This is a genomic window from Pseudomonas sp. PLB05, from assembly GCF_021106615.1.
Lineage (GTDB): Bacteria > Pseudomonadota > Gammaproteobacteria > Pseudomonadales > Pseudomonadaceae > Chryseomonas > Chryseomonas benzopyrenica.
In genome coordinates this window covers 55,402-110,455 of record NZ_JAJOHO010000002.1, presented here as the reverse complement: position 1 = coordinate 110,455, position 55,054 = coordinate 55,402, and the positions used below count along the sequence as shown (strand labels likewise).

Annotated in this window: 53 protein-coding genes and 1 pseudogene (2 of these 54 running past the window's edge); 20 read left to right on the top strand and 34 right to left on the bottom strand. The window is 66.4% G+C overall.

Annotation, left to right across the window (positions count from 1 at the left end):
* Positions 1-237: the end of a tryptophan synthase subunit beta gene (gene trpB / locus LRS53_RS07195; RefSeq protein ID WP_231355482.1), read on the top strand. 972 nt of this gene lie to the left of the window's left edge; 237 of the gene's 1,209 nt are visible here — the last part of the coding sequence; its start codon lies off the left edge, out of view; the stop codon is at positions 235-237.
* Positions 234-1,040 carry a tryptophan synthase subunit alpha gene (trpA, locus tag LRS53_RS07190; protein WP_017641517.1) on the top strand — a complete coding sequence of 269 codons (807 nt, stop codon included), beginning with the start codon at positions 234-236 and terminating at the stop codon, positions 1,038-1,040. Before trpB ends, trpA begins: the two co-directional genes overlap by 4 nt.
* A 731-nt stretch (positions 1,041-1,771) precedes the next feature.
* On the opposite strand, the gene LRS53_RS07185 is transcribed toward trpA, so the two are convergent.
* From LRS53_RS07185 to LRS53_RS07170, 4 genes are all read right to left on the bottom strand, one after another.
* Positions 1,772-2,182, bottom strand: a complete 411-nt coding sequence (locus tag LRS53_RS07185) for a DUF2141 domain-containing protein (RefSeq protein WP_231355481.1) — start codon at positions 2,180-2,182, stop codon at positions 1,772-1,774.
* Between the two features lie 10 nt (positions 2,183-2,192).
* Positions 2,193-2,825 (bottom strand): HAD hydrolase-like protein, encoded by a 633-nt coding sequence (locus LRS53_RS07180; RefSeq protein ID WP_231355480.1) that lies wholly within the window; start codon positions 2,823-2,825, stop codon positions 2,193-2,195.
* 97 nt (positions 2,826-2,922) lie between these two features.
* Positions 2,923-4,548 (bottom strand): methyl-accepting chemotaxis protein, encoded by a 1,626-nt coding sequence (locus LRS53_RS07175; RefSeq protein WP_231355479.1) that lies wholly within the window; start codon positions 4,546-4,548, stop codon positions 2,923-2,925.
* 125 nt (positions 4,549-4,673) lie between these two features.
* Positions 4,674-6,248, bottom strand: a complete 1,575-nt coding sequence (locus tag LRS53_RS07170) for a methyl-accepting chemotaxis protein (protein ID WP_231356102.1) — start codon at positions 6,246-6,248, stop codon at positions 4,674-4,676.
* On the opposite strand from LRS53_RS07170, the gene LRS53_RS23710 reads away from it, so the two are divergent.
* Entirely contained in the window at positions 6,156-6,353 is a 198-nt protein-coding gene (locus tag LRS53_RS23710; RefSeq protein WP_231356126.1) for a hypothetical protein, read from the top strand. The two genes, LRS53_RS07170 and LRS53_RS23710, sit on opposite strands and share 93 nt — an antisense overlap.
* 119 nt (positions 6,354-6,472) lie before the next feature.
* On the opposite strand, the gene gbcA is transcribed toward LRS53_RS23710, so the two are convergent.
* Complete coding sequence (gene gbcA, locus LRS53_RS07160) at positions 6,473-7,765, bottom strand: glycine-betaine demethylase subunit GbcA (protein WP_017641523.1); 1,293 nt, start codon at positions 7,763-7,765, stop codon at positions 6,473-6,475.
* Positions 7,766-8,092: 327 nt separating this feature from the next.
* Here gbcA and LRS53_RS07155 point away from each other — a divergent pair, with 327 nt between their 5' ends.
* Positions 8,093-9,190, top strand: a complete 1,098-nt coding sequence (locus tag LRS53_RS07155; RefSeq protein WP_017641524.1) for a hybrid-cluster NAD(P)-dependent oxidoreductase — start codon at positions 8,093-8,095, stop codon at positions 9,188-9,190.
* A gap of 122 nt (positions 9,191-9,312) precedes the next feature.
* Here the strand turns inward: LRS53_RS07155 and LRS53_RS07150 are convergent, their stop codons facing one another.
* The 8 genes from LRS53_RS07150 to LRS53_RS07115 all read right to left on the bottom strand — a co-directional run bounded on the left by LRS53_RS07150 (position 9,313) and on the right by LRS53_RS07115 (position 16,204).
* The gene (locus LRS53_RS07150) at positions 9,313-10,425 is read right to left on the bottom strand and encodes a hybrid sensor histidine kinase/response regulator (RefSeq protein WP_231355478.1); all 1,113 of its coding nucleotides are present in this window, start codon (positions 10,423-10,425) and stop codon (positions 9,313-9,315) included.
* Complete coding sequence (locus LRS53_RS07145) at positions 10,418-12,181, bottom strand: ATP-binding protein (protein WP_231355477.1); 1,764 nt, start codon at positions 12,179-12,181, stop codon at positions 10,418-10,420. Before LRS53_RS07145 ends, LRS53_RS07150 begins: the two co-directional genes overlap by 8 nt.
* The gene (locus tag LRS53_RS07140) at positions 12,174-13,154 is read right to left on the bottom strand and encodes a SpoIIE family protein phosphatase (RefSeq protein ID WP_231355476.1); all 981 of its coding nucleotides are present in this window, start codon (positions 13,152-13,154) and stop codon (positions 12,174-12,176) included. The genes LRS53_RS07145 and LRS53_RS07140 overlap by 8 nt, the downstream gene beginning before the upstream one ends.
* Positions 13,151-13,504 (bottom strand): ATP-binding protein, encoded by a 354-nt coding sequence (locus LRS53_RS07135; RefSeq protein ID WP_017641528.1) that lies wholly within the window; start codon positions 13,502-13,504, stop codon positions 13,151-13,153. The genes LRS53_RS07140 and LRS53_RS07135 overlap by 4 nt, the downstream gene beginning before the upstream one ends.
* A 4-nt stretch (positions 13,505-13,508) precedes the next feature.
* A complete protein-coding gene (locus LRS53_RS07130) occupies positions 13,509-13,934 on the bottom strand; it encodes an STAS domain-containing protein (RefSeq protein ID WP_064307122.1) in 426 nt (141 codons plus the stop codon).
* Positions 13,935-13,943: 9 nt separating this feature from the next.
* On the bottom strand, positions 13,944-14,783 hold the full coding sequence (locus LRS53_RS07125) for an STAS domain-containing protein (protein ID WP_231355475.1): 840 nt from the start codon (positions 14,781-14,783) through the stop codon (positions 13,944-13,946).
* 116 nt (positions 14,784-14,899) lie between these two features.
* Positions 14,900-15,163, bottom strand: coding sequence for a PepSY domain-containing protein (locus tag LRS53_RS07120; protein ID WP_231355474.1), 264 nt, complete (start codon positions 15,161-15,163; stop codon positions 14,900-14,902).
* Positions 15,164-15,238: 75 nt separating this feature from the next.
* Entirely contained in the window at positions 15,239-16,204 is a 966-nt protein-coding gene (locus LRS53_RS07115) for a CHAD domain-containing protein (RefSeq protein ID WP_231355473.1), read from the bottom strand.
* Between the two features lie 199 nt (positions 16,205-16,403).
* On the opposite strand from LRS53_RS07115, the gene pap reads away from it, so the two are divergent.
* On the top strand, positions 16,404-17,888 hold the full coding sequence (pap, locus tag LRS53_RS07110) for a polyphosphate:AMP phosphotransferase (RefSeq protein WP_231355472.1): 1,485 nt from the start codon (positions 16,404-16,406) through the stop codon (positions 17,886-17,888).
* A 417-nt stretch (positions 17,889-18,305) separates the two neighbouring features.
* Here pap and LRS53_RS07105 read toward each other — a convergent pair whose 3' ends face one another.
* The gene (locus LRS53_RS07105) at positions 18,306-18,515 is read right to left on the bottom strand and encodes a cold-shock protein (RefSeq protein WP_007160189.1); all 210 of its coding nucleotides are present in this window, start codon (positions 18,513-18,515) and stop codon (positions 18,306-18,308) included.
* Positions 18,516-18,782: 267 nt separating this feature from the next.
* Between LRS53_RS07105 and LRS53_RS07100 the strand changes: the two genes are divergently transcribed.
* The 3 genes and pseudogenes from LRS53_RS07100 (at position 18,783) to LRS53_RS23800 (ending at position 23,979) form a co-directional block, all read left to right on the top strand.
* Positions 18,783-22,253, top strand: coding sequence for an acyl-[ACP]--phospholipid O-acyltransferase (locus LRS53_RS07100; protein ID WP_231355471.1), 3,471 nt, complete (start codon positions 18,783-18,785; stop codon positions 22,251-22,253).
* A gap of 25 nt (positions 22,254-22,278) precedes the next feature.
* Positions 22,279-23,121 (top strand): annotated as a pseudogene (locus LRS53_RS23805) (MCP four helix bundle domain-containing protein); the annotation flags it as partial.
* Complete coding sequence (locus LRS53_RS23800; RefSeq protein WP_437181197.1) at positions 23,107-23,979, top strand: methyl-accepting chemotaxis protein; 873 nt, start codon at positions 23,107-23,109, stop codon at positions 23,977-23,979. The pseudogene LRS53_RS23805 and the gene LRS53_RS23800, both read left to right, overlap by 15 nt.
* Before the next feature lie 48 nt (positions 23,980-24,027).
* On the opposite strand, the gene LRS53_RS07090 is transcribed toward LRS53_RS23800, so the two are convergent.
* The 6 genes from LRS53_RS07090 to LRS53_RS07065 all read right to left on the bottom strand — a co-directional run bounded on the left by LRS53_RS07090 (position 24,028) and on the right by LRS53_RS07065 (position 30,358).
* Complete coding sequence (locus LRS53_RS07090; RefSeq protein ID WP_231355470.1) at positions 24,028-24,978, bottom strand: sugar-binding transcriptional regulator; 951 nt, start codon at positions 24,976-24,978, stop codon at positions 24,028-24,030.
* Positions 24,979-25,154: 176 nt separating this feature from the next.
* A complete protein-coding gene (locus tag LRS53_RS07085) occupies positions 25,155-25,955 on the bottom strand; it encodes an SDR family oxidoreductase (protein ID WP_231355469.1) in 801 nt (266 codons plus the stop codon).
* 54 nt (positions 25,956-26,009) lie between these two features.
* Positions 26,010-26,774 (bottom strand): SDR family oxidoreductase, encoded by a 765-nt coding sequence (locus LRS53_RS07080; protein WP_231355468.1) that lies wholly within the window; start codon positions 26,772-26,774, stop codon positions 26,010-26,012.
* A 14-nt stretch (positions 26,775-26,788) separates the two neighbouring features.
* The gene (locus LRS53_RS07075; protein WP_231355467.1) at positions 26,789-28,294 is read right to left on the bottom strand and encodes a sugar ABC transporter ATP-binding protein; all 1,506 of its coding nucleotides are present in this window, start codon (positions 28,292-28,294) and stop codon (positions 26,789-26,791) included.
* 79 nt (positions 28,295-28,373) lie between these two features.
* Positions 28,374-29,306 (bottom strand): sugar ABC transporter substrate-binding protein, encoded by a 933-nt coding sequence (locus LRS53_RS07070; protein WP_064307130.1) that lies wholly within the window; start codon positions 29,304-29,306, stop codon positions 28,374-28,376.
* 56 nt (positions 29,307-29,362) lie between these two features.
* Complete coding sequence (locus LRS53_RS07065; RefSeq protein WP_184289224.1) at positions 29,363-30,358, bottom strand: ABC transporter permease; 996 nt, start codon at positions 30,356-30,358, stop codon at positions 29,363-29,365.
* 336 nt (positions 30,359-30,694) lie between these two features.
* On the opposite strand from LRS53_RS07065, the gene LRS53_RS07060 reads away from it, so the two are divergent.
* Genes LRS53_RS07060 through LRS53_RS07050 form a run of 3 tightly spaced genes read left to right on the top strand, consistent with a single transcriptional unit; the run spans position 30,695 to position 33,990 of the window.
* The gene (locus LRS53_RS07060; protein ID WP_017641541.1) at positions 30,695-31,531 is read left to right on the top strand and encodes a transketolase; all 837 of its coding nucleotides are present in this window, start codon (positions 30,695-30,697) and stop codon (positions 31,529-31,531) included.
* Positions 31,521-32,477, top strand: a complete 957-nt coding sequence (locus tag LRS53_RS07055) for a transketolase family protein (protein WP_231355466.1) — start codon at positions 31,521-31,523, stop codon at positions 32,475-32,477. Before LRS53_RS07060 ends, LRS53_RS07055 begins: the two co-directional genes overlap by 11 nt.
* 40 nt (positions 32,478-32,517) lie before the next feature.
* Positions 32,518-33,990, top strand: coding sequence for an FGGY family carbohydrate kinase (locus tag LRS53_RS07050; RefSeq protein ID WP_231355465.1), 1,473 nt, complete (start codon positions 32,518-32,520; stop codon positions 33,988-33,990).
* Between the two features lie 422 nt (positions 33,991-34,412).
* Here the strand turns inward: LRS53_RS07050 and LRS53_RS07045 are convergent, their stop codons facing one another.
* Both LRS53_RS07045 and algB read right to left on the bottom strand, forming a co-directional pair.
* Positions 34,413-36,203 (bottom strand): ATP-binding protein, encoded by a 1,791-nt coding sequence (locus LRS53_RS07045; RefSeq protein WP_231355464.1) that lies wholly within the window; start codon positions 36,201-36,203, stop codon positions 34,413-34,415.
* Positions 36,200-37,549 carry a sigma-54-dependent response regulator transcription factor AlgB gene (gene algB, locus LRS53_RS07040; protein WP_093253688.1) on the bottom strand — a complete coding sequence of 450 codons (1,350 nt, stop codon included), beginning with the start codon at positions 37,547-37,549 and terminating at the stop codon, positions 36,200-36,202. The genes LRS53_RS07045 and algB overlap by 4 nt, the downstream gene beginning before the upstream one ends.
* A gap of 443 nt (positions 37,550-37,992) precedes the next feature.
* Here algB and LRS53_RS07035 point away from each other — a divergent pair, with 443 nt between their 5' ends.
* The 3 genes from LRS53_RS07035 to LRS53_RS07025 are packed head-to-tail and all read left to right on the top strand — an operon-like array spanning position 37,993 to position 38,673.
* The gene (locus LRS53_RS07035; RefSeq protein WP_007160204.1) at positions 37,993-38,247 is read left to right on the top strand and encodes a hypothetical protein; all 255 of its coding nucleotides are present in this window, start codon (positions 37,993-37,995) and stop codon (positions 38,245-38,247) included.
* A 10-nt stretch (positions 38,248-38,257) separates the two neighbouring features.
* Positions 38,258-38,482: a hypothetical protein gene (locus tag LRS53_RS07030; RefSeq protein WP_231355463.1), complete on the top strand. Its 225-nt coding sequence runs from the start codon at positions 38,258-38,260 to the stop codon at positions 38,480-38,482.
* Between the two features lie 29 nt (positions 38,483-38,511).
* Positions 38,512-38,673 carry a DUF1328 domain-containing protein gene (locus tag LRS53_RS07025; RefSeq protein ID WP_007160206.1) on the top strand — a complete coding sequence of 54 codons (162 nt, stop codon included), beginning with the start codon at positions 38,512-38,514 and terminating at the stop codon, positions 38,671-38,673.
* 317 nt (positions 38,674-38,990) lie between these two features.
* On the opposite strand, the gene LRS53_RS07020 is transcribed toward LRS53_RS07025, so the two are convergent.
* The 4 genes from LRS53_RS07020 to LRS53_RS07005 form a co-directional block, all read right to left on the bottom strand.
* Positions 38,991-39,890, bottom strand: coding sequence for an efflux RND transporter periplasmic adaptor subunit (locus LRS53_RS07020; RefSeq protein WP_231355462.1), 900 nt, complete (start codon positions 39,888-39,890; stop codon positions 38,991-38,993).
* Between the two features lie 173 nt (positions 39,891-40,063).
* The gene (locus LRS53_RS07015; protein ID WP_007160208.1) at positions 40,064-40,264 is read right to left on the bottom strand and encodes a DUF1656 domain-containing protein; all 201 of its coding nucleotides are present in this window, start codon (positions 40,262-40,264) and stop codon (positions 40,064-40,066) included.
* The gene (locus LRS53_RS07010) at positions 40,254-42,410 is read right to left on the bottom strand and encodes an FUSC family protein (RefSeq protein ID WP_231355461.1); all 2,157 of its coding nucleotides are present in this window, start codon (positions 42,408-42,410) and stop codon (positions 40,254-40,256) included. Before LRS53_RS07010 ends, LRS53_RS07015 begins: the two co-directional genes overlap by 11 nt.
* Positions 42,407-43,909, bottom strand: a complete 1,503-nt coding sequence (locus LRS53_RS07005) for an efflux transporter outer membrane subunit (protein ID WP_231355460.1) — start codon at positions 43,907-43,909, stop codon at positions 42,407-42,409. Before LRS53_RS07005 ends, LRS53_RS07010 begins: the two co-directional genes overlap by 4 nt.
* Before the next feature lie 243 nt (positions 43,910-44,152).
* Between LRS53_RS07005 and LRS53_RS07000 the strand changes: the two genes are divergently transcribed.
* Positions 44,153-45,106 carry a LysR family transcriptional regulator gene (locus LRS53_RS07000; protein ID WP_017641550.1) on the top strand — a complete coding sequence of 318 codons (954 nt, stop codon included), beginning with the start codon at positions 44,153-44,155 and terminating at the stop codon, positions 45,104-45,106.
* A gap of 387 nt (positions 45,107-45,493) precedes the next feature.
* Positions 45,494-46,483 carry a DMT family transporter gene (locus LRS53_RS06995; RefSeq protein WP_231355459.1) on the top strand — a complete coding sequence of 330 codons (990 nt, stop codon included), beginning with the start codon at positions 45,494-45,496 and terminating at the stop codon, positions 46,481-46,483.
* Here LRS53_RS06995 and ubiA read toward each other — a convergent pair.
* The 3 genes from ubiA to LRS53_RS06980 form a co-directional block, all read right to left on the bottom strand.
* Entirely contained in the window at positions 46,468-47,415 is a 948-nt protein-coding gene (ubiA, locus tag LRS53_RS06990; RefSeq protein ID WP_178121618.1) for a 4-hydroxybenzoate octaprenyltransferase, read from the bottom strand. The two genes, LRS53_RS06995 and ubiA, sit on opposite strands and share 16 nt — an antisense overlap.
* Positions 47,416-47,490: 75 nt before the next feature.
* A complete protein-coding gene (locus tag LRS53_RS06985) occupies positions 47,491-48,048 on the bottom strand; it encodes a chorismate--pyruvate lyase family protein (protein ID WP_231355458.1) in 558 nt (185 codons plus the stop codon).
* Positions 48,032-48,601, bottom strand: a complete 570-nt coding sequence (locus LRS53_RS06980; protein ID WP_017641554.1) for a DUF2780 domain-containing protein — start codon at positions 48,599-48,601, stop codon at positions 48,032-48,034. Before LRS53_RS06980 ends, LRS53_RS06985 begins: the two co-directional genes overlap by 17 nt.
* Positions 48,602-48,728: 127 nt before the next feature.
* On the opposite strand from LRS53_RS06980, the gene LRS53_RS06975 reads away from it, so the two are divergent.
* On the top strand, positions 48,729-49,958 hold the full coding sequence (locus LRS53_RS06975) for a nucleoside recognition domain-containing protein (RefSeq protein ID WP_017641555.1): 1,230 nt from the start codon (positions 48,729-48,731) through the stop codon (positions 49,956-49,958).
* On the opposite strand, the gene LRS53_RS06970 is transcribed toward LRS53_RS06975, so the two are convergent.
* Positions 49,940-50,608 carry a hypothetical protein gene (locus tag LRS53_RS06970; protein WP_017641556.1) on the bottom strand — a complete coding sequence of 223 codons (669 nt, stop codon included), beginning with the start codon at positions 50,606-50,608 and terminating at the stop codon, positions 49,940-49,942. The genes LRS53_RS06975 and LRS53_RS06970 overlap by 19 nt on opposite strands.
* A gap of 147 nt (positions 50,609-50,755) precedes the next feature.
* On the opposite strand from LRS53_RS06970, the gene LRS53_RS06965 reads away from it, so the two are divergent.
* Positions 50,756-50,986, top strand: coding sequence for a DUF1161 domain-containing protein (locus LRS53_RS06965; protein ID WP_231355457.1), 231 nt, complete (start codon positions 50,756-50,758; stop codon positions 50,984-50,986).
* Positions 50,987-51,089: 103 nt separating this feature from the next.
* Entirely contained in the window at positions 51,090-51,266 is a 177-nt protein-coding gene (locus LRS53_RS06960) for a hypothetical protein (RefSeq protein WP_017641558.1), read from the top strand.
* Positions 51,267-51,308: 42 nt separating this feature from the next.
* Here the strand turns inward: LRS53_RS06960 and LRS53_RS06955 are convergent, their stop codons facing one another.
* Together LRS53_RS06955 and LRS53_RS06950 are read right to left on the bottom strand one after the other, a co-directional pair.
* A complete protein-coding gene (locus LRS53_RS06955) occupies positions 51,309-51,740 on the bottom strand; it encodes a PA0061/PA0062 family lipoprotein (RefSeq protein ID WP_231355456.1) in 432 nt (143 codons plus the stop codon).
* Between the two features lie 34 nt (positions 51,741-51,774).
* Positions 51,775-52,197, bottom strand: coding sequence for a PA0061/PA0062 family lipoprotein (locus LRS53_RS06950; protein WP_064309091.1), 423 nt, complete (start codon positions 52,195-52,197; stop codon positions 51,775-51,777).
* Here LRS53_RS06950 and LRS53_RS06945 point away from each other — a divergent pair.
* The gene (locus LRS53_RS06945; protein WP_231355455.1) at positions 52,196-53,317 is read left to right on the top strand and encodes an aminopeptidase; all 1,122 of its coding nucleotides are present in this window, start codon (positions 52,196-52,198) and stop codon (positions 53,315-53,317) included. The two genes, LRS53_RS06950 and LRS53_RS06945, sit on opposite strands and share 2 nt — an antisense overlap.
* Here the strand turns inward: LRS53_RS06945 and LRS53_RS06940 are convergent.
* Together LRS53_RS06940 and LRS53_RS06935 are read right to left on the bottom strand one after the other, a co-directional pair.
* Positions 53,314-54,660: an MFS transporter gene (locus tag LRS53_RS06940; protein ID WP_231355454.1), complete on the bottom strand. Its 1,347-nt coding sequence runs from the start codon at positions 54,658-54,660 to the stop codon at positions 53,314-53,316. The two genes, LRS53_RS06945 and LRS53_RS06940, sit on opposite strands and share 4 nt — an antisense overlap.
* On the bottom strand, positions 54,657-55,054 hold the 3' end of the coding sequence (locus LRS53_RS06935) for a siderophore-interacting protein (protein WP_231355453.1). The gene runs 415 nt beyond the window's last position; 398 of the gene's 813 nt are visible here — the last part of the coding sequence; its start codon lies beyond the right edge, outside the window; it ends in the stop codon at positions 54,657-54,659. Before LRS53_RS06935 ends, LRS53_RS06940 begins: the two co-directional genes overlap by 4 nt.

Sequence of the window (55,054 nt, the reverse complement as noted above, 5' to 3'; positions counted from 1 at the left end):
CACGATGTGCAGCGGGTGGAATACGTACCGATCAACGACGACGAGGCGCTCACCGCCTTCCATCAGACCTGCCGTCTGGAAGGCATCATCCCGGCCCTGGAATCCGCCCACGCCCTGGCCGAGGCCTACAAGCGCGCGCCGCACCTGCCCAAGGACCACCTCATGGTGATCTGCCTCTCGGGCCGCGGCGACAAGGACATGCAGACCGTGATGAGCCACCTGGGAGACAAGCTATGAGCCGTCTGGAAACCCGCTTCGCCGCGCTGAAGGCCGAGGGCCGCGCGGCCCTGGTTACCTACACCACCGCGGGCGATCCGGACTATGCCACCGCCCTGGCCATCCTCAAGGGCCTGCCTGCGGCCGGCGCCGACGTCATCGAACTGGGCATGCCCTTCACCGATCCCATGGCCGACGGTCCAGCCATCCAGGCCGCTGCCCTGCGTGCCCTGCAGGGTGGCCAGAATCTGGCCAAGACCCTGGAGATGGTGCGTGACTTCCGTCGCGGGGAAGGGGAGACGCCACTGGTGCTGATGGGCTACTACAACCCCATCCACCGCTATGGCGTGGAGCGCTTCCTGGCGGAAGCCGCCGAAGCGGGCGTGGATGGCCTGATCGTGGTCGACCTGCCGCCCGAGCACGACGCCGAGCTGGCGCTGCCGGCCCAGGCGGCCGGTATCGACTTCATCCGTCTGACCACCCCGACCACCGATGACGCCCGCCTGCCGCGCGTACTCAACACCAGCTCCGGCTTCGTCTATTACGTATCCGTCGCGGGCGTGACCGGTGCCGGCTCCGCCACCACCGAGCACGTCGAGGCCGCCGTGGCGCGCCTGCGTCGTTTCACCGACCTGCCGCTAGCCGTCGGCTTCGGCATCCGTACCCCGGAGCAGGCCCGCGTGATCGCCCGGATCGCCGATGGCGTGGTGGTGGGTTCGGCATTCGTCGACCAGATCGCCAAGGCCGAATCCTCAGGCGCTGCTATCGATGGCGTGCTCGGCCTCTGCAAGCAGCTGTCGGACAGCGTACGCACCGCGCGCTGAGTACTTGCCAGTGCTTGAAAAGACCGCCTAAAGCGGTCTTTTTTATGCCTGAATGCTTTGCAAACTGTGCATAAGTTTGTGGGTAGTCTGTTCGCTACCGGCGCAAAGCCGCGTGCCAGAAGGGCTGCGGGGATACTGACCTTGTTGATCGAATTGGCGACGGTCAGGTTCAACCGGTCAGGCTGCGGACGATTGCCTGTCGTGCCGTCATTGCTTGACAGGTAAAGGCTGTGGATAAGCCCTGGGCAAGTTGTCAGCAACCGCTGGGGCAACTGTCCAAGGAAAATTGCTCAATAAATAACCAATTCCGCTCAGGCTATGCATGACGCCAGAAGACGTTTCTTCTGGCTGGTTTGCCCACATCTGCTGTGTGCGTGCCTGTGGAAAAGATGTGGGACCTGATCTGTACGCCAGGGCTGGCAAGGCTTGTAGAGGATCGTACAAAAAATGATCAATACTGTTTCAGGCGTTTTCCACAACCCACAATAGCGTTGCATAGGGCTGTGGATAGGTTGTTCGTCCAGTGTCAGAGACCAGAGCTGGCGCGGCCTCCAGAGGATCGATCAAATAATGACCAGTTTTTCGGGATATGCCCGAGTCAAGGGATTTCTTTTGCCAGCCCAAGGAGTTATCCACGCCTGTTCAGCTCGGAGTTCAGCGATCGACGCTAAGAGTCATGTGGATAACTCTGTTGATTTTCTGTTTGGAAGCCTGTGCATTAAGCCTGCGTCCTAGCGCAGCGTCACCTGTTGGCGCAGACCGGCGGCCGGTAGGGTGAAGGCACATTCCTCGAAGGTGGCCATGCGCATGCGCAACGGCGGATTGTTGCTGTAGCCGTATTGTTCGGTGGGCATGCCGATGAAATTGGTATCCAGCTGGCTGTTGCTGTTGCTGTCGTGGATGACCGACACGGCGTAGCGTCCGGGCGGCAGGTCGAAGCGCTGTTCCTGGGCACCTGCCTGTGCAGCGAGATGTGCCTGGGCCACCGGCGTCCTGTGCGCCTTCCAGGCCTCTTCGCTATCGAATACCGCCAGCAGCAACTGGCCCCCCGAGGCATCGACCGTCTCCACCCGCACCTGCAGCTCGGCGGCGTGCAGCACACCACTCAGACAAAGACCAGCGACCAGCAACAGAGACTTCATGGACATTCCTTCAGCAGGGGGAGGGCCGCAGCCGCAACAGCTCGACCGGGTGTTCGAAGAAGAGATCGGGCTGCTGCGCACGCAGCGTCGCCGGGCAGCCATAGCCCCAGGCCACGGCCGCGCAATCCAGCCCGGCGCGGTGCGCAGCCTGGAGATCGCGCAGCTCGTCACCGACATAGAGCGCCTCGGCCGGTGCGATGCCCTGGCGGCGGAGCAACCGTGTCAGGGGCCGGGCCTTGCCCAGCAGGGGGATATCGAATTCGCCATCAGGGAACAACCGTCCGGCCTGGGGCAGTACCTGATGGACCGCGGCGGCGGAATTGGAGGTCGCCAGACCCAGCGCCAGGCCGTTGGCCTGGAGCCGGTCGAGGGTGGCGGGAATCTCGGCGAAGGGCGCCACCTGGTCGCCGCGCTGGACCAGCAGGCGGCGATAGTGGCGGGCGATGCGCGGTACCTGCCACAGCGGGATGCCCAGGCTGTCGAGCAGGCCGGTCAGGGAGGCGGCGCGCAGCCGGGGCCACTCGTCGGCAGCTGGCTGACGAAAGCCATGGGTTCGCGCCAGCTCGCCCAGGCAGCTCAACAGAAAGGGCAGGCTGTCCGCCAGGGTGCCGTCGAAGTCGAAGATGACGTAGCGATAGCTCATGCGAGAGAGGCGCGGTGGGCGAAGGCGCCAGCGTAGCGGTCGCCTCCCGGTTTTGCCACCGCGACGGGATCCGGCAGGGGTGTCCCTGCCGGACAGGTCACACGCGGAAGCGGCGGATCTGGCCGTTGAGCTCCACCGCCAGTTCGGAGAGCTGCTGGCTGGCGGCGCGGGTCTGTTCGGCACCGGCGGCGGTCTGCACCGACAGATCGCGGATGCGCACCAGGTTGCGATCCACCTCGCGGGCCACCTGGGCCTGCTCTTCGGCGGCGCTGGCGATCACCAGGTTGCGCTCGTCGATGCCCGATACCGACTGGGCGATGGCGGCCAGGGCGGCGTTGGCCGACTGCGCCTGCTCGCGGGTCTGGCGCGCCTGGTCGGCGCTGGTCAGCAGCGCATCGACGGTTTGGCCGGTGCCCTGCTGGATGCTGCCGATCATGCCTTCGATCTCGCGGGTGGATTCACCGGTGCGATGGGCCAGGGCGCGCACCTCGTCCGCGACCACGGCGAAGCCGCGACCGGCATCACCGGCACGCGCGGCTTCGATGGCGGCGTTGAGCGCCAGCAGGTTGGTCTGTTCGGCGACCGAGCGAATCACGTCCAGCACCTGGCTGATGTTGCGGGTCTGTTCGGCCAGCTGGCGAGCCTGTTCGCTGGCACCCAGCACGTTTTCGGTAAGCACCTCGATGGCGCCCAGGGTATCGCCCAGCTGCCGCTGGCCCTGGCGCGCGGTATCGGCGGCCTGGCGCGATTCGGACGAGGTGGAGGTGGCATTGCCGGCCACTTCGTCCACCGCCTGGCTCATCTCGGTGACCGCGGTGGCCGCCATCTCGATCTCGCTGTTCTGCTGCTGCAGGCCGTGGGCGCTCTCCTGCATGACCGCGGTCATCTCCTCGGCGGCGGAGGCCAGCTGGGTAGCGGAATGGCCCAGGTGCCCCAGAGTGTCGCGCAGATTGGTCTGCATCTGCTGCATGGCCTGCAGCAGCTGGGCGGCTTCGTCGTGACCGCGGGTATCCAGGGTCTGGGTCAGATCGCCGCTGGCGATGGTCCGGGCGGCGGCCACGGCCTCGGCGATGGGCCGGGTCATGCTCAGGGTCAGGCGCCAGGCCAGCAGCACGGTCAGACCCAGGGCCAGGGCGATGACCATCCAGGTGATGGAGGTGGCCTGGGCATAGGTGTCGCCGGAGTGCTGAGAGGCAGCCTTGATGTCTTCCTGGTTGATCTTGCGCAGGGCTTCGGTGCGCTCGTTCATCTGCACGCCGAGCTGGGCCATGCTGGTCTGGATCAGGCTGCGGGCCTCGTCGACCTTGCCGGCCCCGATGAGGTCGGCGAGTTGCGCGGTGTAGCGGACATAGTCGCCATGGATCTGGCGCAGGGCATCGAAGGCCTGGCGCTCGCGATCGCCGCTGACGAGTTTTTCATAGCGACCGAAACCGGCGCCGATGTCGGCGTTGATGCTGTCGATCTTCTTGCGCGTGTTGGCGACGGTGGCGGCGTCCGGAATGGCCAGCAGGCGCAGCACCTCGACCCGGGTGCGGGCCAGTTGCAGGGCAAGGTTGTCGGCTTCGACGATGCTGGGCACGTTGTTGGTCTCGATTACCTGGCCCTGGGCCCGGATCTGCGACAGTTGCAGCAGGCCGAACAGGCCCAGACTGGCGACGAGGATGGCCAGCAGGCCGAAACACAACACACTGCGAATGGCGAGGGAGAAGGAACGAAAGGTCACGGCGGCAGCCCCGGTGAAGAGTGAGGTCTCCTTTAACGGCTAGAGGCGCCGCGACTTTATGGTCATTCGTCTTAAAGCTGACTGTCGACGACCCGACGGCTTCTAGCCTAGGGGCTGATACTCGCTCAGAACTGGAAGCGACGTACCTGACCACTCAAGGTCGCTGCCAGATCCGCCAGTTGCTGGCTGGCGCCCCGGGTCTGCTCGGCACCGGCGGCGGTCTGCACCGATAGATCGCGGATGCGTACCAGATTGCGATCCACCTCGCGGGCCACCTGGGCCTGCTGCTCGGCGGCGCTGGCGATCAGCAGGTTGCGTTCGTCGATGCCGGATACCGCATCCGCGATGGCAGCGAGGCCGGCATTGGCCGCCTGGGCCTGTTCCCGGGTCAGGCGTGCCTGATCGGCACTGCTCAGCAGCGCATCGACGGTCTGGCCAGTGCCCTGCTGGATATTGCCGATCATCTTCTCGATCTCGCTGGTCGAGTCCCCGGTACGCTTGGCCAGGGCCCGTACCTCGTCGGCCACCACGGCAAAGCCGCGGCCCGCCTCACCGGCCCGGGCGGCCTCGATGGCGGCGTTGAGCGCCAGCAGATTGGTCTGCTCGGCCACCGCGCGGATCACGTCCAGCACCTGGCTGATGTCGCGGGTCTGGCTTTCCAGCTCACGGGCCTGGGCGCTGGCGCCGAGGACCTGCTCGGTGAGGGCTTCGATGGCGCCGAGGGTCTCGCCCAGCTGGCGCTGGCCCTGGGCCGCGGTCTGGGCGGCCTGGCGCGACGCGGTAGAGGTCGAGCCGGCATTGCCGGCGACCTCTTCGACCGCCTGGCTCATCTCGGTGACGGCCGTGGCGGCCATTTCGATCTCGTTGTTCTGCTGGCGCAGGCCGTGGGCGCTTTCCTGAGTCACCGCGGTCATCTCCTCGGCGGCCGAAGCCAACTGGGTGGCCGAATCGCCGATGTGCGCGAGGGTCTCGCGCAACTGGCCCTGCATCTGCTGCATGGCCTGCAGCAGCTGGGCCGCCTCGTCGCGCCCGCGAGCGTCCAGCGGCTGGGTCAGGTCGCCGGTGGCGATGGTACGCGCCGCCGCAACGGCCTGGGCGATGGGCCCCGCGATGCTGCGGGTCAGCCGCCAGGCGAGCAGGGCGGTGAGGGCCAGCGCCAGCAGGATCATCAGCCAGGTCACGGTGGTGGAGCGCGCATAGGCGGTATCGGCCTCGTTACTGGCCGTATGGATATCCTGCTGGACCACGTTGCGTAGCGTCTCGATGCTGGCGTTCATCCGGAGACCCAGTTGCGCCATGTTCTGCTGGACCACCTGGCGCGCCTCGGCCATCTGGCCGGCGCCGGCCAGGTCGGCCAGCTGCCGTACGCCCTGCATGTATTCCCGGTGCACCTGGCGCAGATCGTCCAGTGCCTGTCGGCTCTGTGGCGACAGCGCGCCTTGCTGATAGCGTCCGAAGGCGGCCTGGACCTCGGTACTCAGGTCGTCCAGCTTCTTGCGGGTGTTGGTCAGGGTTTCGGCATCGGGCATGGCCAGCAGACGCAGGGTTTCGATGCGGGTTCGGGCCAGCAGCATCCCCAAGTCATTGGCGGCGACGAGCGTGGGGATATGGCGCTGTTCTACCTGATGACCCAACTGGCGGATTTGCGCCAACTGAAACCAACCGAACAAGCCGAGGGCAGCGACGAGTGTCGCGAGAATGCCAAAACACAGCAGATTGCGAGTAGCGATGGACAGCGAGCGAAGAGTCATGATGAGCCTGTGAAAGACGAGTCAAAACGTGAACAGGCTCACAACTTTATGTGATGTTTTAAATTAAAGACGCTAAAAGGGGTGCGTCAAAAAACCGCATTAACATAAAGACAGTTTATTGGCATGCCCATGGAGCCCTTGCGGCTCCATGGGTGGTTTGGAATTCGCGTTCCTCAGTCACCGCCGACCTGGCGTAGATGCGCGGCTGGCGCCTCTTCGCCGAGGTTGTTGAGCAGTCGCTCGCTGTACCAGTCGATGAAATTGATCACGCCGAATTCGTAAGTCTTTGAGTAGGGACCCGGCTGGTAGGCCTTGGAGTTGATACCACGCTGGTTTTCCTCGGCCAGGCGGCGATCCTGGTCGTTGGTGGCATCCCAGACCTTGCGCAGGTTGACCGGATCGTAGTCGACGCCTTCCACGGCGTCCTTGTGCACCAGCCACTTGGTGGTCACCACGGTCTCGGTCGGACCCAGCGGCCAGACGGTGAAGACGATCATGTGATCGCCCATGCAGTGGTTCCAGGAGTGCGGCAGGTGCAGGATGCGCATGGAGCCCAGGTCCGGGTCCTTGATGCGACCCATGAGTTTCTGGCAGCCGGGCTTGCCGTCCAGGGTCATGGACACGGTGCCGGCGAGCAGTGGCATGCGCACGATGCGGTTGCGCAAGCCGAAGCTGGCATGGGCGTAGGGGATGTTGTCGGCGTCCCAGCGCGTGGTGCAGGCGGCGACCTGATCCTTGAATGCCTGGGAGGCACGCGGATCGGTGACGTCGTCCCATTCCAGCAGGGTGTTCAGCAACTCGGGGTGGGAGCCGCTGCAGTGATAGCACTCGCGGTTGTTTTCCAGCACCAGCTTCCAGTTGGCCTGCTCGACCAGGTCGGTGCGTACCGCGACCTTGGCGTTCTCCATGTCGTACGGCTCCATGTAGTGCTCGAGCGTACGCAGGAAGTCGTCGATGGCCGGCGGTTCGTCGGCCAGGGAGATGAAGATGTAGCCGCCGGCGGTCTTGACGTGGATCGGCTTGAGGTTGAAGTCGGCCATGTTGAAATCGGCGCCCATCTCGGTGCCGGCGAACAGCAGGCGGCCGTCCAGCTCGTAGGTCCACTGGTGGTAGGGGCAGACCAGCTTGGCGACCTTGCCCTTGTCGCTCACGCAGAGGCGCGAACCGCGGTGACGGCAGACGTTGTGGAAGGCGTGGACCTTGCCCTCGGCACCGCGGACCACCAGGATGGGGTTGTCACCCAGCTGCAGGGTGATGAAGTTGCCCTTGGTGGGGATCTCGCAGGTCATGCCGGCGATCAGCCATTCCTTGCCGAAGATCTCCTGCATGTCGATCTGGAACAGGCGCTCGTCGTTGTAGAACGGCTGGGGCAGGGAATAGGTGCGCTCGCGGGTGCGCAGCATCTCGGCCGTGGCCTTGCGGGCCGGATCGAGAGGGTCGCCCAAACTCAAGGTGCTGACGTCCATCGTACATCCTCGTGGCCACCGCGGCGGGTGGCGAAAGTGGTTGGTCACGGTATTGCAAGGCTATTGGCCGACAGGACAGGGCCGCCGAATGACCCCGTGCTTCGCCCGTCGCGCGCTGTTCAGGTTCGGCTTGGGCGGAGTGTGGGGCCGGAGCCGGGAGGGGGCCTTGCTCATGGGCGACATGGCCGACGCTGTTCACGACGCCCCAGCCCTTGCCACTGCTGGGCCGGTCGCCATCGGCATGTGGATGTCGCGATTGGGAAAGTGGCGGTCGTGGGGCCCTCCCAGAATCGCCGCCAATAGCCCCAGTGGCAGTCGAGGTGCGTCATGAATACCTTCCTCAACCCCGTAACCACCCAGACCTGGACCAATGGCCGCCACCCCGTGCGCTGTGTCAAGGTCATCCAGGAAACCTGGGACGTGCGCACCTTCTGCTTCACGGCCGAAATCCCGCTGATGTATTTCTTCAAGCCGGGCCAGTTCGTGACCCTGGAGCTGGAAATCGATGGCCGGCAGGTGATGCGCTCCTACACCATCTCCAGCTCGCCTTCGGTGCCCTACAGCTTCTCCATCACCGTCAAGCGCGTGCCGGGCGGCCTGGTATCCAACTGGCTGCACGACAACCTCAAGGTCGGTGAAAACCTGGCCGTGCATGGCCCGGTCGGCCTGTTCAACGCCATCGATTACCCGGCCGACAAGGTGCTCTACCTCTCCGGCGGCGTGGGCATCACCCCGGTGATGTCCATGGCGCGCTGGTTCTACGACACCAACGCCAGCGTCGACATGGTCTTCGTGCACAGCGCCCGCACCCCGCGCGACATCATCTACCAGGGTGAGCTGGAGCACATGGCCGCGCGGATCGACAACTTCGCCCTGAACCTGGTGTGCGAGCGCACCGAGCACGGTGAGTCCTGGGCTGGTTTCCGCGGCTACTTCGATCGCCGCATGCTGGAGCTGATGGCGCCGGACTTCCGTGAACGCGAGATCTTCTGCTGCGGCCCCACGCCCTACATGAACGCCGTCAAGGCCATGCTCCGCGAGCTGGACTTCGACATGACCCGCTACCACGAGGAATCCTTTGGCGCGACGCCGCCGGAAGCCAAGGTCGAGGCCGCCGAACAGGCCGAAGCCGCCGCCGACCTGCCGCCGATTCCCCTGGAAGCCCAGTGCCTGATCTCTTTCACCGAGAGCGACAAGAGCGTCAGCATCGGCCCTGGCGAGACCATCCACGGCGCCGCGGCCAAGCTCGGCCTGCACATTCCCAAGGCCTGCGGCATGGGCATCTGCGGGACCTGCAAGGTGCTCAAGAAAAGCGGCGAGGTGGTCATGGACCACAACGGCGGCATCACCGAGGAAGACGAGGCCGAAGGCTACATTCTGTCCTGCTGCAGTATTCCGCAGGGGGATGTGCAGATCGAGTTCTGAGGAGGAGGGCGGTTGGGTTGAACCTGAGCGAAGCCCAACGCTGCCCAGATCGAGCCCGCCCGGTTGGGCTGCGACGCTGGAGCTGTCTCAGCCCCACCTACATCCGGTCCGTAGGCGCTGCGCTAAGCCAGGCGCAGCGGCAGGTGCAGGGTGATGATCACCTCGCCCGCGCCATTGGCGAAGCGCGCCTCGCCACCAAAGCTTTCGCTGAGCGCCTTGACGATGGGCAGGCCCAGGCCCCAGCCGCGCTTGTCGCTGCGGGTGGAGATGAAATAGGGCGTGGCCAGGTTGGCCAGGACCTCGTCGGGAAACTGCCCCAGGTTGCGCAGCTCCAGCATGACCTGATCGCCAGCCAGCCATTGCCGCACCTGGATCGGCGTTCCCGTGTCGCCATGCTTGGCGGCGTTGAGCACCAGGTTGTCGAAGATGCGCAGGAAGGCGTATCTGTCCCACAGCACCTCCAGCTCCGGGGTCTCCAGCTGCAGCTCGAGGTGATTGCCGAATTGCAGCTGCAGATTGGCGGCGGCGTCGTTCAGCAGCCGACCCAGCACCAGCGGATCGCCGCTGAGACGGACGCCGCCGCCCAGGCTCATGTGGCTGATGTCCAGCACGTCGGTGATCATCTGGTTCATGCGCTGCAGGTTGTCGTGCAAGGTCTGCAGCAGATCGTCGGTGCGTCGCGCCGGGCTGCGCTGCATCAGGTTGACCACCATGGTGGCGGCTGTCAGCGGCGAGCGCAGGTCGTGGTTGAGCGATCTCATGAAGCGTTCCAGCATGACCTTTTCCGCCTGCAGGTTCTCGCTGCGGGCGATGGCTGAATTGCGCTGCTGCTCCATGTGCCCGACCCGGGAGCTGGCCTTGAGCAGGGCGCCGACGGTGGCCAGCACCTCTTCCGGATTGATCGGGTGGGTCAGGTAGGCCTGGGCCCCGGTGTTGAAGCCCTGGGCCTTGTCCTTGCCGGAAACGAAGGTGGCCGAGATGTTGATGATGGCCGGCAGCCGACCCCAACCGCACCTGTGCTCGATAGCCTGGATCAGCTCGAAGCCGGTGGTGTCCGGTAGATTGACGTCGATGATCACCAGTTCGACGGATTCGTCGATCAGCGCCAGGCCAGCGGCTCCGCTGGCCGCTTCCAGCACTTCGTAGTGGGTCTGGCTGCCGAGGATCTTGCGCAGCACATAGCGATTGGCCTCGGTGTCATCGATGATGACGATACGGCGCTGGGCACTAGTCATCGGACAGGCTCCGCGCCAGCGCACAGACCTCGGCCAGCAGCCGCTCGGCGTGATCGGGGGCGTGCTTGAACAGGATGGCGTGGCAGTAGTCCTGCAGGCGCTGGCGACCCGCTTCGTCCAGGGGCTGGGCGGTGTTGATCAGCACCCGTCGGTGCATGCTCCAGTCCATGCTGGCGAGCAGATCCTCACCGTTGATGTCGGGCAGGTCGAGGTCGAGGATGATGATGTCCGGGCGTACCGCATTGAGCCGATCCAGGCTGCTGCGGGCGCTGTCGGCCTCCAGCAGCACGGGATTGAGCCGTTCGAGGGTACGACGGACCAGATAGCGATCCCCTTCGTTGTCTTCGATCACCAGCACGGTGAGGCCGCTGAGATCGGGTTCCGGTTCGGCAGCGCGGTGACTGGCGTAGTGGCGCGGCAGGCGCAGGGTGAAGCGACTGCCGCGGCCGACCTCGCTGTCCAGGGACAGCTCGCCGCGCAGCAGCACGGCCAGGCGCTGCGCCAGGGGCAGACCCAGGCCGGTGCCTTCGATATGGGTCAGGTGCGGCGAGCGGATCCGCTCGAATTCCTCGAAGATCTTCTGCTGATCCGCGGCGGCGATGCCGATGCCGCTGTCTTCCACCAGGAATTCCAGGCTGGCGTCGTCCGGCTGGAACACCTGGATGCGCACCTGGCCCCGGGGGGTGTACTTGAAGGCGTTGGAGATCAGATTGCGCAGCACCTGGAACAGCCGGCTCTCGTCGGTATCCAGCAGCACCTCGGCGGGCGGCGGGGCGACGCTGAAACTGACCTGGGGATAGCGCGGCGCCAGGGCGGCGGCGAACTGTTCCAGGCGGTCGACGAAGGGCCCCAGCGGGAAGGGCTGGGGCACGATGGTCAGGCGACCGGACTGCACCTCGGCCAGGGCCAGCAGCTCGCTGACCAGATTGGCCAGTTCCAGCGCCGCATCGCTGATGAAGCGCACCTGGCGCTGCTGTTCGGCATTGAGCGCCCCGTCCACGCCGCTGGCGAGCAGCTTGGCGACATTCTCGATGATGTTGATCGGGGTGCGGAATTCATGGGTCATGTTGGAGAAGAAACGCGTCTTCGCCTCGCTGGCCTCCTTGAGTTCCTGGGTAGCCTTTTCCAGTTCCGAATAGAGCGCCACCACGCCCTGATTGGTGTTTTCCAACTCCTTGTTGGTGACCTCCAGCTCCGACTGGCGCAATTGCAGCTCGGTGTTGGTCAGCAGCAGCTCTTCGCTCTGCAGGCGGATCTGCTGATAGGGATCCGGTGGCGGACTGCCTTGCAGGTCGGCCGTCAGCGCCTGGAGCAGGTCAGCGTCGGGAAAGGGCCGTGGCGCCTGGTACTTGCGGGCGGTGATGCAGGTGCCGGCGGGTGACGTCTGGATGTCGAAGTCGTCGAACAGCCGCTGGGCGCCGCGCAGGCCGATACCCATGCCGGTGTTGGAGCGATAGCTGCCCGCGCGGATGGCGTCCATCTCGGCGATGCCCGGGCCCTGGTCGACCGCCCGCACCTCCAGGCCGCGCAGGCGCAGGCGCTGGCCGTCGTCTCGCAGCAGGGCGAAGTCGAAATGCCCGCTGCCGGCGTACTGATGGATGTTGCGCGCCAGTTCGGAGACCGCGGTGGCCAGACGGATCTGATCCAGCACCGGCCATTCCAGAGCCGCGGCCAGGCGCTTGGCGGCCTGGCGGCAATGCACGATGTCCTGCTCGCTGCGCAGGGCGAGGGTCAGCAGGGGCAAGACGTCAGACATGCTTGAGTACCAAGACGGTGGCATCGTCGGCGGAACGCCGGAAGTCGCGATGCAGAAGGGCGGCGATCAGCGCCGGATGGCGCGCCCCGAGCCCGGAGTGCTCGCCCAGGCCGACCTTGGAGGTCAGTCCGTCGGAGTTCAACACCAGCAGGGTGCCTGGCGTCCAAGGGTAGGTGAAGGTCTGGATCCGACCGATCCGGTAGCCCAGGGTGCCATTGTTGGACACCAGACTGCGCGAGGTGTTGCCGAGCAGGCGCCCGGCGATATTGCCGATGCCACAGAAGCTCACCTGACCCTGATCGGGGTCCAGCTCGGCCAGGGCCAGGGCGGCGCCACGGGTGTCCATCAGCGCCTGGTGCAGATTCTCCATCAGTCGCTGCAGCGGCAGGTGCGCGCCATGGCGCAGGAACAGCTCCCGCGCCCGGCGACTGGCCGTGGCGGCCTGCCGGCCATGTCCCAGGCCGTCGCAGACCAGCAGGCGGCGGCCGCTGACCGCCCAGGTGTCGCCGCAGACCTCTTCCTCGGGGTGCGGCGTGCACAGAGCGCCATGCTGCAGCCGGCTGCTGGGCGTGCCCGCCAGATGAAAGCGGGCCAGCACCACGGTGCCCTGACCGGGTCGCGAATGGATGTCGAACACATCGGCCTGCCGGCGGATCGCCCCCAGGCCGGCACCCAGCGTCGCGGCCGTGCTGTAGTGATCGCTCAGGCAGCGGGCGACGTCGTGCATGCCCGGGCCGCGATCCACCGCCAGGACATCGAGCACGCCTTCGCCGCTCAGGGTAGCCAGGAGTTCGCCATGTCCGGCATGCCGAACCAGGTTGTAGCCCAGCTCCTGGGCGACGATGGTCAGGCGCCCGAGCAGGGTTTCATCGGTGGTGACGGTGCCGGCCAGGCGGACCAGGGCGCGCCGGGCGGCATCGACATGGACCGTGGTGGTCACCGGCAGCACCAGGCTGCACGGCTGGTCGTTCATCGCCACTTCCAGAGCTCGACGGTGGTGCCCTGGCCAGGCTGGCTCTCGATGTGGAAGTCGTCCACCAGCCGCCGCGAACCGGACAGCCCCAGACCCAGGCCCTTGCCCGAGGTGTAGCCGTCGACCATGGCGCGATCGAGGTCGGCGATACCCGGACCCTGGTCACGGATCACCAGGCGGATCGCCGGCTTGCCGGCGCGTAGCGTCTCCTCGATCAGGCACTCGCCGCCCAGTCCGTAGACCAGGCCGTTGCGCGCGATCTCGCTGGCCGCGGTGACGATCTTGGTCTGGGAGATCAGGCCCAGGCGGATGGCTTCGGCGACCTTGCGCACCTGCTGACGGATCAGCACGATGTCAGTCTCCTGGCGGAGTGGAAGCGTCTGTGTCTTCGCCACCCTCTGACTCCTCCAGCGATTCGTCCGCGGCGACCATGGCTTCCAGCCGGCGCATGCCCTTTTCCATGTTCAGCGCCGTGGCAATGCCCTCCAGCGACAGCCCCAGTTCCACCAGGGTGATGGCCACCGCCGGCTGCATGCCGACCACGATCACCTTGGCATCGAGGATGCGCGAGACCTGGGCGATGTGGGACAGCATCCGGCCAATGAAGGAGTCGACGATTTCCAGGGCCGAGATGTCGATGAGCACGCCCTTGGCCTTGTGGCGGACGATCTGCTCGGTGAGGTCTTCCTGCAGGTCCAGCGCCAGCTGGTCGTGCATGTCCACCTGGATGCTCAGCAGCAGGAAGGGGCCGAGCTTGAGAATCGGAATCCGGTCGATCATGGCGCGCTCCTAGCCCTTGGCGGGGGCGGCCAGGCGCACGCCCTGCTGGCGCAAGGCCAGGCGGAAAGCATCGGCCAGCGACGCCTTGGTGATCACATCGCCCAGGTCCACGCCCAGATGGACGATGGTGGCGGCGATCTGTGGGCGGATGCCGCTGATGATGCACTGGGCGCCCATCAGCCGGGCGGCGGTCACCGTCTTGAGCAGGTGCTGGGCGACCATGGTGTCCACCGTGGGCACGCCGGTGATGTCGATGATGGCGAGGTCCGATTCGGTCTGGACGATCTTTTCCAGCAGCGACTCCATCACCACCTGGGTGCGGTTGCTGTCCAGCGCGCCGATCAACGGAATGGCCAGGATGCCGTCCCATAACTCCACCACGGGGGTGGACAGCTCCAGCATGCTTTCCTGCTGCTCGCGGATCACCATCTCGCGACCCGTCATGTAGCTTTCCATGCTGTACAGGCCCAGGGCGTCGATCAGCCGGGTGGCAGCCCAGATTTCGGCGAGGGGATCGTCACACTCGTTCTGGATCAGGGTGAACAGGGGTTCCTTGAGCGAGAAGACGAAGGTCGCCGTCTGCGAAGGCGTCAGGCCCGCCCGGCTCTGCTCGAAGGAGAACCGCTCCAGCAGCGCCCGCACGGGCTGCCAGTGCGACTCGCGCAGATCCCCCAGACCCTGGGCGGCAGCCACCGTGATCTGCCGCAGGAGCTCGGCGGAATTGGCCAGGATGGTGGTTTCGTCGAGCAGGTCGACGCGCATGCCGGCGGCGCGCTGGGCACCGATCCAGGCGTCGAGCAGCGCCCGCTCGTGGGTGCGCAGCAGCTCGACCAAAGCGGTACTGTACATGGAGGTTCCTAGGTGAAAAAAGGCGGCTCAGGAAGCGCCGACCGGACGAAGAGGGTGTGGGAAAGAGACGGCAGGCGCGAAGGGGGACCCGGCGCTACGGCCAGGTCCCCGAGAGATCACATGTCCATCTTTTCCGTGATGATCTTGCCGGTCTTCGCGTCGGCATGGAAGTCGTACTTCATACCATCTTTCTTCATGCCTTCGCCTTCCCACTGACCGTCATCGGCTTCGATCTTGGTGATCGAGGTGTAGCCCTGCTCCATGAGCTTGGACTTGACGTCGTTCATGGGCATCCAGTCGGCGCCGGGCTGGTCGGCCAGGGCCGCAGTGCTGGCCAGGACGGAACAGGCAAACAGGGAAGCGAGCAGCTTGGATTTCATCGCGAGACCTCGTCGTGGTGGTATGTCCTGACCTTGGACCACCACCACGTGCGACAGATTCGTCTGGCCCAGGCGTTAGACTGACGATTCTCCGACCAGGTGTGGCAACAGCCCGGCAGGGGCCTTGGCGCTCTTGGGCTTGGCTTTGCGCGACTCATAGGGGCGGCTGGCCAATCGCCAGAGGTCCCGCCAGCGTTCGGCGAGGGCGGTGGGCTTGTCCAGATAGAGACGCAGGCCCAGGGAAAAGGCCTTCAGCTGCAAGCGCTCGCGCTGCTGGGCCAGGCTCTCGCCAATCGCCAGGCGGGTATTGCTGGCGCCGAACAGCGTCGGCTCGCTTTCCAGCAACAGCTGCATCACCGCCAGGTCGTGATCGTCGCCCAGGTATTCCGAAAGACGCTTAAGGCTCTTCTGGCGCGTCTTGAATTCCGCCGGCCAGGCCGCGGCGAGCAGCTGGGTGTGATACCAGTGATCCTTCACCCGCTTGCGCCAGTCGTGCAGGGTATCGTCGGTGGGCTTGTCGCGGGCGGTCTTGAGCGCCTGACGCCCGGCCTTGTAGTTGTCTTCCAGGCCACGGGCGAACAGCCCGAAGCCCTTGCCGGAGAGCTTCCAGCCGGCCACTTCCTCGCGCAGGGTGGTCAGTTCCTCGAGCAACTCGGGATGGCCGCTGGCCGCGGCGATCTGCTGGTCGGCGCGCTCCTGCAGGCGCTGGCGCACCCGCTTCATGGCCGGCGAAGCGAACCTCTTGCGGTCGGACTCACCCAGCTTGTCCCAGCTTTCCACCAGGGCGGCGCTGTCGCGTAGCGACGATAGCTGGCGGCCCAGATCGCGCAGGCGCCGATTGCGACTGGCGAAGGCACGCTTGCCCAGGGCGCCGTGCAACAGCCGCAAGAGGGCGCGTAATTCCTTGAGGCGCTTGCGCGTCTCGTGGACGCCTTTGGGGGTACCGCTCGCCAGGGACGTCTCAGCCTGTACCAGACGATCCGTCACCACGCGGCGGACTTCCTCGTCAGCTGCTTGCCGCGCATCGAAACGAAAGGCCATCGAACTCTCCTCAATAGGTGGACTGCAGACCCGCGCTGCGCGGGAGCGTAACGGTAAGAAAGACCTCCACGACAGCAGGAGATGCCAAATTTCATCTAAACGTCATGTTTCCTTCATGAGATCTAGCAGCGGGCACCGCCTGCCGCCAGGCCGGTCAGAAGGGCTATAGTTGCCCGACCACCAGAGCGAGGAGATCCGGATGTTCGAAGCCGCCGAAAACGAACACCTGCTCGACGAGGCCACCTACGACGCCAAGCTGCCCAAGCTGCGCGAAGCGTTGCTGGCCGCCCAATACGAACTCAAGGCGCAGGGCCGTTTCCCGGTGATCGTACTGATCAATGGCATCGAGGGTGCGGGCAAGGGCGAGACGGTCAAGCTGCTCAACGAGTGGATGGATCCGCGCCTGATCCGCGTCGAGACCTTTCTGCAGCCCACCGTCGAGGAGCGCCAGCACCCGCCGGCCTGGCGCTACTGGCAGCGCCTGCCGGGCAAGGGTCGGACCGGTGTCTTCTTCGGCAACTGGTACAGCCAGATGCTGCATGGGCGGGTCAACAAGGTGCTCAGTCGCGTCGAACTGGATGCCGCCATCGGCCAGGCGGAGCGTTTCGAGCGGATGCTCGCCGACGAGGGCGCGCTGATCCTCAAGTTCTGGTTCCACCTTTCCAAACCTCAACTCAAGCAGCGCCTGAAGCACCTCAAGAACGATCCTCGCCTGGGCTGGAAGCTCAGTCCGCTGGACTGGCGCCAGGCCAAGGTCTACGACCGCTTCGTCAAGGAGGGCGAGCGGGTGGTGCGGCGGACCCATCACGACTACGCCCCCTGGCACGTGGTGCCCGGTTTCGACGAGCGCTTTCGCAGCCTGACCGTCGGCACCGTGCTGCTCAAGGCGCTGCAGCGCGCTCTGGCCAACAAGCCGCGCAAGCAGCGCCGGGCCGCCGCCGTGCTGCCGCCGCCGGTGGATGGCCGCGGCGTGCTGGAGGCCATGGACCTGAGTCAGCGCCTGGACAAGGCCGATTACGAAGACCAGCTGCTCGCCGAGCAGGCCCGCCTGGCGCGGCGCCTGCGCGACAAGAAGTATCGCCGTCATGCCCTGGTGGCGGCCTTCGAGGGCAACGATGCCGCAGGCAAGGGCAGCGCCATCCGCCGCGTCACCGGCGCCCTGGATCCGCGCCAGTACCGCATCGTCCCGGTGGCCGCGCCCAGCGACGAGGAACTCGCCCAGCCCTATCTCTGGCGCTTCTGGCGGCACATTCCGCGGCTGGGCAATTTCACCATCTTCGATCGTTCCTGGTACGGCCGGGTGCTGGTGGAGCGGGTCGAGGAGCTGACACCGGTCGCTGACTGGCAGCGGGCCTATGGCGAGATCAACGACTTCGAGGAGCAGCTCCACGACGCCGGCATCGTGCTGGCCAAGTTCTGGCTGGCCATCGACCAGGACACCCAGCTGGAGCGCTTTCGTGCCCGCGAGGAAACGCCCTTCAAGCGATTCAAGATCACCGAGGACGACTGGCGCAATCGCGACAAGTGGGACCTCTACAGCCAGGCCGTCAACGACATGGTGATGCAGACCAGCACCGCCATCGCGCCCTGGACGCTGGTGGAGGCCAACGACAAGCGTTTCGCGCGGGTTAAGGTGCTGAGGACACTCAACGAGGCGCTAGAAAGGGCGTATGACAAGGGCTGAGCCAATGCCTGGGCTGATTGGCTGATTATCGAGGTTTGCGGCCACCCCTTGTTTCGCCCCCTCGGGCGAGTCACTTTTGCCAGTCGCGGCTGCGCGCCCCGGACAAAAGTAACCAAAAACGCTTGCCCCGCCATCCGGCCCCGGCTGCGCCGGGGTCCGCTCTCTCCATCGTCGCTCCAGGGGCCCGCCGCGAAGGGCCTTCCCTGGCCCTCGCGATTCTCGCGGCATCCATGCCGCTCGACCCCTTACGCAACGATTGCGCTCGCCCTACTGGGAGGGGCATTGGGCACGCCTGAGGCTTTGGGTGGTTTGGGCAGCCAGCGTCTTTGTGACGGAGATGGACGATTCCGCAAAACCCAAATCCCAGAAACGAAAAAGCCCCGCCGAAGCGGGGCCTTTCTGCAACCGGATCAGTCGTTAGACGACTTGAACCTGGTCAGCTTGCATACCCTTCTGGCCTTTGACAGCCACGAAAGTGACCTTCTGGCCTTCGCTCAGGCTCTTGAAGCCGGCGCTTTCGATGGAGCGGTAGTGCACGAACAGGTCGGCGCCGCTTTCCGGGGTGATGAAGCCGTAGCCTTTCTCATCGTTGAACCACTTGACGGTGCCATTTTCACGATTGGACATGAGTATCTCCAGGTGTAGGGGGAACAACCACGTTAGCGAGACATTCGTTAACGGGACTGTAATGCGAGAGTGAGACGAGCCAGGAGATGAAAATGAAGCAACATCAAGCAGGTATCGAGTAACTATTGCAGTAGCAGTGCCCACACCATACTCGCTTTCGCGAGCTTGTATAGCCCTGATTCGCATATTTGTTGACCAGTGGCGCTGCTTGCGCTGCCAGGGCGTCTCACTCAGGCTACGGATTCCCCTGCTCGAAAGAGACTCCGCATGGACAAGCTGCACCGGATCAAGGGGGCCTGGCCCTACCTGATCGCCGTCTTTCTCAACGCCTTCGTCGATCTTGGTCACAAGATCGTCATCCAGAACACCGTGTTCAAGGTCTATGACGGTTCCACCCAGGTGGTGCTGACCGCCCTGGTCAACGGCATGATGTTGCTGCCCTTCATCCTGCTGTTCAGTCCCTCCGGCCATGTGGCCGATCGCTTCGCCAAAGTGCGGGTGCTGCGGCTCGGCGGCTGGGCGGCGGTGGCCATCACCCTGGGTATCACCCTGGCCTACTATGCCGGGCTGTTCGAACTGGCTTTCGCCATGACGCTGTTGCTGGCCATCCAGGCGACTTTCTATTCGCCGGCCAAGTACGGCTACATCAAGGCGCTGTTCGGCAAGCAGCGGCTGGCCGAGGGCAACGGCCTGGTGCAGGCCAACTCTATCATCGCCATCCTGGCCGGCACCGTGGTCTTCACCGCCTTCTTCCAGCTGCACCTGGGCGAGGGCCATGCCACGCCCCATGCGATCCTGCAGGACATCGCGCCGCTGGGCTGGCTGCTGGTGCTCTGCAGCCTGGCCGAGGTGGCGCTGCTCTATCGCCTGCCGCTGCTGGAAGAGCCCAAGCCGCGCGAGCCGTTCGACTGGCACGCCTATGTGCGGCTGCGCAGTGCCCGACGCAACCTGGCGGTGATCGGCGAGAATCCGGTGATCCGCCTGTCGATCATCGGCCTGGCGGTGTTCTGGTCGGTGGGCCAGGTGCTGCTGGCGAGCTTTCCGGCCTATGCCAAGGATCACCTGGGCATCGACAACGTGCTGCTGTTGCAGGGCATCCTGGCCTGCGCCGGGATCGGCATCGCCATCGGCTCGTCTCTGGCCAGCCGGGCCTCGCGCGGGCGCATCGAGACCGGGCTGATTCCGGTAGGCGCCCTGGGCATCGCCCTTGGCCTGTGGTGGCTGCCGGCGCCCAGTTCGGCCCTGGTGCATGCGCTCAATTTCATCTTCATCGGCCTGATGGGCGGCCTGTTCATCGTTCCGCTCAATGCCCTGATCCAGTTCCATGCCCGCGAAGACCAGCTCGGTACCGTGCTGGCGGCCAACAACTGGGTGCAGAACGTGGCCATGCTGAGCTTTCTGGTACTCACCGCGGTGATTGCCCTGCTCGGCCTGGACAGTCGCTGGCTGCTCCTGCTGATCGCGGCCGTGGCCATGATCGGCGGGGCCTACACGGTGTGGAAGCTGCCCCAGAGTCTGGTGCGCTTCCTGCTCGGCCTGATGGTCACCCGTCACTACCGCATCCAGGTACAGGGGCTGCAGAACCTGCCGGCGCAGGGCGGGGTGCTGCTGTTGGGCAACCACATCAGCTGGGTCGACTGGGCCATGGTGCAGATCGCCAGCCCGCGCCCGGTACGCTTCGTGATGCTCAGATCGATCTATGAGCGCTGGTACCTGAAGCCCTTCCTCAAGGCGATGGGGTGCCTGCCCATCGCCCAGGGCAGCGGCGCCGGCGCGGCGCTGGAGCAGGTGGCTGGCCTGCTGAGTGCGGGGGAGGTGGTCTGCCTGTTCCCCGAAGGCGCCATCAGCCGTACCGGCCAGCTCGGCGAATTCCGCCGCGGCTATGAAAAGGCCTGCGAGTGGGTCGGCCCGGAGGTGCAGATCGTACCCTTCTATCTGCGCGGCCTCTGGGGCAGCCAGTTCTCGCGTTCTTCGAGCAAGCTCAAGGAGCTGCGCGACAGTCCGCTGCATCGCGAGGTGGTGGTGGCCTTTGGCAAGGCGCTGCCCAAGGACACCCCGGCCGATGTGCTCAAGCGGCGGATCTTCGAGTTGTCGATTCGCTCCTGGGAGCGCTATATGCAGGGCCTGCCGTCGCTGGCCGACGCCTGGGTCGCCAGCGTCAAGCGCCGGCCCAATGGCCTGGCCCTGATCGACGACCTGGGCGCGCCGCTCAAGGCCGCCCAGGCGCTTACCGGCGCCGCCTGCCTGGCGCGGCGGATGCGCAAGCAGCCCGAGGCCAATCTCGGCCTGCTGCTGCCCACCAGCAGTGGCGGCATGCTGGCCAACATGGCGGTGCTGCTGGCCGGCAAGACCCTGGTCAATCTCAACTACACGGCCACCCCCGAGGCCCTGGCGTCCGGCCTGGACCAGGCCGGCATCCGTACCGTCTATACCTCCCGGCGCTTTCTCGAACGCCTGCGCAAGCGCGGTCTGCCGGTGGAGGAGTTGCTCGCCGGACGCGAGGTGGTGGACCTGGAAGAGCTGCGCGCCGGCATCGGCAAGGCCGAACTACTGGCCAACTGGCTGGCGGTCCGGCTGTTGCCTACCGCCATGCTGCAGGTGCTGGTGAGCCGCGCCCACGATCTCGCGGCCACCGCCGCCATCCTCTTCTCCAGTGGCAGCGAGGGTACGCCCAAGGGGGTGATGCTCAGCCACAGCAACCTCATGGCCAATCTCAAGCAGACCTCGGACGTGCTCAACACCCAGGACGACGACGTCTTCATGGCCTCGCTGCCGCTGTTCCACGCCTTCGGCCTCACCGTGACCCAGTTCCTGCCGCTGATCGAGGGGGTGCCGGTGGTCTGCCAGGCCGATCCCACCGACGTGGCCGGCATCGCCAAGGCGGTGGCCACCCATCGCGCCACGGTGCTCTGCGGCACCTCGACCTTCCTGCGGCTGTTCGTGCGCAACACCAAGGTGCATCCGCTGATGCTGGAGAGTCTGCGCATCGTGGTGGCCGGTGCCGAGCGCCTGGATCCGGCGGTGCGCGAGGCCTTCAAGCTCAAGTTCAACCAGGACATCTACGAAGGCTACGGCGCCACCGAGACCGCGCCGGTGGCGTCGGTCAACCTGCCCGACGCCCTGGACGTCAGCTACCTGCAGGTGCAGCGTGGCGGCAAGCTCGGCACCGTGGGCATGCCGCTGCCGGGGACCGGCTTCAAGATCGTCGACCCCCAGACCTTTGCCGAATTGCCCACCGGCGAGGCCGGCATGGTGCTGATCGGCGGACCGCAGCTGATGCAGGGTTATCTGAACGATCCCGAGCGCACCGCCAAGGCGATCCGCGAGATCGACGGCGAGCGCTGGTACGTGACCGGCGACCAGGGTCGGCTGGACGAGGACGGCTTTCTCACCATCGTCGACCGCTATTCGCGCTTCGCCAAGATCGGCGGCGAGATGGTCAGCCTGGGCGCCGTGGAGCAGGCCCTGGCCAAGGCGGTGGCCGATCCGGAGATCGAGCTGCAGGCGGTCAATCTGCCGGATGCCAGGAAGGGCGAGCGCATCGTGGTGCTGCATACCGGCACCCTGGACGGCGCGGCGGTGGAAAAGACGCTGCTGGCCCAGGGGGTGAGCGGACTGCTGCTGCCCTCGGCCTGGCTGGCGGTGGACAGCCTACCGAAACTGGGGACCGGTAAGGCCGACGTGGCCGGCGCGAAACGTCTGGCGCAGACGCGGTTGAGCGAGGCGGGGGAGGCCTAGGCGATAAATCGTCCATCCGGCGCCGGTGAACCCTAAAGCCTGGCGCCGTTTGGCCGATCATGAGGAGGCTAATCTTTTTTTCGAGGTCTTCCCGGTGAAGCTACGCTCCCTCAACATCGCCCCGCGGGCCCTGGTTGCCTTTGGTTTCTTCGCCCTGCTGGTGATCGGCCTCGGGCTGTTTTCCCTGGGCCAGAATCGCGTCATCAAGGAGGGCGAGGAGCAGATCGTCGGCAACGTGATTCCCAGCGTCCAGGTCATCGGCGAGATCCGCGCCGACCTGCTGAGTCTGCGCATGCACAACCAGGGCCTGATGCTGGCGACCTCCAACGCCGAGACCCAGGCCGTGCACAAGGCCATAGACGCGGCCAAGGCCACCCTGGAGCAGCACGTGCGCCAGTTCGACGCCCTGCTGCTGAGCGACAACGGGCGTGAGGTCTACACCCGCTTGACCGGCCAGCTGACCACCTACCTGGACAACCAGAACCGCTATCTCAAGGCGCTGGACGACCAGAACGACGCCGAGTTGCTCAAGCTCGCCGGTCAGGACGGCGAGATGGCCCGTAGCGGCAATGCCCTGAGCGCCACCGTCAACGAACTCGCCGGGCTGGTCGATGGCAAGGTCACGCGTCTGGCCGCTGCTTCCATGGCCAGCTACCACAACGCCATCGCCATCACCGTGACGGTGATGGTGGCGGCCCTGGCCGGTACCCTGCTGCTGGCCTGGCGCTTCACCCGCAGTCTCACCGGGCCGCTGGAAAAGGCCCTGGCGGTGGCCGAACGCATCGCCGCCAATGACCTCAGTCGGTCGGTCGAGCAGGACGGGCGTGACGAACCCGGCCGGCTGCTGGCGGCCATGGCGCGGATGCAGGACAACCTGCGCGGCACCCTGGAGCGGCTGACCCTGTCGTCCACCACCCTGGCGTCTACCTCCGAGGAGATGTCGACGGTCACCGAGACCGGCCTGCGCGGCATTCAACGGCAGAACGACGAACTGGCCCAGGCCGCCACCGCCGTCAACCAGATGACCGCTGCGGTGGAGGAGGTGGCGCGCAATGCCGCTGCCGCCAGCGCCGCCGCCCAGGATTCGCGCACCTCGGCCGATCTTGGCCAGCGCCGGGTCGAGGAGACCCTCACCACCATTCACGCGCTGCACACGGCGGTGACCTCCAGCAGCGGCGAGATCGATGGCCTGGCCGCCCAGGTGCAGCGCATCAGCGGGGTGCTCGACGTCATCCGCGGCATCGCCGAACAGACCAATCTGCTGGCGCTCAACGCCGCCATCGAAGCCGCGCGGGCCGGCGAGGCGGGCCGCGGTTTCGCCGTGGTGGCCGACGAGGTACGCGCCCTGGCGGCCCGCACCCAGCAATCCACCGGTGAGATCGAAGACATGATCGGCGCCATCCAGGGTGGCGCGGGCAAGGCGGTGGACGCCATGGCCACCAGCAATCAGCAGGCCGGTGCCTGCCTGACGGTGGCCGCGGCCGCCGGCGAGGCCCTGGCCGAGATCGGTCGCCACATCGTGCAGATCACCGAGCGCAACCTGAGCATCTCCGCTGCCACCGAAGAGCAGGCCCAGGTGGCCCGCGAGGTGGATCGCAACCTCACCAGCATCCGCGACCTGTCGACCCAGAACGCCGCCGGGGCCGAGCAGACCGCCGCCGCCAGCACCGACCTGGCGCGCCTGGCCGGTGACCTGAATGGTGCGGTGCGGCAGTTCCGCTTGTAGGCAGCACAAGACAGCGCAGGCGTGCCCCGCCTCAGCGGCGCGGTGCGCTCAAGGCACCAGCGCCAGGGCCGTGCGCAGATCCACCACCAGGACATCCAGATAGCCACCCTGCAGCGCACCACGAATGGCGTTGACCTTGCGCAGGCCGCCGGCCAGACCCACCACGCGGTCGATCTCCAGCAATTGCGGCAGGCCCACCGACACTACGGTCTCTTCACTGTCGTCCAGCACCGGCCGGCCCTGAGCATCAAAGTACCTGAGGCAGATGTCGCCCACCGCGCCGCGGGCGGCGAGCACCTCCAGCATGGCCTCGCCGTGGTAGTTGCCGCTGTTGCGTAGGAGCTGCGAAGGCTCCAACTCGCCGATGCCGACCAGGGCCACGGTGAGCCGGGCGAAGCGCTCGGTCACCTCGCGTACCTCGCCCAGTTGCAGGATGCGCTGGCGACTCTCGGGTGACTGCTCGATGCTCTGGGACGGCAACAGATAGGCCGGGCAACCGAGCAGATTGGCCAGTTGCTGGGTCAGCAGGGTGGCTTCGAAAGCCCCTTTGTTGCCGACCCCGCCGAGCAGCTGCACCACCTCGGTCGCGCCCTGGCGACTGCTGCCCCGATGCATGTGGCCGACCATGGCGCGGATGGTGGAGCTCCAGGAAGAGATGCCAATGTGGTCCTTTTCGGTGACGCTGGTTTCCAGGTAGTGGGCGGCGGCCGAGCCGATGGCCTGCTTGATGGCTTCTTCGTCGTCACCGGTGGGCTCCACCACGATGGCCTGACGGATGCCGTAGCGCTGCTGCAGCTGACGCTCCAGTTCCAGGTGGAAATTGCGTGGCCGCTGCACCGAGATGCGCACGATGCCTTCCTTGAGCGCTCGGCTCAGGGCGCGGCTGACGAAGGATTGCGACAGGTCGAGCTGTTCGGAGATCTGCGACTGCTTGAGTCCCTCTTCGTAGTAGAGGGAGGCGATCTTGGTCAGCAGGCGTTGTTCTTCGAGGTTACTCATCCAGATTCCCGGTACCAGCGGCTAGGTCGCGCCCAGGGTCGCCAGGCCGGCCTGGCCATGACGAACCACCGAAAAGCAGGCACGTACCTGTTAGAAAGGCGCATTTTCCCGCTATTTTCCCTCAGCCTCTCGCTGGACGCCAAGGCTTTTGCGGCCTGGGCGCCCAGGGGGCGATCTCAGGACATGATGAGGCCACCGTCCACATTGATCGCCTGGCCGGTGATGTAGGCTGCGTCCGCCGAGGCCAGGAAGGTCACTAGGCCGGCCACGTCGGCCGGGGTGCCGGCGCGCTTCATGGGGATGTTGCCGACCCATTCGGTCATCAGCTCGCCCTGGCCATAGCGCTTTTCCGGGGTGGAAAGGATCTCGCCCCAGACCCGGTCGTTGTAGTCCCACATCTCGCTTTCGATGATGCCCGGGCAGAAGGCGTTGACCGTGATGCCATGGCGCGCCAGTTCGTGGGCCAGACTCTGGGTGATGCCGATGACGCCCATCTTGCTCGCCGCATAGTGGGGCGTGTAGATGAAGCCCTGGCGCCCCTGGCCGGAGCTGGTGTTGATCAGCCGCCCGCCATGCCCGGCAGCGACCATGCGCTTGGCCGCCTCGCGGCAGCACAGCCAGACGCCGGTGGTGTTGACCTGCAGGATGCGGTCGAAGTCCTCGCGCGGCATGCGGTCGAAGGCGTCGATGGTGATGATCCCGGCGTTCTGCACCGAGACGTCGATGCGACCGAAGCGGGCCTCGGCCTGGGCATAGAGGTCGGTCACCGCCGCCTCGTCGGTGATGTCCACCACCAGCGGCAGGACCTCGGCCCCGGTATCGGCCACCAGCCGTGCAGCGGTCTCATGCACCCGCTCGGCATTGGACACCAGTACTAGATTGGCACCCTCACGACCGAAGCGCTCGGCGATACCCTCGCCGATGCCCCGGCAACCGCCGGTGATGACCACGGTTTGATCTGCGAAGCGACGTTCCACGTGAAACCTCCTAGAGCGGTTGGCGATCCGGCGCGCGTGATCGCCAGCGGGTTGTTACCAGCAGACGAAACCACCATCGACGATCAGATCCACCCCGGTGCAAAAGGATGCGGCAGGGCTGCAGAGGAAGATCGCCGGACCGACCATTTCCTCCACTTCGGCCATGCGGCCCAGCGGGGTGGTCTGCTCGAAGATCTTGACCTGGTCGGCCACCTCGGGACGGGTGTTCATGGGGGTAGCGGTGTAGCCGGGGCTGATGCAGTTGACCCGGATGCCGCGCTCGGCCCATTCCATCGCCAGGCTCTTGGTCAGGTGGATGACGCCGGCCTTGGAGGTGTTGTAGTGGGCCTGCAGCAGGCCGCGGTTGACGATGCTGCCGGACATGGAGGCGATGTTGACGATGGCCCCCTTGCCGCGCGGCAGCATGACCCGAGCCTGGGCTTGGCAACTCAGCATCACCCCAGTGAGGTTGATGTCGAGCATGCGCTGCCAGCGCTCCAGCTCCAGTTCCTCGGCGGCTTGGGCGTTGGCGATGCCGGCGCTGTTGACGGCGAGACTCAGGGGGCCGAGTTCGGCCTCGGTACGGGCCACGGCGGCTTCCAGGTCAGCGGCGCTGGTCACCGAGCCTTCCAGGGCCAGGGCGCGGCGGCCGTGGGCCTGGATGCGCTCGACGGTGCCGGCGAGGTCGCGACTGCCGGGCAGGTCGAAGCAGGCCACCTGGGCCCCGGCCTCGGCGAGCCCGACGGCGATGGCCTGGCCGATGCCGCTGCCGGCACCGGTGACGAAGGCGGTCTGGCCGCCGAGATCGAAGAGACGCATGAGAAAACTCCTAGTCAGGCGGTAGCCAGTTCCATCACGGCCACCGGAGTGGCCTGTTCACGTTCGAGAATGCCCATCTGCTGGCCACGGCTCATCACCATGACCCGATGTGACAGGCCGAGCACCTCGTCGAGATCCGAGCTGACCACGATCACCGCCATGCCGGTGGCGGCCAGTTCGGCGATCACCTGGTAGATGGCGGCGCGGGCGCCGACGTCGATGCCGCGGGTAGGCTCGTCGAGGATGAAGACCTTGGGATTGCGCGCCAGCCACTTGGCGATGATCACCTTTTGTTGGTTGCCACCGGAGAGGGCGGCGATGGCCTGCTCCGGCTGGCCCTTGACGCCGAGCCGGGCCACCGCCTTGCGGGCGAAGGCGCGCAGGCCACCGGGGGACACCCAGCCACCGGCGGCGAGCAGGTCGGTGTTGCCATAGATGAGGTTCTCCTCGATGGCATGGTCGACCACCACGCCCTGCTGCTTGCGATCCTCGGGCACCAGCACGATGCCGGCCTGGATGGCTTCACAGGGACTGGCGAAGCGGCAGGCCTGACCTTCCAGCACCAGGGTGCCGGTGACCTGCTCGGCGGCGCCGGCGATGGCGCGGACCAGCTCGGTACGCCCCGCACCGACCACGCCGGCCACGCCGAACACCTCGCCCGCCCGCACGCTGAAATCGATGTGCTTGAGCGGCATCTCGCGGCAGCTGAGATCCTTGACCCGCAGCACCTCGCGGGCTGCGGGCGCGGCCATGGCCGGAAAGATGCGCTCCACGCTGCGCCCGACCATCTCTTCCACCAGTTGCCGCACCGGTACCTGGGCGGTGGCGTGCAGGGCGATCTGGCGCCCGTCGCGCAACACCAGCACCCGGTCGGCGATCCGTGCGATCTCTTCCAGGCGATGGCTGATATAGATGAAGGACACGCCCTCGGCCTTGAGCCGCTCGACCTGGGCGAACAGCAATTCGGTCTCTTCGCCACCCAGGGCCGCGGTGGGCTCATCAAGGATCAAGAGGCGTGCCTTGAGGGTCAGCGCCTTGGCGATCTCCACCAGCTGCTGGGCGGCCACACTGAGGCCGGCCACGGTGCGTGTAGCGGGTACCTTCAGCCCCAGGCGATCCAGCTGACGCTGGGCCTCGGTTTCCATGAAGGCTCGATCGATGCGGCCGCCGCGCATGGGCAGGCGACCGACGAACATGTTTTCGGCGATGGTCAGCTCCGGCAGCAGGCGGATTTCCTGGTGAATCAGGCCGATGCCGGCGGCCAGGGCGGCGCCGGGAGAATCCGGAGCGTAGTCGCGCCCCAGCCAGGTCATGCGTCCACCGGTCTCGGGCGGCACCAGGCCGGCGATGATGGACGACAGGGTGGACTTGCCAGCGCCGTTCTCGCCGAGCAGGGCCAGGACTTCACCGGGCTGGATGTCGACGTCTACCCCCGCCAGCACCTCGATGCCGGCGTATTTCTTGCCAATGTTTCTCAGGCTGAGGGCGGCGGGCTGTTCCAAAGGCATGACGGCGGACATGAAGCCTCCGAAGGGGGAGCTGAAGCGGCGCCTCCCGCGGGAGGCACCTGGGCAGGAGCCGATGCACAGCAGATCGTGGTTACGGATGGTTCTCGATGAAGGGAGCGACATTATCCTTGGTGGTCAGGATCGCCTCCTGCAATTGCTCCTTGGGCAGCTGCTTGCCTTCCTTGAGCGCCACCGCCGATTCCAGGGCCATGCGCCCCATCTTGCGGGTTTGCTGGGTCATGGTGGCGGACAGGGTGCCGGCGGCCACCGCTTTGAGACCGGCCACGTCGCCGTCGAAGCCGACGATGGTCACCGGATGATCGAGGTTGGCCACCTTGACCGCCTGGGCAGCGCCAAGGGCCATGGCATCGGCGCGACCAAAGAAGACGTTGATGTTGGGGTCACGCTGGAGCATGTCCTGGGCCACGGCGAAACCCTTGTCCTGGGCCCACTCGGCGGGCTGCTGGGCGACCACCTTCAGCTCGGGAAATTTGGCCAGGCCTTCGGCAAAGCCCTTGGCGCGATCATTTTCCGGCGTGGTGCCGATCTGGCCCTGGAGGATGGCTACGCGACCCTTGCCTTCGGTGACCTTGCCAACGTATTCGGCCAGGGTGCGGGCGGCGGCGACGCTGTCACTGGCGATGAAGGTGTCACCCGGGGCATCGGGGGCGTTGCGGTCCACCGCCACCACCGGGATGCCAGCGGCCTTGGCTGCCTTGACCGGGACGCCGGCGGCGGTGGCGCCGGCTGGGATATAGATCAGGGCGTCGACCTGGCGGGTGATCAGATCCTGGATCTGGTTGACCTGGGTCGCCGAATTGCCTTGGGCGTCCACGGTGATGACCTTGATGCCCTTGGCCTTGCCCTCGGCCTCGACGGCCTGCTTGATCTGGTTGAAGAAGTCGGCCTGCAGGTTGGCCACGGCCAGCCCCACGGTGAGTTCCTTGGCCTGGGCATTGAAGGCAGCGGTGCAGGTCATGGCGGCGAACAGGGTACTGAGCAACAGCTTCTTGGGGGTCAGCATGGATGGCACTCCGTTGTTATTGTTGTACTGCGGTGACGAGACGAAGCAGAGCAGACCTAGCGCTGCCCGTTACGGCGGCGCAGGGTGTCCAGGGTGACGGCCAGGGCGATGACGATGCCGATGATCACCTGCTGCACGAAGGGCGAGACCCCCAGCAGATTCAGGCCATTGCGCAGCACGCCGATGATCAGCACGCCCACCAGGGTGCCCCCGACGCTGCCGACGCCGCCGCTGAGGCTGGCACCGCCGATCACCACCGCGGCGATGGCATCCAGCTCCATGGACAGGCCGGCGCTGGGCTGGGACGAATCCAGCCGCGCCGCCATGGCCACCGCGGCCAGGCCCGCCAGGGCGCCGCTCAGGGCATAGATCCAGATGGTGAGGGTGCGCACCTTGATGCCCGACAACCGCGCCACCTCGGCGCTGCCGCCCATGGCATAGAGATTGCGGCCACCGGCGCGAAAGCGCAGGAACACCCAGGCCACCAGCAGCATCAGCAGGAAGAGGCCGACGGTGACCGACAGGAAGCCGAAGTGCCGTACCGTGGCCAGGCTGGTGAACCAGTCCGGAAAACCGACGATCTGGCGGCCGTCGGTAAGGATGTTGGCCAGACCCCGGGCCACCGACATCATGGTCAGGGTGGCGATGAAGGCGGGCAACCGTGCCTTGGCGATGAGCATTCCCGACACCAGGCCGCACACCAGACCGCCGAGGATGGCCGCGGGAATCGCCAGGCCCAGCGGCCAGCCGATGTCCTGATAGAGCCAGCCCAGCAGCATCATGGAAAAGGCCAGTACCGAGCCCACCGACAGGTCGATGCCACCGATGACGATGACCAGGGTCATGCCGATGGCCAGGATGCCGAGTACCGTCACCTGATCGAGGATGTTGAGGGCGTTGCGCACGGAGAAGAAATACTCCGAGGCGAAGGAGAACACGGCGATCAGCAGCGCCAGACCGATCAGCGGACCGCCGACGTTGCGGGGCAGGCGTAGCGCCAGGCGGGCGAGTGGCTTGGCGGGTGGCGAGGCGGTCGGGGCTTTGGCGTCCACGAGCTTCTCCTGGGGTTATTGTTCTTGTGTATGGCTCGCCTGAATATTTATGCGTGCCTGATTTTTAATTCAGACTCCGCCTGTTCCAAGTGGAAGTCAAGCGCCTTTTCATCGCCACCTTCTGAACGCGATGGCCTCGGCAATCCCGCATCCAGCCGCGCATCCTACCTGCTCGACAAGGTGATGACGTCGTTCCGTCGCTATTGACGCCCCCCCGGATTGAGGTCTAAATGATAAATATATTTTCAGTGACGAATAAATATTCATAAGACGCCCACTGAAACCTCGGCAGGCGTCTGCTCCATCGCAGCTTCGGATACCCGAGGGGGTCGCCTGATGAATCCGTTCCAGTACGACGTCGCGCAGATTCGCGAAAAGGCCCGGCTGATCCGCCGGCGCGTCATCCAGCTCAACGCCGGCTCGCCTGCCGGCGGCCATACCGGGGCGGATCTGTCGGAGACCGACATCCTCGCCACCCTCTATTTCCGCCTGCTCGACGTCGCCCCGGAACGCCTCGCCGATCCCCAGCGCGACATCTACATCCAGAGCAAGGGTCATGGCGTCGGCGGCCTCTACTGCTGCCTGGCCGAGGCCGGCTACTTCCCGCCTGAATGGCTCGACACCTACCAGCATTTCGACTCCCACCTACCGGGTCATCCGGTGCGGCAGAAGACCCCTGGCATCGAACTCAACACCGGCGCCCTCGGCCACGGCCTGCCGGTCGCCACGGGGATCGCCCTGGCCGCGCAACGCGATGGCAGTCCGCGCCGCGTCTATGTGCTGACCGGCGATGGCGAGCTGGGCGAGGGCTCCAACTGGGAGTCGGCGCTGACCGCCGCCAAGTATCGGCTGGACAACCTCACGGTGATCGTTGACCACAACCGTCTGCAACTGGCCGGCCCTACCGCCGAGATCCTGCCGCTGGAGCCGCTGGCCGAGAAGTGGCGCGCCTTCGGCTTCCATGTGGTCGAGTGCGATGGCAACGACGTGGCCCAACTGGTGGAGACCCTGGAAGCGCTGCGCGATCACCGTGGCCAGCCCCAGGTGCTGATCGCCAATACCGTCAAAGGCAAGGGGGTTTCCTTCATCGAGGGCAAACCCGAATGGCACCACCGGGTGCCCAAGGGCGACGAGATCGCCGCTGCACTGGAGGAGCTCGACCATGGCCACTGATACCCAGACCCCGGGCGAAGCCCATCTCGCCAGCGTCATGGTCGAGGCCTTCATCGCCGCAGTGGACGCTGGCGTCGACCTGGTGCCGGTGGTCAGTGATTCCACCTCCACGGCCAAGATCGGTCCCTTCGTCAAACGCTTCCCCGAGCGCCTGGTCAACGTCGGCATCGCCGAGCAGACCCTGGTCGGGGTGGCGGCTGGCCTGGGCCTGGCCGGCAAGGTGGCGGTGACTTGCAACGCCGCGCCCTTCCTGATCTCCCGCGCCAACGAGCAGGTCAAGGTGGACGTCTGCTACAACAGGTCCAACGTCAAGATGTTCGGCCTCAACGCCGGGGCCAGCTACGGTCCCCTGGCCAGTACCCACCACAGCCTCGACGACATCGCCGTGATGCGCGGCTTCGGCAACGTGGAAATCTATGCCCCGGCCGACGGCGCCGAGTGCCGGCAGATCGTTGAGCACGCCCTGGCCCACGACGGCCCGGTCTATGTCCGCCTGGATGGCAAGGCGCTGCCCGATCTGCACGGCCCCGACTATCGCTTCGTCCCCGGTCAGGTCGACGTGCTGCGCCAGGGTCACGACGTCAGCCTGGTGGCCCTGGGCTCGGTGGTCCACGAGGCGGTGGACGCTGCCCGGTTGCTGGCCGAGCAGGGCATCAGTGCCCAGGTGATCAACCTATCGTCGATCCGTCCGCTACAGCGTGAAGCCCTGCTGGAAGCCCTCTGCGCCGCCCGCGGCGGGGTGGTCACGGTGGAAGAACACAATGCCAACGGCGGGGTGGGCAGTCTGGTGGCCGAGGTCATGGCCGAGGCCGCCCTGGGGGTGCCGCTGATCCGCCTGGGCATCGCCGATGGCGAGTATGCTGCCGCCGGCGCGCGCGGGCCGACCCGCGCCAAGCACGGCATTGACGCTGCCGGTATCGTCGCTGCGGTGCAGCGCCTGCGCTAATACGCCGGCGCTTAGGACAAGAACAACAACAGGAGCTGCCATGGCCGCCGAACCGCTGATCCTCGCCCTCGACGAGGGCACCACCAATGCCAAGGCGATCCTGGTGGATCGCGCCGGGCGAGTCGTGGCCCGGGGTTCCCGGCCGCTCACCGTCCAGCATCCCCAGGCGGGCTATGCCGAGCAGGATCCCCTGGCCATCTGGCAGGCCCTGCAGGGCGCCATCGGCGATTGCCTGGCCCAGACCGACGCGCCCCTGGCGGCCATCGCCATCAGCAACCAGCGCGAATCCGCCCTGGCCTGGGAGCGCGGCAGCGGGCAGTTGCTCGGTCCGCTGGTGAGCTGGCAGTGCAAGAGATCCCAGCCGCAGTGCGAGGCCTTGCACGCCGCCGGGCAGGGCGAGCTGATCCTGCAGCGCAGCGGCCTGGCGCTGGACCCGATGTTTTCCGCCGGCAAATGGCGCTGGCTGCTCGAGCAGATCCCCGACGGCACGGCCCGCGCCGCCGCCGGCGACATCTGCCTGGGCACCGTGGACAGCTGGCTGCTCTGGCAACTCAGTGGTGGCACGAGCTTTCTCATCGACGCGGCCAACGCGGCCCGTACCCAGTTGCTCGACCTGCGCGGCGGCGACTGGGACCCACAGCTGCTGAGCCTCTTCGGCATTCCTCGGGCGGCGTTGCCGGAGATCCGACCCAGTGCCGGCTACTTTGGCGAGACCCGTGCCCAGGGTCCGTTACCGGCCGGTCTGCCGATCCTGGCCATGATCGGCGATTCCCATGCGGCGCTGTTCGGCCAGGGCGGTTTCGTGCCGGGCAAGGTCAAGGCCACCCTGGGCACGGGTTCTTCGCTGATGACACCCATCGCCGAGCCGGTGGTGTCCGCCCATGGCCTGGCTACCACCCTGGCCTGGCGCCTGGGGGATACCCCGACCTTTGCCCTGGAAGGCAACATCGTCCACACCGGCGCCGCCGTGGGCTGGACCGCGCGCCTGCTGGGCGGGGCCGGAGAGCTGGAGACCCTGGCCGCGGAAGCCGCGGCGCTGCCGGACAACGGTGGCGTCTATTTCGTCCCGGCGCTGGGAGGCCTGGGCGCGCCGCACTGGCGGGCCGAAGCCCGTGGGCTGTTCTGCGGTCTGGCCGAGAACTGCGGGCGGGCGCACCTGATGCGCGCGGCGCTGGAAGCCATCGCCTACCAGATCCGCGACGTCTTCGACGCCATGCAACAGGACAGTCCAACGCCCCTGGACGAACTCTGGGTGGATGGCGGCGCCACGCGCAACGAATGGCTGCTGCAATTCCAGGCCGATCTCCTGCAGCGTCCGGTGATCTGCAGCCTGTCGCCGGAGGTCTCGGCGCTGGGCGCCGCCCATCTGGCCGGCCATGCCCTCGGCTGGTGGCAGGACGCCGCGGCCCTGGCCGATCTCGAACGGCCACGTCGCCGCTATGAGCCGCGGGCTAATGCCGTACCCGAGCTCTACGCTGGTTGGCGACAGGCCCTGGCGCGAACGCTGCTGTAGAGACCGTAGGTTGGGTTGAGACGGCTCCATCGGCGAAGCCCAACAACAGGGATTCGATCTGGGCACCGTTGGGCTTCGCTGCGCTCAACCCAACCTACGGCGGCTCTCCCGAAAGGAGAGGGGACTAGACCGTAGGTTGGGTTGAGACGGCTCCATCGTCGAAGCCCAACAAAGCGGATTCGAGCTACGCACCGTTGGGCTTCGCTGCGCTCAACCCAACCTACGGCGGCTCTCCCGAAAGGAGAGGGGACTAGATCGTAGGTTGGGTTGAGACGGCTCCATCGTCGAAGCCCAACAAAGCGGATTCGAGCTACGCACCGTTGGGCTTCGCTGCGCTCAACCCAACCTACGGCGGCTCCCCCGAAAGGAGAGGCGGCTAGATCGTAGGTTGGGTTGAGACGACTCCATCGTCGAAGCCTGGCTCAGGTCGGCAGGGTCATGAAGATCTGGGTGCCCTGGCCGGGGCGGGAGACCACGCCGATGCGGCCACCGTGCTGGCGGATGATTTCCTTGCACAGGGCCAGGCCCAGGCCGGCGCCGCCCTTCTGGCTACCGATCTGCACGAAGGGCTCGAACACTCGGCCCTGCTGGGCATAGGCGATGCCTTCGCCATTGTCCTGCACCGCCATCAGCAGCTGATCGTTCTGGCGCAAGGCCTGGATGACGATACGGCCGCCGGCCGGGGTATGGCGCAGGGCATTGCTCAGCAGGTTGTCGAACACCCGGCCCAGTTGTTTGGGATCCAGGCTGACCCGAGGCAGCGGCGTGTGCAGCAATTCGACGGCCAGCTCGACATCACGCTCGCGGGCCTCGTCGGCATGACGACCACGGGCTGCCTCCAGCAATTCGCCGATTTCGCTCGGCAGCTTTTCCGGGCGCTGCAGGCCGCTCTGGTGGCGGGAATAGTCCAGCAGGTCGTTGATCAGCTGCACCAGGCGATGGGTTTCCTCGTCCACCGTCTGCAGCAGAAAGGCCTCGCGGGAATCCGGCGCCACCTTGAGGCGTTCGCGTAGCAGACCAAAGGCCATGTGCATGCCGGTGACCGGAGTGCGCAGTTCGTGGGAGGCGCGCAGGACGAATTCGTTACGCACCCGATCGAAGGCGCGCTGCTCGGTGACATCGCGCAGCACCATGAGCGCCCCGACGCTGCGGCCGTCGGCGTGGTTGACCGGGGTCAGACTCCAGGCCAGCAGTCGTACCTCGTCGTCGACGCGGATCTCCAGGTCCTCGGGCGCCGCATCCAGGGCGCCACCGGCCAGCACCCGTTGCACACTCGCTTCGATTTCCGGGCGTTCCAGGGCGGCGATCAGGGATTCGCCCAGGTGGTTCTCGTTCCAGCCCAACTGGCGGCAGGCCACCGGGTTGGCGTGCTCGATGTTGCCCTGGGGATCGAGGATCACCAGGCCGTAGTCGATGCTGTCGAGCACCGCCTGCAAGCGCCGTTGCCCCGCCACCAGAGCCTCGACATTGGTCTGGCTGAGACGGTGCAGGGCCTGGGCCATGTTGCCGAAGCGACGACTGAGCAGGGTGAATTCGGCGATCTGGGAGGTGGGCAGCTGGACGTCGAAATTGCCCTGGCTGATGCGCTCGGCGGCCTTGGCCAAGCCGTCGATGGGACCGGTGAAGCGCCGGGCGATGCCATTGGCGGTCACCACCCCGGTGACCAGGATGGCCACGCCGATCAGCGCCAGCAGCATGGCGATGATCACCGCCCGGTCATGGGCCTCGTCTTGCATGCGCTCCAAGGTCACCACGTAGCTGCGCTGCAGGTCGTAGATGCGCGTGCGCAGCGCATTTAGGGTTTGCTGGAAGCCGGGATCGGCACGCAACTCGCTATAGCCCGCCGGTGGTGAGCGCAGGTAGTCGGCGAAGCGCCGGTAGCGCTGCTTGACGTCTTCCAGGATGGCCAGCTGCTCGGGATTGCGCATCTGGCCTTCGACCAGTTCAAGGTATTCCTGGAAACGCTGCTGGGCCGCCACCAGTGACTGCGGATTGGGTGCTCCGTCGAGCATCTGGAACAGGCTGTTGCTCAATTCCTGACGCATGTTCAGCGTCAGGTTGATGAAGTCCAGGTTGCTGCGGGTCTGGACGCTCTGCTCGCGGGCCAGATGCAGGACACTGACCAGGCCCACCAGCAGCCCGATGAGGGCCACGGCGATCAGCGCGGAGATGCTGAGAAAGAGGCGGGTGTGCAGCTTGATCGGCAGTTTCATAGCCCGTACTGCTTACGTTTTCGATAGAGTGTGGAGGCGTCGATGCCCAGGGTCTTGGCGGCCTGGTCGAGGGTCTCGCTGGTGGCCATCACCGCGGCGATGTGGGCGCGTTCCAGGGCTTCCAGACTCAGCGCCTCGCCGACCCGCGGTGCGCTGGCGGCGCCGCTGGTGGCCGGGCTGTCACCCAGACCCAGGTGATTGACGTCCACCAGGTCCTGGCCACAGATGATGCTGGCCCGTTCGATGACGTTGCGCAGCTCGCGGACGTTGCCCGGCCAGCCATAGTTGCGCAGGGCCTCCAGGGCCGCCTCGCTGAAGCCATGGGCGGGACGGTTGTAGTCCTTGACGAAGCGGGCGAGGAAACGCTCGGCGAGATCGACGATGTCTTCCTTGCGTTCGCGCAGCGGCGGCAGGGTGAGCACGATGACATTGAGGCGATAGAGCAGGTCTTCGCGGAATTCGTTTTCCGCCACCATCTGTTCCAGGTTGCGGTTGGTGGCGGCGAGGATGCGCACGTCGGCACGGCGCGTTACCGGATCGCCGACGCGCTCGTATTCCTTGTCCTGGATGAAACGCAGCAGCTTGGGCTGCAGGGCCAGGGGGAAGTCACCGATCTCATCGAGAAAGAGGGTGCCGCCATCGGCCTGGCTGACCCGGCCGAGGGTGCTCTCGCTGGCCCCGGTGAAGGCGCCACGGGTATGGCCGAACATCTCGCTTTCCATCAGGTCCGCGGACAGCGACGGGCAGTTGATGGTGACGAAGGTCTTCTTGGCGCGCCGACTCCAGGCGTGGATGGCCCTGGCCAGTTCGCCCTTGCCGGAGCCGGATTCACCGAGGATCAGCACGTTGGCGTCGGTGGTGGCGACCTGCCGGGCGGTTTCCAGGATGCTCATCATTGCCGGGCTGCGCGAGTCCAGGCCGGCGCTGGACTTGCGCACCTCGCCTTCGAGGGCTTCCAGGCGCGCCGAGAGCTGGCGGAATTCCAGCTGCTTGGCCGCGGCCATGCGCAGCTGATCGGGGCTGCAGGGTTTCACCAGGTAGTCGGCGGCGCCGGCCTGCATGGCGTCCACCGCGGTATCGATGGCCGAGTGGGCGGTGACGATCACCACCCGCATCCAGGGCGCCTGGATACGCATCTGCTGCAGCACGTCCAGACCGTTGTCCGCACCCAGGCGCAGATCGAGAAAGCAGAGATCGTAGACCTGCCGCAAGAGCAGGGCTTCGGCCTGGGCCGCGCTGTTGGCCGTGGCCACGCTGTAGCCGGCGTCTTCCAGACAGAAACGAAAGGTCCGCAGGATGGCGGCTTCGTCGTCCACGAGGAGGATGCGACCGCTGGTTTGTTCCATGACGGGAAAACTCCGGGCCCAAGGGGCCGAAACGCACTAAAGGGCAGGGCTGGCAATTAGTCCATGATACATCGTGCAAGTTGCAATCCGCTGGGCTACTAGGCGATTCATCGAAGCCATCAGGGGTGTCGTGCAGAACGCAACCCGGGGGGCTGAACAGGGGAAAAAGCCGCCTTTTTGGCCGGGTGACAGGAAGCTCATGGCCACTTTCCTCGCTGCGCTTGGTAAACGAACAACCGGGCGCCCTCCAATACCCCTGTGGCCATCATGCAAAACGCAATGCTCCAGACGTTGCACCTTGCAAGGTGCATGTGTGGCTATACCCGGTGAAAACCATAAGTTGTTGTTTTTTAAAGTAAAAAATCTTTTCGAAAAGCTGGCACGCAGTCTGCAATCTCCTTGGCAAGCCGGCCTTAGGGCCAACGGACTGCAGGAGAGACCCGATGATCAGCCAGACCCTTCGCAAGCACTTGGTAGGTACTGCGCTCTTCGCTTGCTTCGCCAGCGCCGCCGTCGCTGCCCCCCAGGGCCAGGACGTCAGCCGCGAACAGGCACTCATCGCCTCTACCCGCATCGCTGCCCAGGCCATGGTGCCTGCAGCCAAGCCGCTGGCAAGTCAAGGTCGTGGGGAACTCAAAGCCATCCCGGCACAGTCCAACGGTGACCGTCTGGTGAAGCAGACCCGCTGGGTATTCTGAGGTCATGACCATGATGTGGATGCTGCTGGTGACTGGGTTGTTCGCTGCAGTGACGGTCATGAGCATCGGTATGTTGCTCAGTGCTTTGATGATGGGTCGTGCGCTCAATCAGACGCACAACCTCAATGGTCTGGATCTCGATCTGACCGCTGTGGAACCACGGATGGCGAGTCTGGATACCCAGGATTTCGCTAATAAAACCAATGCTCGCTGGACAGGTGCTGTCGTCCGCTGAGTGCACTTGTAATACATAGGAGAAACACCATGCTGAGCTGGGCTATCACTTTCCTGATCATCGCGATCATCGCAGGCGTCCTGGGTTTCGGTGGCATCGCCGGTACCGCCACCAGTATCGCCAAGATCCTGTTCGTGCTGTTCCTGGTGTTGTTCGTGGTGTCGTTCTTCATGGGTCGCCGTCGTCCCTGACGCCAGCCCCATGAGCAAGACAGGCTGCCGGTCGTGACGACCGGCGGCTGAGGCTCTGTCATCGGATTGCAGCTTTAAGCCGATTCAATGAGCAACCTCGAAGTCGTCTCCTCACCCGAGACGCAAGGGCCACATGGTCGGGACGCTCTGCAGTTAGGGAGGGTTCCAAGAGTACAGGGAGTACTTTCGCACTCGTAGCGGACTGGGCTGGTTACGACCACACCCCTGAATTCGACCGGTTTCGTCGTCAACGAAACCCGCCGACGTCAGGGGTGTTGTCGTTTCAGAGCAAGGAAAAACGACTGGGCGGAACGGACTCAGCCCTGCCAGAAGGCATCCCACCAGGTGCGCTCACCGCGAGCGTCTTCCAGTACGACGGTACAGGTGGTGCCGGCTGCGAGTAGCAGCCCCTCCGGTAGCGGATCCAGAGCGATGCGCACTGGTACCCGCTGGGCCAGGCGTACCCAGTTGAAGGTGGGGTTCACGTCGGCGGTGAGTTCACGGCTCTGGGGATTGTCGCGGTCGTAGATACCGCGGGCGATGCTTTCCACATGGCCCTGGAGTGTCTGGCCGCTCATCAGGCGCATCTCGGCGGAAGCACCCACCCGTACATGGGGCAGTTTGGTCTCTTCGAAGTAGCCATAGACCCAGAACGAGTGGGCATCGATGACGGCCAGCTTGGGCGCGCCGGCAGCGGCGTAGTCGCCCTTGAACACCGACAGGTTGGTCACATAGCCATCGACCGGCGCCAGAACCCGGGTGCGCTTGAGGTTGAGGCGTGCCGATTCCAGCTGGGCCTGGGCCTGGCGCAGATCGGCCTCGGCAGCCAGGGCGGCGGCGCTGGCGTCTTCGCGGTTCTCGCGGGAAACCACCAGGCTATCGATGTCGGCACGGCGCCGGGCATTCTGCTGGCGCATGGCGAAGGTGGCCTTGCGGGCGGCGACCGAGGCCTCGGCCTGGTGTACGGCGATCTCGTAGTGCTCCGGATCGATCTGCAGCAGCAGGTCGCCCTTGTTGACCCACTGGTTGTCGCGTACGGCGATCTCGGTTACCAGGCCCGCCACGTCGGGCGCGATGGTGATGACCTCGGCACGCACCCGGCCGTCGCGGGTCCAGGGGTCATTCATGTAGTGCACCCAGAGCAGCCGCCCGAGGATCAGCGCCAGGCAGACCACCAGCAGGGTAAAGAGCACGCCGAAGAGTTTCTTGAGGATCATGGCAGGAGTCCTAGTGTGGTGGTTCAGGAGTTCGCACAAGAATTGGCGAGTGATTTTTAGGTCTAGGCTAGGCGCCGCGACGAGTCATAGCAGGGCTATGGCGAGGAGTGGCAACGACGTCCAGGCCGAAAAAGCGCCGCCAAAATTGTGTAGATAACTTCTGGAACACCACACTAGCGATAAACGCACAGCGCCAGGGCGCAGTAGAGGCAGATGAACAGGGCCAGGCGCAGCAGCGCCGGATGCCAGACGACGTGATAGAGGCCGACCGCGGCCAGCACCCGGTCAAGCGCCCAGGCGAGCAGGGCGGCGACCAGGAACAGCACCGTCACGGTGGGCAGGTAGAGGCCATGGAAGGCGATTTCACGGGGCATGGGAGATCTCGTGATAGCGGGCCAGCGGACCCTGGGGATCGAGCAGGGCGCTGCGGATGAAATGCAGGTCGCTCTGCACCTGGCGCAGGGGCGACTCGTCATAGGGCAGTTCCGGCGGTTCGGCCACGGCTGCCACGGTGGCTAGGGCCGCATCCACCGCCGCCAGCGCCCGGCGCAGATTTTCCGCCCCAGGCTTGAGGAAGAGGCGCACCAGGGCGCGCCCGAGCACCCGAATGGCCTGGCGCCAGGCGCTGCTCTCGGCATAGCGCGGGGCCGCGGGCAGGTGGGCCTGCAACTGGCGCAGCTCGATCACCGCGTGACCGATCTCCAGAACCGCGAAGGCCCAGCCGATCAGGCGTCGCTGAGCCTCGCCCCGCCCGGCGCTGACGCCATAGGCCTGGTTGAGCAGATCGCGGGTCTGGCCCTCGAAGGCCGGCGCCAGGTGTGGCAGGGGGGCGCTGACCGCCCGCACTAGCTGCTGGCGCAGGTCACGCTCCAGGCGGCGCCACAGCCAGGGGCTGTTGGGCGGCAGCAGCACCGCCGAGACCGCCGCGGTGATCACCATCGACAAGACCACGGCGATGCCATTATTGATGAAGGCGTAGGCGTCGTAGATCGGCGGATTGTCGGGGATCGAGGTGAAGCAGAAGAACACCAGGCAGCCCAGGCCATAGCCCATCCAGCCCGGCCGCAGGGAAATCCAGGTGCCCAGCATGAACACCGGTGCCAGGGTCAGCAGCAGCAGCGGCAGGCCGGTGATCCAGGGAAAGACGAAGAAGGTCAGGAAGAAGCCCAGCACCACGCCGCCACTGGCGCCAACGGCCATCTGCAGGGCGGTGCGCTTGGGATCGGGCGAGGCCGAGGCCAGCGCCGAGACCGCCGCGGCGTTGAGCGCCAGCATGCCGCCACTGGGATAGGCGCTGGCGATCCAGAACGCGCCCAGCACCAGCACCAGAAAGGCGCTGCGGATGCCGGTGACCGCGGCGCCCAGGGCATTGGCCTTGGCCACGAAGCGCGGCTTCCACTGCTCGCGGCTGTGCCGCGGCGCCGCCAGGGAGGCGTGGGTCTGCAGATAGCCGTGCCATTCGCCGGTGAAGCGAAAGAGCAGCTCCACGGCGGTCTCGAAGTCGCGCCGGTCGGCTTCGCTCAGGGGCGGCAGCTCGGCACGCAGGGCGCGGATACGCGGGCGTAGACCCTGGTGCAGCTGTTCCAGACGCGCCGCCGCTGCCAGGGCAGCACGGTCGGTGAGCGCCTGACCGCGCCATTCCTCGAACAGCTCCAGCAGGGGAGCCCAGAGGCGTTCGAGGGCTGTCAGGGGCACCTGGGCGTCGCGCTCGCGCAGGCGCATCAACAGCCGGCTGAGGGCATGCAGGCGGGTGGTCAGACCCATGAATTCGGCATTCAAACGGGCCAGGCGCCCGCTGCGCATGCGCATGTGCGGGTCTTCGAAGGCCGAGGCGCTGCGCAGGCTTTCCAGTCCTACCGCCTCGGCGGCCAGGCGTACTCCGGCAGCCTCCAGGGAGGCACGGTCGAGACGACCGCGCAGGACGTCGGCGGCCAGTCCGGCGAAGCCGCCCATGCGCCGATAGAGGGTCGCGCGCATGGCCGTGGCGCTGGTCTGCGGAAAGACCGCCGCGCTCACCGCGCCGCTGCAGAGCACGCCCAGGGTGATGGCCAGCACCCGCATCACCGCCGACATGAAGGCGGTGTCGGCATTGAGCGCGGCAGGGATGCCGATCAGCGCGGCGGTGTAGCCGGCCAGCATGCAGGCATAGCTGCGAAAGTCCCGGTAGCGCGCCGAGCCGGCCACGCAGAGGCCGATCCACAGCGCCAGAAAGATCAGGAAGGGCACCCGTTCCTGGGCGAACAGGGCGATCAGCACCAGCATCACCGCCAGCCCCAGCAGGGTGCCCATCACCCGGTAGAAGCTCTTGGCCAGGACCTGGCCGCTCTGCGGCTGCATGACGATGAACACGGTGATCACCGCCGAACTCGGATGCGGCAGTTGCAGGCGCATGGCCAGCCAGAGTGTCAGGCTGGCGGCGAGCAGCACCTTGGCCTGGTACAGCCAGAGGCTGCCATCGCTGCGCGCCCAGGCGCCCAGGGCCTGGCGCAGTGGCGAGTGGGTGGCAACGTGGGTACTCACCGCGCGGCCCGCTCAACGGCCACGCGGGCCGGCACCAATTCCTGGTCGCCCGGGCCGCGTTCGAGGTCCGCGCCGCCGCCGAGAGCGACCAGGGCGCCGGCCTGGGCGGCCAGGCGCAGGGCGTGCACCTGGGCGGTGACGCGCTGCTGGGCGAACAGCCGAGTCTGGGCGTCGAGCACGTGCAAGTAGTCGGTCAGGCCGCGACGGAAAGCCTCGCGGGCGATGTCGTAGGTGCGCTGGGCTTCCTGGCTGGCCTGGTCGGCGAGGGTGGCCTGCCGGGCCGCCGAGTCGGCTTTGATCAGGGCATCGGAGATGTCCTTGAGGGCGTCCACCAGGGTCTGGTTGTAGGCGCTGACGGCCAGGTCGTAGGCTGCCGATTCCGCGCCGAGGCGTCCGCGCAGGGCGCCACCGTCATAGATCGGCAACGAAAAGGCGGGGCCTATGAAGGAGCCGGTCTTGGCGTGGGTCAGCATCTCGCTGAGACGGCCCAGGGTGAGGAACTGGCCGACGTTGGCCACCAAATCGATATTGGGATAGAAGCTGGCGCGGGCCACGTCCACGCCCTTGGCCGCCGCGGCGATCTGCCAGCGGCGCGCCACCACGTCGGGACGCTTGCCGACCAGTTCCAGTGGCAGGGCACTGGGCAGGCGCGGTGCGGCGCCCAGGGTCAGTCGCGGTCGCTGCAGGCGGGCGCCGGCACCCGGGCCCTTGCCCGCCAGGGCGGCGAGCTGGTTGCGATCCAGCGCCAGGGTCTCGTCCAGGGCTTTCAGCTGACGCTCGGTCTCGGGCAGCAGGGCACGCGCCTGGCTGACCTCGAACTGGGTGCCGAGGCCACCGTCCAGCTGGCGCTGGGCCAGGTCGGCCAGGTGCCGCTGCTGTTCCAGGGTGGCGGCGAGGATGTCGCGCTGGTCATGGTGCAGGGCGAAGCCGATATAGCTGCGGACGATGTTGCCGGTCAGCTCCAGCTCGGCGGCGCGTACCTCGGCGGCGGCCTGGTGGGCCTGGTCCAGGGCCTGGGCGCTGGCATCACGCTCGCGACCCCAGAAGTCCAGGGCGTAGCTCAGACCCAGCTCGGCGTTGTTGTTCCAGGTGGTGCGGTCGGCCAGCTCGCCGGGGCCATAGAAGCCGTCGGTGGGCCAGCTGTAACGCTTGAAGGCGCCCTTGGCCTCCACCTGCAGGGCCTCGCGGGATTCGGTCAGGCCGGCCAGGGATTCGGCGCGGCGCACCCGGGCGGCGGCCGTAGCCAGGCGCGGGTTGTCGGCCAGGGCGCCGCTGATCCAGGCGTCCAGCTGGGGATCGCCATAGGCGCGCCACCACTGGCGCTTGGGCCAGGCGGCCTGCCCGGCGGCAGCGCGGATGGCAGCGTCGGTGGCCAGCGCCTGATCGTCGAGGCGCTGCGCCTGGGGCGCGTTGTGACCGGTACCGATGCAGCCGGCCAGCAGGGTCGCCAGGGCGACCACCGTGAGCGCAGGCCAGGCTCTGCTAGAGAAAGGCGACACTTGGGGGTCCGTTTGCAACAGGGCCATACTCCGGATTCGCGTCAGAGAAGCGCGGCGGGTCGGCGGGATGAGCTGGAACTGAAGAGGACGCCAGCGGACGAGGAGGCCGCTGGGGTTACCATTAGGCTGCTAACGATTCTATAAAATTCCAGGAGGGTCGATTAGCGCGCCAACGGGCGAATCTTTGTTTCACATACTGAAATAATGTGGAAAATGGCGCTTTCGTCAGACTGTCGAGGCGGCATGGACACCCTGCACAACATGCGCGTTTTCGTCGCCGTGGTGGAAAGCGGCAGCTTTACCGGCGCGGCCCAGACGTTGCAGACCACCACCGCCCATGTCTCCCGGGCGGTGGCCCATCTGGAAACCCATCTGCGTACCCGCCTGTTGCACCGCACCACGAGACGCATCGCCCTGACCGAGGCCGGCCAGCGCTACCTGGCGCGTTGCGAGCAGATCCTCGCCTATGTCGAGGAAGCCGAAGCCGAGGCCGGGCATGCCCAGGCCCGGCCCGAGGGACGGCTGCGGGTGCACAGCATGACCGGCATCGGCCAGCACTATGTGATCCGCGCCATCGCCGGCTATCGCGCTCTGCACCCCGAGGTGCGCTTCGACCTGACCATGGCCAACCGTATCCCCGATCTGCTCGAGGAGGGCTTCGACCTGGCCATCGTGGTGGCGGCCGAGTTGCCCGATTCCGGCTTCGTCTCCCAGCAGATCGGCCACACCTACAGCATCCTCTGTGCTTCGCCCGCCTATCTGCAGGAACACGGCCAGCCGCAGACGCCGGCAGAGCTGGCCAACCACGCCTGCCTGAGATTCATCAGCCCGGTGGTGTCCTTCGACCGCTGGCACTTCGAGGGTCCCAACGGCCCGGAAACCTATCGCATCGGCGAGACTCCCTTCCAGGTCAATGTCGGCGACGCCATGACCGAAGCCCTGCGCCAGGGCCTGGGCATTGGTGTGCTGCCGCTCTATTCGGCAGTGGACGGCCTGCGCGATGGCAGCCTGGTGCGGGTGCTGCCGGCCTATCGCCTGCAGCGGCTCAACGCCTATGCCCTCTATGCCTCGCGGCAGTACCTGGATGCCAAGATCCGCACCTGGGTGGCCTATCTGCGCGAACAGATCCCCGGTGCGCTGGAGGCGGACGAGGCCTTCGTGCGCGCTGTCAGCGAAGTCGTCGGACAATCGCATTGAGCTCGACGGGGCGCTTGGACTAAGCTCGGGAGAGACCCGGCTGCGTGCCGGGTCATAGTTAGTAAGCTATTGAAATATCGCCCGGTATCGCGGTCCTGAGGGCGACAGGACGGCTGCTCGACGGCACGCTCCACTCGCGTCGAGGTCCATGTCCCGAAGTCGGTGGCCATGCCGACGGACCGCCGTGCAGGACGGCCGGATCACGCAGGCGGTCAGGGACCGCCGTCAGAGTGTGTTCAACGTCTCGCGAGCTAGAGACAAACAAGGCGAAAGTGCCTGAGGAAGCGGAGTTTACAAAGGGTAAATGAGCATTCCGAAGGCATTTTCAACGACGTTTGGCCGACGCGCAGCAGGCTTTGAACAGACTCAAAGCGCCACGGGAGTCCAATGAGCGCCCAAGCAGGACCCACTCTGAGATTCGCCGACCAGCCGCTCAAAGGCATCGCCTTGATCTGCCTCGCGGTCTGGCTGTTCGCCTCCCACGATGCCCTCTCCAAATACCTGTCCGGCTTCTATCCGGTGGTCATGGTGGTCTGGGCCCGCTACCTCTCCCACACCCTGCTGATGATGGGCATCTTCATCCCGCGCTCGGGGCTGGCGGTGATCCGCACCAAGCGGCCTGGGCTGCAGGTGCTCAGGGCGCTGTGCCTGATCGGCTGCAGCCTGTTCTTCACCACCGGGCTGCGCTACCTGCCGATGGCCGAGGCCACGGCGGTTAACTTTCTCGCCCCGTTGATGGTGACGGCGCTGTCGGTGCCGCTGCTCAAGGAGACCGTGACCCGTAGCCAGTGGGCGGCGGTGCTGGCCGGCTTCATCGGGGTGCTGATCATCGTCAGGCCGGGCGGCCAGCTGTTCACTCCGGCGGTGCTCTTGCCGGTCTGCTCGGCGGTGTGCTTTGGCCTCTACCAGCTGCTGACGCGCCTGCTCAGCGGCATCGACAGCCCCACCACCAGCAACTTCCTCACCGGCATCATCAACACCCTGGTGCTGAGCAGCGTGGTGCCCTTCTTCTGGGAGATACCCACCCTGGGCCACGGCTTCATGCTGGCCCTGCTCGGCTTCTTCGGCATGTCCGGTCATCTGCTGCTGACCCAGGCCTTCCGCTATGCGCCGCCAGCGCTGCTGGCGCCCTTCAGCTATGGCCAGATCGTCACCGCCGGCATCATCGGCTATTTCGTCTTCGGCCATGTACCGGACAGCGGCGCGCTGATCGGCATTCTCATCATCTGCGCCAGCGGCCTGGCAGTGGCCTGGCAGCAGAGCCGCAAGGCGTCCAAGGCCAAGCAGGCCCGGGCGGTGCCGGCGGCGCAGCCCGAGGCGCTGCCGGAGGTGGCGGCCGATGCCGCCGCGGGCACCCCGGCTCAGCGCAGCCCGTAGTCGGCGATGATCCCGACGAGGATCGCCAGACCCGCCCAGTGGTTGTGCAGGAAGGCCTTGAAGCACACCAGGGGATCACGATTGCGGGTGACGTGGAATTCCCAGGCGAAGCAGCCCGCCGCCACCACCAGGCCCAGGTAGAAGGGCAGGCCCAGACCGAAGCGACCGCCGGCCAGCGCCAGGCAGAGCAGGGTGAGGCCCTGGAGGGTGGCGATGATCACCCGGTCGGCATCGCCGAACAGGATGGCGGTGGACTTCACCCCGATCTTGAGATCGTCCTCGCGGTCGGCCATGGCGTAGTAGGTGTCGTAGCCCACCGTCCAGATCACGTTGGCGACGAACAGCAGCCATGCCGCCGCCGGCAGCTCGCCGGTCTCGGCGGTGAAGGCCATGGGCATGCCCCAGGAAAAGGCCGCACCCAGCACCGCCTGCGGGTAGTAGGTGTATCTCTTCATGAAGGGGTAGAGCGCCGCCACCCCGAGCGCGCCAAAGGACAGCCAGACGGTGGTGGCGTTGGTGCAGAGCACCAGGCCGAAGCTGAGCAGCACCAGCACGGCGAAGAACAGCAGGGCCTCCTTGGGCGAGATGCGTCCGGTGGCCAGGGGACGATTCTTGGTGCGGGCGACATGGCCATCGAAGTTGCGGTCGGCGAAGTCGTTGATCACGCAGCCGGCCGATCTCATCAGCACCACGCCGAGCACGAAGATCAGCAGATTCTTCAGGCTCGGCACCCCCTCGGCGGCGATCCACAGCGCCCAGAGCGTGGGCCAGAGCAGCAGATAGATGCCGATGGGCCGGTCCAGTCGGGTCAGCTGGACGAAGTCCCAGATGCGCTCGCGACGGGGGCGCGTGGCGATGACCCGGGCACTGGGCTCGGGGCCGCGGGGGGCGGCAGGGCGGCGATCACGGGGGCGGGAGGCGTGCTTTTTCATCGGACGACTGCGTGGCGAAGGGCCCGACGATTATAGGGGCCCCGTGGCGCCAACGCTGCCACGCTGATGATTCGGCTAGCCTTCGCGCCCGGCGTGGGGCCAGAAGGCCGGCAGGAAGACCTCGCCCACCAGGATCGCCAGGGGGCCGCGCCTGAACACCGAGCGCCGGGCCCAGCAGGGCGTTGTTGCCGCCCCTGCGGGCAGCCAGGTCAGCGGATAGCGACAGGCCTCCAGCGGCCCGCGAACGAAGGCCGGCGCCTGGAACAGCCAGTGGCCGAGGGGCCGCTCGCCCAGTGCCGCCAGATCGAAATCCGTCGCTTCCAGGGCCGTGCGCGCCGCCACGCTGCGGGCGAAGACCCAGGCCTCGCCGCCACCGCGCAGCCAGACCTCGCGCACCCAGCCGAGGCTGGCCGCCGGGACCTCCAGCGCCTGGCTCTCGTCCAGGCGCAGGGGCTGCCAGCCCTGGGCGATCACCTCGACGGCGAAGCGCCCGCCACTGAGGGCGATCAGCCGTTCGGTGAGGGAACCGCGGTCTGCATAGAGCCAGCCGAGCGGTGCCTCCCGGTAATCCGGCGCCTGGCTGGCCGCCACGTGGGTCAGCCAGCGCGGGGCGCCGTCACAGGCCCCAGACATTACCCAGGGTGCTCAGCAGGGAGGGCTGGGTGCCTTGCTTGCCGAGATAGCCGAGGATCACCTGGGCGAACTGGCTGGTCATGCCGCTGTTCATGCCCAGGGCGTTGAAGGTCTTGTCGACGTCCTGGCGGCTGTCGACATTGCCCAGCAGGCTGCCCAGCGGACTCTGCTTGGCGTCCTGGCCACCCCCGCCGAGCAGACTGCCCAGCCCGCCCAGTTGCGCCAGGCCGCCGGTGGCGTTGGCGCCGGCCAGCTGGTCCAGTCCCGGCACGGCCTTGGCCAGTTGGCGATAGTCGTTGCCCACCAGCTGATTCTTGGCCAGGCCGAGCAGGGCGCCGGTGCCGCCCACCGCCTGCTGCGGGGTGACGTTGAGCTGGGTGGTCAGCGCCTGCAGCAGGCCCTGGGCCTGGGGCGTGGCGGCCGCCGCAGCGGTGGCCTTAGCGTTGTTGTTGCCATTGGCGCTGTTGTAGGCGTTGACGGCGTCGTTGAGGTTGAAGGCGAAGACCGGGCTGGCGGCGAGCACCAGCGGCAGGGCGAGAACGGACAGACGCATGGGCGGACTCCAGCAGCTTGCGTGAAAGGTCAGAGAATAACCCGACAGCGATGACCACCGCCTGAACGACGTCCCTGCAGGGAGCGGACGCTACGGTTATCATCGCCGTTTTGCCGGGAGAACACCGATGCTCAACGGGTTGTGGCTGAGCTTCTTCATCGTCGCCGGGATCAGCGCCTTCGGCCAGTGGCTGGTGGCTGGCAACGCCGGGGTCTTCGCCGCCATGGTGGAGAGCCTGTTCGCCATGGCCAAGCTGTCGGTGGAGGTCATGGTGCTGCTGTTCGGCACCCTGACCCTCTGGCTCGGCATCCTGCGCATCGCCGAGAAGGCCGGACTGGTGGACGCCCTGGCGCGGTTGCTCGGCCCGCTGTTCGCCCGGCTGATGCCAGAGGTGCCGCGCGGTCATCCGGCACTGGGGCTGATCACCCTCAACTTCGCCGCCAACGGGCTGGGCCTGGACAACGCCGCCACCCCCATCGGCCTCAAGGCCATGCGCGCGCTGCAGGAGCTCAACCCCAGCAGCACCACCGCGAGCAATGCGCAGATCCTCTTCCTGGTGCTCAACGCCTCCTCACTGACGCTGCTGCCGGTGACGGTGTTCATGTACCGGGCCCAGCAGGGCGCGCCGGACCCGACCCTGGTGTTCTTGCCGATCCTGCTGGCCCACACCTGCGCCAACCTGGTGGGGCTGTTCTCGGTGGCCTTCATGCAGCGGCTGAAACTCTGGGATCCGGTGGTGCTGGCCTGGATCGGCGGGGGCGCCCTGGCCTTTGGCGTCTTCGTCGCCTTTCTCTTCACCCTGACCGCCACGGCGCTGGCCGGACTGTCATCGCTGCTCGGCAACCTGACCCTGTTCGGCATCATCCTGGCGTTCATGATCCTAGGCGCCCTGCGCAAGGTGCCGGTCTACGAAGCCTTCGTCGAAGGCGCCAAGGAAGGTTTCGACGTCGCCAAGTCGCTCTTGCCCTACCTGGTGGCCATGCTCTGCGCGGTGGGGGTGCTGCGCGCCTCCGGCGCCCTGGAGGCCATCCTCGAAGGCATCCGCCATGCGGTGACCTTTCTCGGCTGGGACACCCGCTTCGTCGAGGCCCTGCCCACCGCGCTGGTCAAGCCCTTCTCCGGCAGCGCCGCCCGCGCCCTGCTGATCGAGACCATGCAGACCCATGGCGTGGACAGCTTTCCGGCGCTGGTGGCGGCCACCATCCAGGGCAGTACCGAGACCACCTTCTATGTGTTGGCGGTGTACTTCGGTGCGGTGGGCATCCAGCGCGCCCGCCATGCGGTGGGCTGCGCCCTGCTGGCGGAATTCACCGGGGTCACGGCATCGATCCTGATCTGCTACTGGTTCTTTGGCTGAGCCTTGGGCTCCATGTCGACCATCCAGTCGTTTTGCACCATGCGCCGCTGACGGCGCGAGGTCAGCTGCTGGGTCTGCCAGTCCTCGGCGATCAGCGCACAATAGTTGCCGTCGTGCTGGCCCAGGCGAAAGCGCCGGCGCACCCCGATGGGATCATGATCCGAGCCATAGAAGGCCACCGCGCGGATCTCCAGGCCCTCGAACACCCAGCCCTCGGGCGGCCGGTGGTTGTCCAGGGTCAGGCCGTTGTGCTCGGCGGCGCGGCGGATCAGGCCCTGGAAGGTGCCGATGTGGGTGAAGTCGCCGGTGTTGAGCGGTCCCTGGTGGGTCGCCTCGCCCAGCACCAGATCGGGGTCGAAGTCATCCTGGCCGCTCTCGCGGATATCGGTGACATCGGTGTAGAGCGTCTCGCGGTTGGTCTTGAGGATCACCGTGAGCTGGTTGATGAACACCGGCTCGGCGCTCATGTTCGACAGCAGGCAGAGGGCGCCCACGCCCTTGCCGGCGCCGCGGTTGATGATCAGGCGCGGCTGGCGCTGGCGCTTGTAGTTGTTGAGCAAGAGCTGGGCATAGAGCACCCAGACGCCCAGGGTGCAGCACTGGGCGAAGAGCGTGAGGACTTGAGAGTTGTCTTTCAACCACTGGAACATGGGGGCACTTCACGGCAAGGAATGACCATCGGAAAGACCGTTCGGGTTCCAGGTTCCACCGCTTCGCTGGCCAAAGGATCGCGCTGAGAACATCGCCACAGCTCGGGCGTCCAAGCCTGAGAGGTCATCACGCCAAGGAAAATCGCCATGCTGCGTCTATCGCTACTCTGCTGTACCGCCCTGTTGAGCACGGCTGCGCTGGCCGAACCCCTGTCCTGCGACCAGCTCAAGGCCGAGATCGAGGTCAAGATCCAGTCGGCCGGGGTGACCGCCTATACCCTCGAAGCGGTTCCCAACGCCGAGGTACGCGATCCCAACATGGTGGTGGGCAGCTGCGCCAACGGTACCCACAAGATTATCTATCAGCGCAACGACTGATCCTCGGCCCGGAGGACGGACCGTTCATCCGCTGGATGCTTGTACAGTTTCGCTTGGCTTAGTACTGTTTGCGCATACAGTATTTAGCCAAGAGGGTAATGCCATGTCGCCGTTCGCCCGGATTCGCCAAGCTCTGTCCCTTGCCCAGCCTGCGCCGCGCTGGATGGAACGCGAGGATTTCCTGCGCATGAGTCGCCAGCTGCGCGAGCAGAAGGGTCGCCCGGTCGCGCGTCGCAGCCAGGATCGCGATCAGGATGACTGGGTCAGCGTACCCGCCTAGCGGGTCCTGGGCTGACCCGCTCGCCCTCCCTGGCGACGGGGGTCAGAAGGGCGAGCAGATGCCCCGCTGGGAGCTCACCAGTTCGCGCTGGCCGTCGTAGAGGGTGATCTCGCCCTGGCCGAAGGTGTGTTCGGCCGCCAGTCGATAGCGCCGGCCGGCCTGGAAATCCCCGTAGCCCAGTTCCAGATAGCATTGGATCTGCAGAGGTTCGTTCCAGCCGAAACGTGGTCCGAAGCCACCGCCGCCATAGAGTTCGTAGCGATAGCTCACCTTGAGGCTGTGGCTGCCGGGGGCGAGCTGGAAATAGCGGCCGTCGTCGAGACGTCTGCCATCCTGGGACTCGGCCAGCAGCGAGGCGCCTACCGCGGGTTCGCGCAGCTCCAGATCGACCCACGCCTGCTGGGGATCGACCGGGGGCAGCGGCGTGGTGCAGCCGCCGAGCAGCAGCAGAGGAAGCAGCAGGCGCAGACGCATGGATGGCGACTCGCGACAGGGAGATCAGCCGAGTCTACACGTCGCCGCAACGACTGGCAGTGCTGCGCGCCACTTCCTGGTTGCGCTCGTCATAGAGGCGCGCCCAGGGTCGCCAACCGGTCTGGCCGGCTTCCAGGCGATAGCGCTCGCCCGCGGCGAAGGCCTTGTAGTTGAGGGTCACCAGGCAGGTGCGCGCCAGCGGATCGGCCACCTGGGCGCCGATGTTGGTAGGCTGCACCTCGAACTGATAGCGTACCTGCAGATCGTGGTTTCCCGGCCAGACCTGGAAGTAGCGTTTGTCTTCGAGATCCTTGCGATCGGCGCGCAGGGCTTCCAACTTGGCCTTGCCGTCGCTGTCCAGATCGATCCAGGCCTGCGCAGGATCCGGCTTGGGCAACGGCCACAGGGAACAGCCCCCCAGGAACAGCACAGGCAACAGCAGGCACAGTCTACGCATGACGGCTACAACTCCGGGCAGGGAAGGGTGCGCCACCCAGTCAGGCACCCTGCCTGCGCAACGCGCGAGCCGTTGGCTGGCGCTGCTGTCCCTCTTGATCGGACTGAGCGGTTGTACCTCGGTCGGGTACTACGCTCAGATGGTACAGGGCCAGTGGGCGCTGATCCGTGATCGCGAGCCCATTGCGACGGTCGTCGCAGATCCCGCGCGGCCCGTCGCCCTGCGCGAACGCCTCGCTGCCGCCGCGGGGGCTCGACGCTTCGCCAGTGCCGAATTGGCTCTGCCGGACAACGCCAGCTATCGCGGTTTCGTCGAACTCAAGCGACCCTTCGTGCTGTGGAATGTCTTCGCCACCGCCGAATTCTCCACCCGACCCACCACCCACTGCTTTCCCATCGCCGGTTGCGTGGCCTATCGCGGCTACTACCGGGAAGCCAAGGCCCGAGCTGAGGCGCAGCGGCTGCAGGCGCAGGGTCAGGACACCTACGTCGGCGGCGTGCCGGCCTATTCGACCCTGGGCTGGTTCAGCGATCCGCTGCTCAGCAGCATGCTGCGCTGGGACGACGACCAGGTGGCCGCGACCATCTTCCACGAGTTGGCGCACCAGCGCTTCTATCTGCCCGGCGATACCGCCTTCAACGAATCCTACGCCACCTTCGTCGAGGGCGAAGGTCTGCGACAATGGCGCGCCAGTCGTGGCCTGCCGCCGCCGGACGCTGGGCGCGAGGCCCGCTACCAGCAATTTCGCGCCCTGCTGCTGACCACCCGCGACGACCTGGCCAGGCTCTATGCCCAGCCGCTGGCGCCGGTGGCCATGCGCGCGGCCAAGGCCCGGCGTTTCGCCCGATTGCGTGCTGACTATCAGCGCCTGCGCGCCACCCCGGCCTGGCGTGACGAGCGTCGCTTCGATGGCTGGATGAGCCAGCCACTCAACAACGCGCGGCTGGTGCCCTATGGCCTGTACGAACAGTGGGTACCGGCCTTTGACGCCCTCTATCGGCAGCACCCGGGCAACTGGCCGGCGTTCTTCCACCGGGTCCGGCTGCTGGGCGAACGCCCGGCGGTCGAACGTGAGCAGGCGCTCAGGGCGCTGCTCGACCAGGCAACACCGCAGCCCTAGCGCGGTGCCCGCCAGTTGGACCAGGCGGCGACCAGACCCAGCGCTGCCGCCAGGGCCAGTCCCAGGCGCGGGGCCAGGCCGCCATCCAGATGCAGCAGCAGCGCCAGGGCCGCGGCGCCCAGGGCCATGCCAGTCTGCCGGGCGGTGGCCTGGACGCCGCCGGTGGCACCGTTGCGACCGAGCGGGGCAGCGGTCAGCATGATCCTGTTGTTGGGCACCTGGAAGAAGCCGAAGCCAATACCCCCGACGATCAGGCAGGGAACCAGCAGCGTGGTGGAGTGTTCCAGCGGCATTACCGCGGCCGCCGCCAGCCCCAGGGCGATCCCCAGCCCCCCGAGCATGCACAGCCGCTGCGGCGGATGGCGGTCGGCCAGCCGCCCGGCCACTTGCGCCGAGACGGCCACGGTGAGCGGCCAAGCCAGCATCAACAGGGCCACTTGCAAGGGCACCAGTCCGAGCTGGTGCTGCAGATAGAAGGGCAGGGCGAGAAAGCAGAGCATCTGCGCGGCAAAGGAGCAGACCGAGGCCAGCACCGAATGGCGCATGGCCGGCAGCCCCAGCAGGTCCACTGGAAGCAGGGGCGCCGGCAAGCCGCGCTCGCGGCGCACCAGCAGCACCAGGCTGGCCGCGGCTAGCAACAACAGGGCCACCCCCTGCAGCGGCGCGCCGCCGAGCCGCTCCAGACCGCCGATGCCGGCGCAGAACAGCAGGGCGTTGAGCAGCACACTGACGGGATCGAGACGGCGTTGCGCGTGGGGGCTGTCGGGCAGGTTGCGCACTAGCAGGCCGACCAGGATGGCCAGGGGTACGTTGATCGCGAACAGCCAGGGCCAGCCGCCCAGCGCCAGGATGGCCGCGCCTAGGCTGGGCGCGGCCGCCGAACCCAGGGCTACGCACAGGGCGTTGATGGCGATGCCCCGCCCGAGGCGGGCGCGTGGATAGGACAGCCGCACGATGCCGGCGCTGACGCACATGATGGCGGCGGCGCCGACCCCCTGCAGCGCCCGGGCAGCCACCAAGCTGGCCAGATCCGGCGCCAGGGCGCAGCCCAGGGAAGCCAGGCCGAAGATGCCGACCCCGACGGCGAATACCGGACGCAGGCCGTGGCGCTCGGCCACCGCGGCCAGCGGAAACAGCAGGGCGACCAGGCTCAGCTGGTAGGCGCTGACGATCCACACCGCCGCGGCGGCGGACACATCCAGGGCCTCGGCGATGGTGGGCAACGCCAGGTTGGCGATGCCGCTGTCCAGCACCGTCATGCTGATGGCCAGCAGCAGGGCGGCGACCGCCCGGTAGCGTCGGGGTCGCGGCAGGCCATCGGCGAGGGGGGCGGTGGTAGTCAATCCTCGACCTTCACATGCTGGTCGCTCTCGCCGAGCTTCCAGTAGCCGGCGGCCTTGACCCAGTCCCGCGGCAGACCCTTGGCCAGCAGCACCTGACGCGCGGCGCGGGCCTGGGTCGCCTCACCGGCGATCCAGGCATAGCCTTCACCCGCGGGCAACTCCAGCTGCTCCAGGGCCTGCACCAAGGCATTGGCCTCGGTTTCGCGATAGACCCAGCGGATCTCGGCGGCGGCGGCCGTCGACAGGGCGATCTCCAGGCCAGGACGAGCCACTTCGGCGACGACCTGAACGCGGACGCTGGCGGCCAGTTGCTCCAGGCGCCGAGCGATGGCGGGCAGGGCGGTCTCGTCGCCGGCCAGCAGGTACCAGTCGAAGTCCTCGGGCGGCACCAGGG

What these genes read in the sequence shown, in the direction of transcription:
- LRS53_RS06955 (WP_231355456.1), bottom strand. Translation starts at nt 51,740, where the DNA reads ATGCGTCTGCGCCTGCTGCTTCCTCTGCTGCTGCTCGGCGGCTGCACC.
- LRS53_RS07100 (WP_231355471.1), top strand. Translation starts at nt 18,783, where the DNA reads ATGGACAAGCTGCACCGGATCAAGGGGGCCTGGCCCTACCTGATCGCC.
- LRS53_RS07120 (WP_231355474.1), bottom strand. Translation starts at nt 15,163, where the DNA reads ATGAAATCCAAGCTGCTCGCTTCCCTGTTTGCCTGTTCCGTCCTGGCC.
- LRS53_RS07115 (WP_231355473.1), bottom strand. Translation starts at nt 16,204, where the DNA reads ATGGCCTTTCGTTTCGATGCGCGGCAAGCAGCTGACGAGGAAGTCCGC.
- LRS53_RS06965 (WP_231355457.1), top strand. Translation starts at nt 50,756, where the DNA reads ATGCTGCGTCTATCGCTACTCTGCTGTACCGCCCTGTTGAGCACGGCT.
- LRS53_RS07080 (WP_231355468.1), bottom strand. Translation starts at nt 26,774, where the DNA reads ATGCGTCTCTTCGATCTCGGCGGCCAGACCGCCTTCGTCACCGGTGCC.
- gbcA (WP_017641523.1), bottom strand. Translation starts at nt 7,765, where the DNA reads ATGGACGTCAGCACCTTGAGTTTGGGCGACCCTCTCGATCCGGCCCGC.
- LRS53_RS07185 (WP_231355481.1), bottom strand. Translation starts at nt 2,182, where the DNA reads ATGAAGTCTCTGTTGCTGGTCGCTGGTCTTTGTCTGAGTGGTGTGCTG.
- LRS53_RS07030 (WP_231355463.1), top strand. Translation starts at nt 38,258, where the DNA reads ATGATGTGGATGCTGCTGGTGACTGGGTTGTTCGCTGCAGTGACGGTC.
- LRS53_RS07155 (WP_017641524.1), top strand. Translation starts at nt 8,093, where the DNA reads ATGAATACCTTCCTCAACCCCGTAACCACCCAGACCTGGACCAATGGC.
- LRS53_RS07125 (WP_231355475.1), bottom strand. Translation starts at nt 14,783, where the DNA reads ATGTACAGTACCGCTTTGGTCGAGCTGCTGCGCACCCACGAGCGGGCG.
- LRS53_RS06985 (WP_231355458.1), bottom strand. Translation starts at nt 48,048, where the DNA reads ATGTCTGGGGCCTGTGACGGCGCCCCGCGCTGGCTGACCCACGTGGCG.
- LRS53_RS07015 (WP_007160208.1), bottom strand. Translation starts at nt 40,264, where the DNA reads ATGCCCCGTGAAATCGCCTTCCATGGCCTCTACCTGCCCACCGTGACG.
- pap (WP_231355472.1), top strand. Translation starts at nt 16,404, where the DNA reads ATGTTCGAAGCCGCCGAAAACGAACACCTGCTCGACGAGGCCACCTAC.
- LRS53_RS23710 (WP_231356126.1), top strand. Translation starts at nt 6,156, where the DNA reads ATGGCGCTGTTCTACCTGATGACCCAACTGGCGGATTTGCGCCAACTG.
- LRS53_RS07130 (WP_064307122.1), bottom strand. Translation starts at nt 13,934, where the DNA reads ATGATCGACCGGATTCCGATTCTCAAGCTCGGCCCCTTCCTGCTGCTG.
- LRS53_RS06995 (WP_231355459.1), top strand. Translation starts at nt 45,494, where the DNA reads ATGAGCGCCCAAGCAGGACCCACTCTGAGATTCGCCGACCAGCCGCTC.
- LRS53_RS06975 (WP_017641555.1), top strand. Translation starts at nt 48,729, where the DNA reads ATGCTCAACGGGTTGTGGCTGAGCTTCTTCATCGTCGCCGGGATCAGC.
- LRS53_RS07150 (WP_231355478.1), bottom strand. Translation starts at nt 10,425, where the DNA reads ATGACTAGTGCCCAGCGCCGTATCGTCATCATCGATGACACCGAGGCC.
- LRS53_RS06945 (WP_231355455.1), top strand. Translation starts at nt 52,196, where the DNA reads ATGACGGCTACAACTCCGGGCAGGGAAGGGTGCGCCACCCAGTCAGGC.
- LRS53_RS23800 (WP_437181197.1), top strand. Translation starts at nt 23,107, where the DNA reads ATGGCGCGGATGCAGGACAACCTGCGCGGCACCCTGGAGCGGCTGACC.
- LRS53_RS06980 (WP_017641554.1), bottom strand. Translation starts at nt 48,601, where the DNA reads ATGCGTCTGTCCGTTCTCGCCCTGCCGCTGGTGCTCGCCGCCAGCCCG.
- LRS53_RS07025 (WP_007160206.1), top strand. Translation starts at nt 38,512, where the DNA reads ATGCTGAGCTGGGCTATCACTTTCCTGATCATCGCGATCATCGCAGGC.
- LRS53_RS07035 (WP_007160204.1), top strand. Translation starts at nt 37,993, where the DNA reads ATGATCAGCCAGACCCTTCGCAAGCACTTGGTAGGTACTGCGCTCTTC.
- LRS53_RS06960 (WP_017641558.1), top strand. Translation starts at nt 51,090, where the DNA reads ATGTCGCCGTTCGCCCGGATTCGCCAAGCTCTGTCCCTTGCCCAGCCT.
- ubiA (WP_178121618.1), bottom strand. Translation starts at nt 47,415, where the DNA reads ATGAAAAAGCACGCCTCCCGCCCCCGTGATCGCCGCCCTGCCGCCCCC.
- algB (WP_093253688.1), bottom strand. Translation starts at nt 37,549, where the DNA reads ATGGAACAAACCAGCGGTCGCATCCTCCTCGTGGACGACGAAGCCGCC.
- LRS53_RS07075 (WP_231355467.1), bottom strand. Translation starts at nt 28,294, where the DNA reads ATGTCCGCCGTCATGCCTTTGGAACAGCCCGCCGCCCTCAGCCTGAGA.
- LRS53_RS07060 (WP_017641541.1), top strand. Translation starts at nt 30,695, where the DNA reads ATGAATCCGTTCCAGTACGACGTCGCGCAGATTCGCGAAAAGGCCCGG.
- LRS53_RS07140 (WP_231355476.1), bottom strand. Translation starts at nt 13,154, where the DNA reads ATGAACGACCAGCCGTGCAGCCTGGTGCTGCCGGTGACCACCACGGTC.
- LRS53_RS06950 (WP_064309091.1), bottom strand. Translation starts at nt 52,197, where the DNA reads ATGCGTAGACTGTGCCTGCTGTTGCCTGTGCTGTTCCTGGGGGGCTGT.
- LRS53_RS07090 (WP_231355470.1), bottom strand. Translation starts at nt 24,978, where the DNA reads ATGAGTAACCTCGAAGAACAACGCCTGCTGACCAAGATCGCCTCCCTC.
- LRS53_RS07000 (WP_017641550.1), top strand. Translation starts at nt 44,153, where the DNA reads ATGGACACCCTGCACAACATGCGCGTTTTCGTCGCCGTGGTGGAAAGC.
- trpA (WP_017641517.1), top strand. Translation starts at nt 234, where the DNA reads ATGAGCCGTCTGGAAACCCGCTTCGCCGCGCTGAAGGCCGAGGGCCGC.
- LRS53_RS07145 (WP_231355477.1), bottom strand. Translation starts at nt 12,181, where the DNA reads ATGTCTGACGTCTTGCCCCTGCTGACCCTCGCCCTGCGCAGCGAGCAG.
- LRS53_RS07045 (WP_231355464.1), bottom strand. Translation starts at nt 36,203, where the DNA reads ATGAAACTGCCGATCAAGCTGCACACCCGCCTCTTTCTCAGCATCTCC.
- LRS53_RS07070 (WP_064307130.1), bottom strand. Translation starts at nt 29,306, where the DNA reads ATGCTGACCCCCAAGAAGCTGTTGCTCAGTACCCTGTTCGCCGCCATG.
- LRS53_RS07050 (WP_231355465.1), top strand. Translation starts at nt 32,518, where the DNA reads ATGGCCGCCGAACCGCTGATCCTCGCCCTCGACGAGGGCACCACCAAT.
- LRS53_RS07020 (WP_231355462.1), bottom strand. Translation starts at nt 39,890, where the DNA reads ATGATCCTCAAGAAACTCTTCGGCGTGCTCTTTACCCTGCTGGTGGTC.
- LRS53_RS07055 (WP_231355466.1), top strand. Translation starts at nt 31,521, where the DNA reads ATGGCCACTGATACCCAGACCCCGGGCGAAGCCCATCTCGCCAGCGTC.
- LRS53_RS07180 (WP_231355480.1), bottom strand. Translation starts at nt 2,825, where the DNA reads ATGAGCTATCGCTACGTCATCTTCGACTTCGACGGCACCCTGGCGGAC.
- LRS53_RS06970 (WP_017641556.1), bottom strand. Translation starts at nt 50,608, where the DNA reads ATGTTCCAGTGGTTGAAAGACAACTCTCAAGTCCTCACGCTCTTCGCC.
- LRS53_RS07105 (WP_007160189.1), bottom strand. Translation starts at nt 18,515, where the DNA reads ATGTCCAATCGTGAAAATGGCACCGTCAAGTGGTTCAACGATGAGAAA.